The following is a 57,671-nucleotide window of genomic DNA, read 5'->3' as shown; positions in this document are numbered from 1 at the left end:
TGGGAAAATATTTCCATATAAATATATTTACATAGCATAGAAAATCGCTATGCTATAAAGGAATGTCTCGCTGGGCGGGATGGCACGGATCGGATTTAGTATCGAGAGGACCCCACAGAGGCGGTGGCGACAAGGCGGGGAAAGCGAACGGCGAACTGCAGATCGAGTGACGGACAGGCAGTCGATCTCCTTGCTTCCGGTACGTTCATCATGACCACTTGGAAAACAACCATGCTCGGCTGACGTCATGGAAGAGTCGACTTGGGTTGACACCGCAGTCGTGACGCCTTTTCCAAGTGTATGTGTTTCCTATTTCATCCTTGATGCTGTCTGACCCTGCTTTCATGCAAGGTCAGTCGATTACGTGCGCGTAAACTGGCGCGCCGCATCCATTGTACTATGGGCTATCTGCCATCATAGTGTTGCGCTTATGCTTCATCGTACATTTATGAGTGCCCCGCTGCGATACAATGAGCTTGTGTGGCTTGATTATCGCTAAGCTATAGGTACAAAAAACTTTCATAAACTATCTGTTGGGGATTCATAGATGAGTAGGCTGCTGCGGGGGTTTGCATATAAAGTTGCAAAATATTCAGTTCCTTGCGCGATCGCATTGCTGCCTGGCTCAGCGATGGCGCAATATTTTCAGATCAATCAGGGTGAATACCCGACCATGTTCACCGATCGGGACTATTCCAAGCTCGCCGATCCGGCGAACCGGAAGACCCTTTTGGACAATATTCATTACATTCCGCTCGGCATCCCCGGTACCTCCTATCTGACTCTCGGCGGCGCGATCCGTGAGCAGGGCTGGTGGTATCGAAATCTACGGCAGGGCTTTCCCACCAGCCCCCAAAATAAAAATGATACGCTTTTAAATTCCCGCATAACGGTCTCTGCCTGGTATCATGTGGACCAACATCTCTCGATGCTGGTGGAATTGGGCAGCTACTTTAGCCCCGGCCGCAACAAGCCTTATGGCGCCAATGATGTCGCGCCGGCGCGCATCCAAAATCTATTCGTCGATTATACCCAGAAAGTCGGTCCACTGGACATTGCCGCGCGCTTGGGACGCCAGGAATTCCTGTTTGGTTCCGGCCGCTTCCTGTGGAACGGCAATGCGAACAATATCACGACCGCGGTCGATGGCGCCCTCGTTCAAGCGACCTGGGACAAGGGATATCGGCTCCAGATGTTCTCGGCCCGGCCAACCGTGACAACGACCACAGCGTTCCAGGACGGTTCCTATACGCAGGAACTCAGCGGCGTGTATATTACAACACCTGTCATCGACAAGGTGCTGAATGTCGACGAATATTATTATTATTGGCGTCGCCCCAATGTGTCACTGGCCGGCCGCTCCGGCACCGAACAGGGTGATATGGTCGCCGGCCGCGTCTATGGCCGTGTGGACGATTTCCGCTATGATGTCGATTTCGGTTACAAATTCGGTCAATTTGCTCATACACGTGTCGGCGCCGTTGGTACCTTGGGGCGCGTCACTTATACCTTCTCAAAGGCGGAATGGCAGCCGATCGTCCAACTCCAGGGCGGCTATTTCAGCGGCAGCAACGGCTATAAGAGCAGCACGATCGGCACTTTCACGGCGCCGTTCCCGCGTTCAGCACAGCTGACCTATGCGAGCTTTAACGCTTATTCAAACATGATCCATGTCGCTCCCGCGCTTATCCTCAACCCCACTAAGGAATTTGCGGTTCGTTTCGGGCCTCAGTTCAACTGGCGCGCCTCCGTCAATGACTATGTCTATATTCCCGCCCAAACTCCTTTGACGGCGACCCGCAACAATAAGGCGAGCTATATCGGCACCAATATGATCGGCGGCGTCTCCTGGCTCCTGAACTCAAATACGCAGGTTTATGTCGAATATATCCATGCGTTCGCTGGCCCTGCCATTACTCTCTCCGGAGGCAAAAGTTCAGATGCCGGCGTCTTCCAGGTCGAGTTCAGTTTCTGAGAACGCTCTCGTCCCACCCTGCCCTTCCCTCTTGCAAAGGGTATAAAGGAACTATCAAGCCAAAGCGGATACCGCTTTGGCTTGATGCGAAGAACAACACTCAAGTATCCACTCTCTTTGGCATTGAAACATCGCTGTCCAATGAGAAAAGGCGGATACAGTTCTCGAGAGAGCGCATCAGGGCCTCAGTGAGTTCCTGCACTGGTCATCCGCGAAACCTGATCCTCGGCAGCCAAAGATGGGGAGCAACGGCTCTTCAGCGCATGCCGATCCCCTGAAGGGGGGAACCCTTCTCCTCTCCAATCCGTTTTTGGGCCATTCGAGGTTAGCATCGCGGGGGTTGGAGGGTCAGATGTCCCTTAAAGAGCCGCATCAGACGACCTATTGGTTCCTGCTAATGTCCATCTGTATCATGGCTGTATCCCTGGCTGGATCAATGAGTGCCCATAGCCAACCTTCTCCCATCGGCCAAGTCCAGGAACTGACAGAGGAAGCTTATCAGGTTCCTGGCACTTTGATCATTCGTGAAGGGAGATCGGCCATTCCTGGCGATCAGAATTATTTTTGGCCTGACAGCGCGGCGATCGATCCGAAACCAAGCCACCAGCGGAAACATCCATACCATAAGCATTGAGGCTAGGGAGAAGACACAGATCCGAAGTCTTGTTGGCTTGTTGGCATGAAGCTTCAAAAAGCTGCGCATAAATGGCACGACCTTGAAACTCCGTGTAAGACTTCTCCCTCAGGCTAGGCCATCATGTCGAGCGTGATCCCGATGTTCGAAGACAAAGAGCTAAGGGCCCTTTGGCGAAGGCCATGCCTTGCAGGAACTCTTGTCGTGGGGCTTCGTTTGGATCCTTCAAAAGCCAGCCACGCGTAGGTGGAGAGGAGAGATGTCTCTCAGAAAGCCATATCCAATAATTTTTTTACTCTTCATGATGTCCTCTCTTCTCGTGGCGAGCTTAATGAGCGCGCATAGCCAACCTTCTCCTATCGGGCGCGCCCAGGAAGATGCGGCGGAAGCCCGTCGTGTTCCTGGCACCTTGATCATGCATGAAGGAAGAGAGGACAGACCGGTCAATCAGAATTTTTTCCGGCCGGATAGCGCAGCGATCGGTCCAAGTCCAAGCCCCCAGAAAAAGCATCCCCGCAGATAGGGGCGCGTTGCAAATTTTGTATACGGACACGGCAAGACGTTTGAGACTGTGATTTTTACGCTCTGTTAACCAAGGGAAGTCCGAAGCAGACAGAGAGCAGGTTGTTCTGCTCGCAGACAGTCGACTGGCCGATGAAGCAAAGCCCTTGCGCAGCCACAGCATGGCCTCGAACCCTTTGATGGTTCGTCTGGCGGTGTGAAAGGATTGGAAGCAGCCGACCTTCGGCATGTTTTGTTTGACCCTAAAATGGTCGCTTTCGATGCCCTGTTGCAGGTGTTTGGTGCCCCAATGGATCGGGTTCGTGCGTAAAAGCCCTTCCTTCTCCGCCGCCTCGATGGCAGGCGGGAAGGTTTTGGTACCATCGGTGCCGATATGATCGGGGGAAAGCAGAGGCTCGTCCTTCAGCATCTTGCGGAAGAACCGCTTGGCGGCGGCCAAATCACGCTGCGCCGTCAAAAGGAAATCGACTTGGTTGCCGTGCTTGTCGATGGCCCGATAAAGATAGCGCCATTGACCTTTGATCTTCACATAAGTCTCATCGATGCGGATCGAGCCGCAATGCGGCTTGCGGAAGGATCGCAGCCGCGTCTCGATTAGCGGCGCATAGGCCAAAACCAACGATTCAAGGTGCTATGGTCGACCTCGAAGCCGCGTTCAAGGAACATGTCTTTGATGTTCCGGTAGCTCAAGGGATAGCGCAGATACCAGGACACCGCCTGGATAATCAGCCACGCCTCGAAATGCCGCCCCTTGAAATCGTCCTTGGACGAACGCTTCAGCTTCTCGACAATGGCGTTGAGGATCATGGCTGGCCTCCCAAATCGGAGGCACAAAATCCACCTATTTCCTCAACACGCCGTTAACCATAAAATTGTGCAACAGCTCCTTTTCAGGCCACCCCGAACGATGCGATGATCTCCTCGGTCCGGCCCCAGAGCCGTCGTGCGAGGCCGGCGTCCCGAGCAAATGCGGAGGATTTCGCGGCGCGACAGTCAGCGAAATAGCGGCCGGAAATACCCTCGAGCGCCGGATGTGCAGCCAGCAGGCAGGTCGTCGCCGCGCCCTGTGGCACGGTCTTGCCGAACATCATGGCGATGGAGACGGCCCAGTCGATCGGCCCTCTCATGTGGCGGTGCAGGCCTGTCGCACCGATCAGCCCGGGATGAAGCGCGTTCGCAGTGATCCCGTCATTCGCCAGACGCCGCGACAGCTCGTTGGCGAACAGGATGTTGGCCAGCTTCGCCTGCCCGTAGAAGCGAAAGCCGCCATAGCTCTTGCCGCCGTCGAGATTGTCGAAGTCTATGCCTTTTCCACGCGGCGCGAAATTATGAGAGTTGCTGGCCACCACCACGATCCGGCCGGCGGAAGAGCGCCGGATCGCGGGAAGCAGGCGCGTCACCAGCAGATGGTGCGCGACATGGTTGACCAGGAACTGCTTCTCGATGCCGTTCACCGTCTCCAGCTTCGGCAGCGCCATGATCGCGGCGTTGGTGATGATGGTGTCGAGCACGACGCCGCTCGCCAAAACCTGATCGGCGGCGCGGGCCACGCTGGCGAGATCGGTGAATTCCGCGCCGATCGCGAGGCCATCGGCCGCGCCGGCGCTCGCCAGCGCCCCGCGCGCCTTCTCTTCATTCCGAGCGACGGCGACGATGCGGGCGCTGCGCGCGGCCAGGACCCGCATTGTTTCCATCCCGATGCCCGAATTGCATCCCGTCAGCAGGATCGTGCGGCCCGACAGGTCCACGCCCTCGGTCACCTGCTCCGCAGTGCTGCGCCTGCCGAAGCCAAGGGCGTCGATGCGATCGGTCATGCGTTCCTCCTTCGTAGGCGCGACGCGCCGCCGCCCGGTCAGAGCTGCGCTTCGCCGCCATCGACGGCATAGTCGGCGCCGGTGACGAAGCTTGCCTCGCTGGACAGCAGGAAGGCGGCGACGGCGGCGGGCTCCTCCACCTTGCCCATGCGTCCGAGCGGATTACTCTGCACGGCATGCTCGATGACGATGTCCAGCATCTCCTTGGGAAAGCCGATCCTCTCGAAGAAGGGCGTTTCGATCGGGCCGGGGCTGACGCTGTTCACCCGGATGCCCTGCGGCGCCAGTCCGCGCACCAGCGATCTATTCCGCGCCCTTGGTCGCGGAATAGATCGCGCCCTGCGGAATGCCCTTGTCTTTGGCGGCCGACGCCGTGACCAGGATCGAGCCGCCCGGACGGATCAGCGGCGCCAGCGCCTGCGCGCCGAAGATCACGCCGCCCACATTGAGGTCCATCAGCGCGTGATAGAACTCGGCGGTGATCGTGCCCAGGGCCGCGCCCTTGCCGATGCCGGCGTTGAGGAATGCGCCATCGATCTCGCCGAACAGCTCCTTCGCCCTGGCGGCAAGCGCGGCGGCGGCGGCGGGGTTAGCCGCGTCATTCTCCAGTACGTGGATGGAATCGCTGCGCGCGGCCGCCAGCTTCTGCGCGTTGGTGCCGGTGACGAGCGCCTGCCCGCCCTCCACCACGATGCGCTGGGCGGTGGCAAGGCCGATGCCGCTGGAGCCGCCGGTGATGACGACCGATTTGCCGGTGAAGCGAGCCATGACGCTTTCTCCTGGAGTGAAGAGTGTGGATATACCAAATATACCGATTAGGTCATTTTAGTCTATATGGTTTTATGCTATGATCGCAGCATGGCTACCATCGCATCCGTCACTGCGTCCGGCTCCAAGGCCGATCAGATCATCGCCGCGACCCGTTCGCTGTTCGTCCGTTACGGCTATCGCCGCACGTCCGTGGACGACATTGCGCGCGAGGCGGGGGTCGCCAAGGCGACCCTCTACCTGCACTTCTCGGGGAAGGAGGAGATGTTCAGGGAGATGATCCGGCGGTTCCAGCTTTTGCAGGAGGAACGCTGCGCCGCGGCGGAGGCGATCGAGACGTCCGTCGAGAACAAGATCGTGGCCCTGATCGACGCGGTCTACGGCACGACTATCGAATGGTTCGAGAATACCGCGCATATCGAAGAACTGAAGTCGGTCGCTCTCCATGAGATCTCCGTGCCGGTCGACGAGCCGGTGCAGGCGTTCCGGCGTCGGCTGACGCGTATGATCAAGGCCGCGGAAGAACGCGGAGAGCTTCGGCTCTCCGCAGTCGGCTCGTCCGCACAGGATGTGGCGCAGGTGCTGCTGTTCGCGGCTTATGGGGCGAAACATGCGGCGCATGCGACACATGCTAGCTTCCACGCGGCGTTGCCGGGGATCGTGCGCCTGATCCTCGTCGGGATGATCCCCGCCGACATTGCCTAGCGGTGCTCCTGCAGTTTGGGGCGAACGGCAGCGGCATACCGCCTGATAAGCCAAGACGGCGTCTTTTCGCCATAAAAAGCGCATGAATCGCCGCGCTTAGCATGGCCAGATAACATCCGATAATATTCAATTATCGGATGTTATTGCCTCCCCCTCGACCCATATCCCATTGCCCTGCCGCAAATCCTCTTTCCACTATTCCAGAGCTGTCGGCCGCGCCCGCCCTGCCCGCGTCGCTCGCTGCACTCACCGAACAGGCACCCGCTAGCTAAGACGGCACGTACCGCCAATAACCTGACGCGCCTATGGCGCGGATTGGCGGCACTTTCACGGGCCTGATCGCCGCCATAGTTTTGAGGCCTTGTTCTTCTGCTCGCAGGGGACGACCTCTATTCTAACGCCTGGGCCGGCGATACGGGCGGCGCGTTCGGTGTCAAGGAACTTAATAAGCTTGGGGACATACAGTGCCCGATACCTAATCTGCCCCCGAGGAGCAATTTTTCGCACGACAGCAGCAAGCCACTCCTATAAATGTCGCCTGAGTATTTTGCTACTGATCGCATTATACTACACAGCAAGGGGCCGCAGAGCCCTGATGGCGACAGACATGCCCAAAAGAGAAACACACGGCGGGCCATGCGTCGCATTCAGTAAAGGAGGAAACGCATGAGCAGAACAGCCATGAACCAGACTTTCTCCGTGCCCGAGAAAGACCCCGATATCATGGCGTCCTGGGAACGTTTCATGAACGGGGACGTTTCGGCAACCAGCAGCCTGCGCGATCTTATCGATCAATCTTGGCGCCGCTGCCACGACGCTGACATTGACCATCGGCGAAATCAAGCACCGCCACCGGTCAAGCAGGATACCCTTCATGCTTTGCGCGATGAATGCGCCGAACTGATCGAGGCCAGCGCACCGGTCATGGCCTCGGCTCGAGACTTTCTCGGTGAAACATCGACCGTCATGGTCCTCACGAATTCCACAGGCCTGATCCTCAGCCAGGAAGGCGATGTATCCTTGCGCGGGGCCGCGGAGAATGTGCATCTTCTGCCCGGTGCGAACTGGAGCGAGTTCACATGCGGTACCAACGCAATAGGCACCGCGATTGAGATCGGCAGGCCAATCCAGATTCACTCCAACGAACATTATTGTTCTGGGATCAAGCGTTGGTCGTGCTCTGCAAGTATCATAAAAAATCCTTGCGATGGATCAACCCTCGGTGTGATCGACGTATCCGGCCTCAGCCATTCTTACAGCCGACATAGTCTCGCACTCGTCGTGGCAACGGCTGGCCGCATCGAAAGCCGTATCGCGCAGATGGAAATGGATCTTCGCTATCGCCTCCTCGAGGGCTGCATGGATCGTCTCACAGCTCATTCCACAGATGGCATAGTCGTCTTGGACCGGCATGGCCGCGCGATCAAAGCCAATACGCATGCAGCGGTTATGTTGGCTGATCTCGGCGCACCACAATCCCTGACGAGGAATAATCTGTTCTCTCTCACACTTGATTGGAGACGAGGACACGATCTCCCAGAACATTTGCCGCCGTGGATACAAAAGGAATGGTTGACGCCAATGAACGCTGGCGGCAAGCGTCTGGGAGTCATTCTGACAATTCCCAACCGTCAAGGAGCATCGGCTAAGCTCGCTCGTGCCAGCACACGCATTGCTCTTCCACCTTCCGAGCCCGAACGGACGCGTATCTTCCCAAAACTCGTTGGACAAGCACCAGCTCTGCTTCTGGCGGCCGCACGAGCGCGTCAGATCGCCAAAAGCAGTGTGCCGGTCCTTCTATTAGGCGAGACCGGGGTCGGCAAGGAAGTCTTTGCGCGCGATCTGCATGAAGCTTCAGCAGTCGGCAAAGGGCCTTTCATCGCGCTCAATTGCGGTGGCCTTTCTCGCGATCTGCTGACCAGTGAGTTGTTTGGCTATGCAGAGGGCTCCTTTACCGGGGCGCGCCGAGGCGGCATGATGGGAAAAATCGAAGCCGCAAATGGCGGCACTTTGTTTCTCGATGAGATCGGAGAATTGCCAACCGACCTTCAGCCCCTTTTTCTGCGTGTATTAGAGGAGCGGGAAATATGTCGCATCGGCGAAGTACAGCCGCGGAAGGTGAATTTCCGGCTTGTTGCCGCGACCAATCGCGACCTGCGTATGGAGACGCAAGCCAGCCGTTTCCGTATGGATCTCTATTACAGGCTTTCGGTCATCAGCATCACCATTCCCCCATTACGTGAAAGGTCTGAAGACATTCCGCTTCTCGCGGAACATTTCACGGCCTTGTTTACGAAACAATATGGCCTCCCTTCTCGCCATATTTCAGCCGATATCATGAATGCGTTGCAGCAACACGATTGGCCTGGCAATATCCGGGAGCTGCGGAATGTGATTGAAGGTATACTCTTGACATCGGCAAACGAGACTTTGACGAAAGCCGACCTGCCGCCCGAGTTTTCAGCGTTGACAAATAAGCTACCGTCAACAGGAAATTCGGACACCTCCTCATCGGCACTGACACCGATCGAGAATGCGGAGCGTGAAACCATTGTCCGAATGCTTCGCACCCATCACGGCAATATGACAGCTGTCGCCCGCGAGTTGGGAATTGCCAAAAGCACTCTTTACGTGAAGATGAAGATCTTTCAGCTTGAAAATATCGCGCATGATCTCCGCGCTTCCAGCGGTAATATAAAGCCTTACTGAGTCTGACTCAGCAAGACTTGACCGCCGTCTCTCATGGATCATGACAAGTCATGATCCATGAGATTTAGTATGTTTTTTATGTGGGGGTGGATCAAAACTTCCAAACATGCTCTAAGGCTTGCTGAGTCAATTATCCCAGCGAGCCCTCTTGTGTCATGCGACATTGCGCTGCTTGAGGCTGGCGTAGAAGGCGCTTTCGAAGTCGAGATAGGCAGAGAAGGAGACTGGATCGGCGAAGGGCAAGATCTGCGTTGCCCAGAACCCTCCAAAACCATTCTTGCGATCTATCCAGTAAAAAAGATTGGCCAGTCCCGCCCAGCCTAGCGCACCGGCTGGTCGCCCTGTTGGCGCCTCTTCATCGTTTACCATGAAGCTAAAGGACCATGATTTCGGTGCGCCTGGAAAGAACTCCGCGTCATTGGAAAGTGCAGGGATGACACCAGGAAGTGGCGATATTTTCTTATCCCCCAGATGGTTCTTTTCGGCCATCCGGACTGTCTCGGCCTTCAGTACACGCCCATGCTCACCTGCACCATCATTGAGCCACATGCGGATGAAACGCATGTAATCGCCAACCGTGCCATAGAGACCATGTCCCCCCATATGCACTTCCGGTTGCGGCGGCAGCTCGAAGTCCATCGGCGTCAACGAGCCATCGCTATTGCGCGCGTGCACGATGGCCAGCTTACTGCGCATCGCATCGGTGAGTTCAAAAGTCGAATTCTGCATCCCCAGCGGATCGAAGATACGCTCCTTGAAGACCTGCCCAAGTCGCTTCCCTGTGATGCCTTCAACGATCTGGCCACACCAATCGATATTGGTTCCATACTCCCATCTTTCGCCAGGATCGAATAGCAGCGGAGTCATAAGTGCTGCTTTCGAAGCGGTGACGACGCTCGGTTGGCCCCTTTCCCTGGCAAGACGATTATAAGTCTCATTGAAGAAATCGTAACCGAATCCACCAGTGTGCAGCATCAACATGCGTGTGGTTATCGATCGTTTGGGTGCGCGCAGTTTCGGCGCACCTGTCTCCTCAAAGCCCTCGATGACCTGAAGCTTGCCGATATCTGGGCTATAATGGCTGGCGGGCGCATCGAGGTCGAGCCTACCCTCCTCAACAAGTTGCAGCACGGCTGTAGCGGTAATCGCCTTGGTGGTGGAAAATAACGCGAAGACGCTATCTGACGTCATGCCGGCATCCCTGTCGAGACGCCGTTTACCAGCCGCACCCTCATAAATGGTATGGTGGCGATCCGTGATCATCGCCACGACACCAGCAACACTTGGCTGCGATGTGACGGCGTTATCAAGGATAACGTCGGCCGAAGTTTTCAATTCTGCAAGCATGGCCATCCTCCCTCTTTGATTGATTATGGAGCGCTCCGCGACTTTCCGCCTCGAAGCGCCTTTCTCAATGGGCCGAATACTTGCTGCCGTCAGCTCATGATGAAGCCACGATAGGCCTCCGCCGCTACCTCATCGCATTTCTGCCGATATGCCCCAACCCCGCCAATGTAAGAGAGAAGCCGACGCGGCTTTCCTTCGACATTCGAGCCCATGTACCAAGAATTCGTCTTGGTCATTAACGTCTTGTTAGCAATATCGTCATGGTGCTTTACCCATTGATCCTCGGCTTCCTTGGTTGTTTCAATGACCTTCAGATTATTATCATGTAGATATTTAATGCAATTGCTGATCCAGTCGACTTGCTGTTGCAAGCATGTCGTCATGTTGCAGAGAGCCGCGGAGGGAGCAAGAGGTGCTCCAGTCGTGAAGAGATTTGGGTATCCGTATATCTGTAGCCCCATATTCGTTCGGATGTCGCGGCTCCAATCCTCTTTCAGAGATCTTGCTCCGCGTCCACGAATATCGATGCGCGTCAGTGCACCGGAGCCTGCGTCGAAGCCCGTGGCCAGGATAATAATATCGAGTGCGTGGACAGTACCATCGGCAGTTTTGATCCCTTCCGGGGTGACGCATTCAATGGGATTGTTTTTGACGCTGACAATTTCAACATTGGGCTGCAGATAGGCTTCAAGATAATTGGTTTCCAACGGAACGCGATGCGTGCCAAAACCGTAATCGCTCGGAATCAGCAGATCACGAAGCTTTGGATCGGTGATCCGCTCCCGCATCTTTTCGCGGACGAATTCCGAGATTTCATCACAAACGCTTTGATCGTAGAACAGCTCGGAAAACGACGCTAACCATAGTTTCAACGAGCCATCATTCCAGATCGTCTCAAGGATTTCCCGGCGTTGCTCAGGCAGCAAATCCGCCCATGCGCCATTCTCGAAACTATATTCGAAGCCGCTGAATGTATGCGGTAGGGTCTTCGCCAGTTCGTGGAATCTGTCCTTGTAGGCCGCTACTTCCTCGTTGCCATATTTCGGATTCCGCATCGCAATGATATATTGCGGGGTGCGCATGAACACCTTCAGATGGCCAACTTTATCAGCGATGGTCTGGATGACCTGGATGCCGGTCGCACCATTACCGATGATCCCGACACGTTTGCCGGAGAAATCGACCGGCTCTTTAGGCCACCGCGCGGTATGAAAGAGCTGTCCTTTGAATGTATCCTGTCCGGCAAAGGTCGATGTGAGGGGCGCAGAGAGCATGCCGCAGCAAGTAATCACAAATTGCGCATCAATCGTCAAACCTGCGTCAGTTTCAAGGATCCATCGCTCTGTGCCCTCATTGAAATGGGCACTCTTGATCGTCGTGTTGAAATAGACATCCTTGCGCAGATCGCATCGGTCGGCAACGTAATTCAACCAGCGCTCGATTTCAGGCTGTGCGGGAAAGCGCTCGCTCCAACTCCAGCCCTTATAAAGGTCCTCGGAGAAGAAATACTGATAGATATAGGCTTCGGAATCGAAACGTGCCCCCGGATAGCGATTCCAATACCAGGTTCCGCCGACATTCGACGCGGTCTCGAACACTTTGACCTTCAGGCCCTGTTCGCGCAAGCGATAGAGCTGATAAAGACCTGCTACGCCGGCACCAATGACAATCGCATCAAGCGTAAGCCGTTCTGACGAGCCGTTTTCCACCTTTTCCATCGTCGCCGAATGAGTCATTTTCGCTCCCTTAATGTGTCTATGACTTTTAAGACATGTACTTCTTTGCGGTGTTCATTCTCTCAAGTTCACGAATGACCACTTTTTCGATAGCGCAGAGAACATGCCACACATTTAGGGCGCACTATAAAATCAATAATAATATGTTTTTATTTGATAATTTTAAATTTTTATAAGTTCATTACAGAAACAACCGTTCGGATTCCGGTTCATTCTACGGTTTATCCGTCCGGTCTTCGGACGCACACAAAGCGACGCCGGAAAAGCGTAAGCTTAAGCTTTATACAGGACAGATATCGTTTGCCGATTTCTATCGTTGTCATGTACAGAGGCCACACCTTCGCCCTTACGTCAGTTGAACAAAGGCGAAGAGGCCAGCGCGTTTCTATCGTCGATCTCGCGCAATGGAGCCAATGTGTTTATACAGAGCAATCAAGCAACATACAGAAGCAGCTTTCCGAATGACGAAGCCGGAGCTTGTATATCTCGCCATAAAAAAGCGCTGGCTCGAGATAGTGCCGCGAGGGTGAATGGATGGCTGTAATGGGTGAAGCTAGCCAAGGGCTCCCGTCAAGCACAACTTGACGGGAGGGCAGCAGAGGGCAATTTGCCATTCAGTTCAGTGATTGCTTCCAAGTCGGGCATGCCACGACGAATGCTCTAGCCATTCACTTCATCTGCTCAAGCAGCGAGACCCCATTTGCCATCCTCGAGCTGGATCTTACCGCTCCCGCGCAGGCGCTGAAGACTCACGGAAACCGTCTGTTTGCCGATCTCACGCTCGGCGCGGATCGCTTCTTCAATCTCCGCACGTGCCAGGGGACCTTGCGTCTCCAACAGAGAGAGAATGGCGTTGGGCGTCGAGCCTTCACGCCCTTGCAGTTTAGCTCCACGACGGCGGCCCACAGGCTGCGTCAATTTTTCCGGCCGCCGCTCCATCTGTTGCCGAGCTGAGACACGGGACTTTCTCGGGCTCGGTTGGCTTACCCCTTCACCAGAAAGTTCGGCAAGGATGCTCTCCACCTGACGCAGTTTCTCCAAGCGCTCTTCGAGGGAGGCAATTTCGGATCGGACCTGGTCGATTGAGGACACGGTCATTTTCTTCTCTTTCTCAAGTCAACGGCTCCACAAGCCATCCTGCTTCCTGTAACCAGAAAAACAGTTTATTCAATGACAATTTAACATAAATTGCGCGTTTGTTTTCAATAACTCGATGATCTTTTTCCAACATCGGCTTTGCGGAGTGCCCCGAAATAGCCACTGGGCCGCTCGGAAAATAATCCTCAGGCTTGGTCGAGAGATAAAGTCCCCGCAGCGCTGCTCCAGCAGCGAGAGAATCCATAGGCGATGAAGATGCGGCCATCGGCACCGCGCTGGCCATAGCTCTTGCCCTCGGCATTGTCCCGGAGCACAAAGATGCCGGCCTTAAACAACGCCAGGTTCGAGGCTTTCACCCGACTGAAACAGGCTCGGAAAGTCCTGCGGGAAAGGCTGAAGGCAAGGGAATGGCCGCAAGCCCTTCTCCCAACCCACGGATGCATCTGCTTGACCACCAGGCAACGAGCTTGAACTCATGCGGCAGCAGAATAGGCTTCAACCATCCTGAAAGATGGCGAGAAAACGCAACGGCTTGGCGCGAGCCTTGCGGCAAGCACACGAAACGATCAGTACGCACGGCCGTCGAGCATAGACAAGCCAGGACTGCGCAGCCCAAAGGGCCGCGCAGTTCGTAAGGGTATACAGGACATAGGTTTTAACACGTGAGAGAACCTGGCCACACAAAGTTGGCCCGAGCACAGTGACGAGTTCCTCCGGCGCGATTTCCGATTGAGCGAAGAAGAACGCACCGTTGTCATCGATGCTGACGGTGATCAGCGGCTTGGTCTACGCTTTCACAGATCAACTGACGCCAATCGCTATTCATGCGCCACGATCATGAGCACAATAAGGGGCCGCATCACGGCGACCCAGCGACGTGACGTTCATATCGCTCGTGGAGAACTTCGTCCCTCTGCTTCAGAGCATCAGACATTCAAGTTAAGTCTTATCTAATACTATTATCTTATTGAAAATACGTTATATTAATCCCTAAAAAGGGGAATCTACTTTCAGATTTGATACTGCAAGCGACGCAAATCCAATCTTGCTCATCGGCAGAGTTTACAACCGTTTCTGGAAGACCATGAATGTGTTGCATCTCTTTAAAGCTACTATAAAATACACGGCCGGGCGCCAGGCCACTTCACAAATCGCCTCTGCATTTTGGCAGATTTTGATGTCATCATTCAGAAGTGACATCGAGCATGGCACCGCATTGATCGCTGCGTGCATGGATAATGGAGTTCACTCTAAATCCGGGTGAAACTCTCGTCGCAGGATCATTTGTCATCTGTCCAGGGAACCGATGACGATAATGGGGATTGGGCACTGTGATACTTGTCATCTTCACCCTGGCCCGCCTTCGAGCCTGGGCGCTACAATTACTATGACTATACCTACGCCATTACCAATACTGGATACATCGCTGTTTTATCTACCATCGCGCATCTGAGAGAGTATCCATTATCCCCGTGGTAGGCACTATACCACAGCACTCCGCATCATTTTTGCGGTCCAAACCCGATGAATACATTGCTGATACTGAGAAAGCCCTTGATCTCACCTGGAACCTAGCGTATCAATAAGGAGATGCGACATTTAGTCGCATATACGCCCACAGTGGAATAGAGCGCATTCGACATTCATAGACGCGCTCCCTTTGGATCGTAATTATTTGTTATGTTTTAGTTTATCCCCGTGCGTCGTGGACATCAGCGCAAAGCTGATCAACAAAATCAGCTGAAATTCCGGCTCGATATCATGAAGCCGAAAATCACAAAATACGAAAACCCAAGACCCAAAAACCGCTAGCGGGCAAAGATGACGCTGCCTTCATCGCGCAGTCAGTTCACCTGAACTGACGCTGTGGGCGTGCGTCCTCAGGGAGTACACGAATGGAAACCATTGTTGCTATTACACCTTGGCATACAATCGATCCACAAATAGCCATTGCAGCCAGCAAGGCAGGCGAACTTGGTATTCTCGATCTGGGATTACAGGATGACGCCGCCGCGATCACTGCGGCACTCCATCAATTACGCAGCATGACCGGTGCAGTTGGGCGTTGGGGAGTACGGTGGGATACATTTGGGGCAGATTCTCGCGGCTTGGACCAGCTCGCGAACAACCTCCAGGGCGAGATACCAGTCCTAGTACTCGCAGGGCTTAAGACCCATGAGGTGCTGAAGCAACTCAAGGCAGCCGAGCGCTTGGCGCAACAGGTTTTCTTGGAGGTTCATGATCAGGATACGGCTCTGGCGGCGCAGGCCGCGGGCTATGCGGGCCTGATTGTAAAAGGTCATGAGGCCGGGGGCCAAGTCGGCAAATCGTCCTCTTTCATCTTGCTGCAGGAATTGCGCGGGCCAATCAAGATTCCTTACTGGATACAGGGCGGAATTAGCATGCATAGTGCCGCTGCGGCGGTTCTAGCCGGCGCCACTGGGGTGGTCCTTGCCGAACAACTTTGGCTGACGCAGGAAGGCCCCTGTTTCTCCCCCGGGCAAAGGGAGCTCTGGAGCCGGCTCGATGGCAGCGAAACGCTCACGATTGGACGCGATGCCGATCTGTTTCGTCTGTCCAATCGGCATGGGCGCGGCAAGTTGCGCGAACTCGAACTGGCTGTTGCGAAAGGCGCCGGCTGGCAGGAACTCCTGCAACGGCAGCTCTCCGATCACATCGATCCCCTCATGCCCGTCGGACAGGACATCGCTTTTGCTGGCGCCTTCGGCCAGCGCTATGTGACGGTCGGCAGTGTCATCATGGCGATGCGCAACGCCATTGATGCGTCCCTGAGCCAGGCCGGAAGCAACAATCACCTGGCACCCGATTCCCCCTTGGCCAAGCTGCATGGGACCCGCTACCCCATCGTGCAAGGGCCCATGACCCGGGTGAGTGATGTTGCCCCCTTCGCCAAGGCCGTGGCCGAAGCAGGCGGCTTGCCCTTTCTCGCCCTCGCGGTGATGCGCGGCCCCCAAGCGCGCGCGCTGCTGGTCAAGGCGAAGGAGCTGATGGGCCAGCGTTCCTGGGGCGTGGGCATATTGGGCTTCATGCCACTCGATCTGCGGCAAGAGCAGATGGAAGCTGTCCGCGAGGTCAAACCTCCCTTTGCCATTATTGCCGGCGGCAGGCCGAGCCAGGCGCGGGAATTGGAAGATCTCAACATTTCCACTTATCTGCACGTGCCTTCTCCGGGCCTCCTGAAGGAATTTCTCAAGGAAGGAGCACGGAAATTCATCTTCGAGGGAAGCGAATGTGGCGGTCACACCGGCCCGCGCACAAGTTTTACCCTGTGGGGCTCAGCGATCGACACTTTGCTCAATGCCGAGATCAAGGATCCTGAATCCGTCCAGGTCTTGTTCGCGGGCGGCATACATAATGCCATGTCGGCCGCCATGGTGTCGGTCATGGCAGCACCGCTCAGCGAGCGCAGAATGAAGATCGGCGTACTGATGGGGACAGCCTATCTGTTTACGCAGGAAGCGGTTCACGCCGGCGCCATTGTGCAGGAGTTTCAGGAGCAGGCCATCGCCTGCGAGGAAACCGCCGTCCTGCAATCGGGTGTCGGCATCTATACCCGCTGCGCCAAAACGAACTTCTGCAATGAGTTCGACGACAAAAGAAACGAGCTGCTGCTCGACACCAAATCCGACGACCAAATCCTCATGGAGCTGGAACTCCTCAACATTGGCCGTCTGCGCATCGCCTCCAAAGGAGTATCTCGCAACGCCAATTCTACGGCCAGCGACGGCACCGACCGCTATACCGGCCTTGATGTAGAGACCCAGCGCCGCGAAGGTCTGTATATGATGGGAGAAGTGGCGCGGTTGCGCAAAGCCAGAGTCAGCATGGCTGAGTTACACAATGATGTCTCCGCGGAGGCAACAGCGGTACTGGCCCAAGCCGCACTCAGACAAGCCGAACACAAACATCCGGCCATGCCCAAACCGCATGAGGACATCGCCATCGTGGGTATGGCGTCCCTGCTGCCCGGGGCGAGTGACCTGCCGAGCTACTGGCAGAATATCATGCTCGCGGTCAATGCGATCCGCGAAGTGCCGGAGTCTCGCTGGCGGGCAGACGATTTTTTCGATCCTAAACGGGGAATCAAGGACAAAGTCTATTCCAGATGGGGCGGCTTCCTCGACGATGTCGCCTTCGATCCGACCCACTACGGCATTCCGCCGGCAAGTCTGCGCTCCATCGAACCCATACAGCTTCTGGCTCTGCATATCGCGAGCAAGGCCCTGGAAGATGCCGGGTTTGATCGCCGGCCTTTCCCACGCGAACGCACCGCTACGATCTTCGCCGCCAGCGGCATGAACGATCTCGGGATGGACTATATCTTCCGGACCCTTTTGACTCATTACTTACCGAAAGTGGAAGGTGTCTCGGAGGACAACCGCAAACGCATTCTCGATTCCCTCTGTGAACACGACTTGCCCAAATGGACCGAAGATTCCTTTCCGGGCATGCTCGCCAATGTGGTCTCGGGGCGTGTGGCCAATCGCCTTGACTTGCGCGGCACCAATTTCACCGTGGACGCCGCTTGTGCCGCCTCCCTTGCCGCGCTCGATACCGGCATCCGCCAGTTGCGCAGCGGCGATGCCGATGTCGCCCTGGTCGGATCGGTCGATGGCGCCAACAATGTTCTCGGGTTCATGACCTTCGCCCAAACCCATGCGCTTTCGCCACGGGGGCGTTGCCGTCCCTTCGATGATAGCGCCGACGGGATTGCTCTTGGCGAGGGTGTCGCCGCGGTGGTGCTGAAACGCCTCACTGACGCCGAACGCGACGGTGACAAGATCTATGCTGTCATCAAGGGCATCGGCAGTTCCAGTGACGGGCACAACCGCAGCCTGACAGCTCCGCATCCTCAAGGCCAGGTCCGCGCGATCGAGCGGGCTTACGCGGATGCAGGCGTGGATCCGGCCAGCGTGACCTTGATTGAAGCGCATGGCACGGGCACCGCGCTCGGTGACAGGTCGGAGATCGAGTCGCTGAACCTCGCCTTTGGGACCGCCAGCACGCAGCATCAATATTGCGCGGTTGGATCGGTGAAATCCATGATCGGGCATACCAAGGTGACCGCTGGCCTGGCCGCCCTGATCAAAGCTAGCCTGGCGCTCAAGCATCGCGTACTGCCCCCAACCCTTGGAGTGGAACGGCCCTCATCGCGGGTCGATTTCCCCAACACACCATTCTATATCAATACTGAAGCCAGGCCGTGGCTCGGCATGCCCGAAGGGCAGCCACGCCGATGCGGCGTCAGCGCCTTCGGCTTCGGGGGCACCAATTTTCATACGGTCCTGGAGGAATATCGCGGCGAATATAGACCCTCGGACAGCCAGGACTTGAACCCGCGCGCCGCCGAGATTTTCGCCTTCGGCCGCGCCAAGCGCCCCGAGGTCGAACAAGCCGTCAGGACCTTATTGCAGGGGCTCGCCCAGCCCGAGCATCTGAACCTCGCCCAGCTCGCCTATGCGGTCCATCTCGATGAGGCCAGGGTTCGGCCGAAGAACGGTGCGCTCACATGCCAGCTCGCCATTGTAGCAAGTTCGGTCGCTGATCTCAAAACCAAGCTAGAGTTCTTCCTGCGCGAATCCAAGGACAAGACCAGCATCAAAGCGCCGCAGGGCATCTATTACCGGGAACAGGAGCACCGCGAAGACAGTGGCGCTGTCTGTATGCTGTTCTCGGGTCAGGGATCGCAACGGATCAACATGTTGCGTGACCTCGTGCTCACACGTCCTGCTAGCTATGCGCTCTTCGAGCGGGCCGACGCCTTGCTCAAAGAAGCCCTGCCACAACCTTTGTCGCGCTATATCTATCCGCTGCCCAGTTTCACCAAGGAGGAGCAGGAACAGCAGCAAAAGGCCCTGAATGATACCCATGTGGCGCAGCCGGCCCTCGGCGTAATTGATTTAACAGCCCTTGATTTCCTCACATCCTTCGGGCTGCGGCCGAATTTCGTGGCTGGTCACAGTTACGGCGAATATGTCGCGCTCTGCGCCGCAGGCGTGATCTCACGCGATGATCTGATCCGGCTCTCCGAAGTGCGCGGCCGCATCGCGGCGCAGACCTCCAAGGCGGAATCCGGGACCATGGCGGCGGTCAATGCCGATGAGGCCCGGGTCGTTGAGGCGATCAATCGCCTTGGATTGGCCGTGAGCGTGGCCAATCTCAATGCCCCCGATCAGACCATTATCGCCGGCTCTGCCGAAGCCATCGATGCGGCGGTCAAGGCCTTGATCCAGGAGTCCCTGCGGATCAAACCGATTGCGGTCACGGCGGCTTTCCATTGCGCCGCCATGGCCGAGGCGCAAGAGGCTCTCGCAGCCGAACTCGCCAAGATCACGTTCCAACGCCCTCAGATCTCACTCTTCAGCAATACCACCGGGAATCGTTATCCCGACGATCCCGGCGAGATCCAGGCCCTGCTCGCACGCCATATCGCCGAGCCTTTGCGTTTCGTGGACGAGATCCAGCATCTCTATGAAGCGGGGGCGCGGGTCTTCATCGAGGCGGGGCCGGGACTCGTGTTGAGCGGGCTCGTGGACCGCATCCTGGGTGACAGACCTCATGTCAGCCTGGGCATTGACGTGCCGGATCGGCCCGGCTGGCTGCAATTCGCCCATCTGCTCGCCCAAGTGTTCTCCCTCGGGCTGCCGATCAATCTGGAGCCCTGGTTCCAGCGGCGCGGGCTGGCGGATACGAATCTGGAACAGACACTCGCGCAAGCCCGCGCAAAGGCGCAGCCGGGCCCCATGGTCTGGCGCGTCAACGGCGGCAAGGCGGTTCCCTGGTATACACCCATCCAGGCCCCTTCCCAGGCATCCACCAAGATACCTACACCGCCCAAAACACCCAGCTTGTCGGCACCCAGCATACACAAGCCCATTAATACACAAGCAGCGCAGGATGGCGCATTGCCAAACGGGCTAGCCCGTCCCGCGATCAATCCGGCCGCTGCCGAGCGAGCGAGCGGGAGCACCGCCGCACCAGCAAGCCAAAATTCCTTTGTCGAGCGTGAGGGGAGACCCGTTGTGTCCAATTACGATCCATCATCGAGAATCGCCGCCAGCCCCCCAGCGGCCTATGCTTTAGGATCTGAATCGCGGTTTACCGAGGTCCAAGGCAGTTTAGCGCAGCTCATCGATTTGCAGCGTACACAGCAAGAGACCCTTAGGCGCTTCTTCGAGTTCCAGGAACATTGGCTCACCGGACAACGTCCGGAGATGACCGCTCCTTCGAATTCGGTGTTGGCGCTAGCCAATGTGCAACCCCTTCCTGCGCAACTTCCTCCTGTCCCAGCCAGGGCACCGGCCGCGACAATAGTCCCCCCGGCTCCCGTGCTGCCGAAATTCGCGGTCGCACCAAGTCCGCATGGAGCTAAACCCACGCAACCCGCTCCAGCCGCTTTCGCTTCCCCCACCCTGAACGCCGTGCCGGCGAGAGCTCCAGCAATGTCTGGAAACGGCAGCGCCAAGGCCAAGAACACGACCGATGCGAAAGCATTCGCGCCAACCGAACAGTTCAAGGCCGATCTTCTGCGCGCGGCATCCGAGCGCACCGGCTATTCCGAGGACATGCTGGACCTCGACGCCCATATGGAAGCTGATCTTGGCATCGATTCCATCAAACGGATCGAGATCTTCAGCAAGCTCAAGGACCAATATCCCTTCATGGAGGGACGTGCCGAGGAGACCGTGTTCGAGGAATTGTCCAGCCTCAAAACCTTGAATGCGGTGATCAACTGGTATGACGGCCTGCGTCAGACCCTGGCAAAACCGGGAGGGGGCGCGGATCCGATAAAAATCCCTCCCCTTGCAGCGTCAGTCTCCTTGCTCGAGACGGCCGCGCCACAGAATTCCGGGGTAGGAACGAACGGCTCTGCGGCGGATCATGTCATCCTGAAGGCCAAGAGCACGACCGATGCTCATGCGACCGGTGAGAAAGCATTCGCGCCAACGGAACAGTTCAAGGCCGATCTCCTGCACGCGGCGGCCGAGCGCACCGGCTATTCCGAGGACATGCTGGACCTCGACGCCCATATGGAAGCTGATCTCGGCATCGATTCCATCAAACGGATCGAGATCTTCAGCAAGCTCAAGGACCAATATCCCTTCATGGAGGGACGTGCCGAGGAGACCGTGTTCGAGGAATTGTCCAGTCTCAAAACCTTGAATGCGGTGATCGACTGGTATGACGGCCTGCATCAGAGCATGGCCATGCCGGAAGGGGCCGATTCCGTAAAAAAATCCCAGACTCCGTCGTCGGTGTCCTTGCCTGAGGCAGCGGAGTCAATCGAGATCATGGCAAGCGCTGACGAAGTGCAGCGTTATACCGTCACCCCCGTGGCGGCCCCACGGGATGGCATGGCCGAGATGAACGGCTTTCCGGCCGATCGGCTGATCCTGTTAGTCGGCGACGTGCCGATCCTGGGGACTGCGTTCCGAGATCGGCTGACAGCCAAGCACTATCACGTCCGGCAGATTGTTTCCGGCACCGACACCCATGTCCTTGATGAGGATCGCATTGAAGTCGATTTCTCTTCACTGGACGGCGTAAGCAAGCTCCGCGCGCTCATTGCTGAGAAGGGACAAAAGGTCGGCGCCCTCTTCAACCTGGCAGGTCTGGGAACAATCGCCGATGCTGCCAACGACCAGCATCTCGAATATGCCCGTCGTTTGTTCCTCCTCCTGAAAGTGCTCGAAACGGACCTCAAGGAAAGTGCTCCGATCGGCGGCGGTTGGTTGATCAATTTGACCGCTTTCGATGGGCAATTCGGCCTGCGGCAGACCCGTGCCTTTCCGGCCCTGCATGCGGGAACCTTGGGAGTGGCCAAGTCAGTGGCCCGGGAATGGCCCGGGATACGGGTGAAATGTATCGATGTGGATCCCGACATCGACCTCCATCATCTGGTCACCGAAGTGCTGCGCGAAGTCGGCAATGACGACCAGACGGTAGAGGTAGGATTCACCCCGAAGGAGCGCTGGAAGCTCGATCTCGGCAAAGGCAGCGCCACCGCCGCGGATCTCTCAACCTTGGACCTGGATTCAAACTCGGTGCTGCTCGTGACCGGGGGAGCCTATGGCATTACCGCCGATGTCACGCAGGCGCTCGCGGAGAAATTCCACCCGCGCCTCGTGCTGGTGGGACGCAGCCCGATGCCCGAGGAGGAAGCCAAGGCGACCCGCGACCTGGTTGAGCCGCAGCAATTGCAGCAATATCTGATCCACGAATTGCGCGCGCAGAACCCGAAGACCACACCAGCTGAGGTCAATCGCGCCCTCAAGCGGATGCTCCGAGACCGACAGATCCGCGCCAATCTCGCGGCGATGCGGGCAGCCGGGGCAGAGGTGGACTATCACACCTTGGACATCCGAGATGGTGAGGCCTTCGGCCGTCTCATCGACGATGTCTATGCACGCTGGGGACGTATCGACGGCGTACTCCATGGCGCCGGCGTGATCGACGACAAGTCGATCCGCGACAAATCCCCGGAATCCTTCGATATCGTGTTCACGACCAAGGTCGTTCCCGCGACGGTCCTGGCCAATAAGCTACGGCCCGAGGGCCTGAAGTTCCTGATGTTCTTCTCTTCCATCGCGGGCCGTTTCGGCAATGCCGGTCAATCCGACTATAGCGCGGCCAATGAGGTCGTGAACAAGCTCGCCGACCGGCTGAGCCATGACTGGCCCCATGTCCATACGATTGCGATCAATTGGGGGCCTTGGGATGGCGGCATGGTGAGCGATGAGCTCCGCAGACTCTATGCCACCAAGAACATCCATCCCATACCAGTAGCAGAAGGAAGGCAGCGTTGCCTTGAGGAACTCGGACGCAGCAATAGCGGCAAGCCCGAGATCGTCGTGGCTGCAAGTCTACAGCAGATCGCCCAACTAGCCTTGCGCCAATAGACCCGCAGGTCAAACGCACCCAAGGAGTAGTCTCATATGCTCAATTACCACCAGCCTGTCTTGGCCGACTTCGTTCCGGTTCAATTGGTCGAACCCACCCCTCAAGCCGTGACATTGGAAATATCGGCTTGGGGCTTCGCCAAGACCTATTGCCGGAATCAGGGCATTACCGAGAAGGAAGGTTTTGACAAGGTCCACAAGGAAATCCGAGAGAAATTCGATAATTACGCCTTGTCACCATCTGTGATCAAACGACGGCAGCTGGTGTTCTTCCCACGTATGAAGGACATTCAGTTCAGCAATGGTGAATTCAGGCTCATGGAGCCCGAGCATGAATACATGCAGCTCTTCGATAGCTATGACAATCTGAACGCCAAGGACATCAAGACCCGCCACGACAGCTACGCCAAGGTCGCCACTGATTGCTTGGAGGAAATGTATGGCGATGAATCCGAAGCCCCCGATGATTTGATCCATGTGACCTGTTCTGGCTATCTCGCACCCAGTCCCGTCGAGCGGATGGTATCCAACAAGAACTGGTTCAACACGACGGTGACGCACAGCTATCACATGGGCTGTTACGGGGCTTTCCCGGCCATCAAGATGGCGCATGGATTCCTGTCCTCCTCGCAATTCGGCGTGACACCGCCCAAGGAGCGCGTGGACATCGTCCACACCGAAGTGCTGTCGGCTCATATCGGTGTCGAGAGTCCCAAGGCTGAGAACATCGTCACCATGACGCTGTTTTCAGACGGCTTCATCAAATATTCCGTGGTCTCCGAGGAGTCCCTGCGCAAGCGCGGTCAGCACGGCTTGAAGATCCTGGCGTTCAACGAGCATGTGCTCCCCAATTCAACCAGTGACATGACCTGGGTACCAGGTTCGACGCGCTTTCACATGACGCTCTCGGTGATGGTGCCTGTGATCATCAAGCAATGGGTCCGACCTTTCGTGGAAGCCTTGCTGCAACAGGTCGGAATCGACTTCGAGCGTGAACGGCGGCACCTCGCTTTCGCCATTCATCCAGGTGGGCCAAAGATCGTTGAACATATTCAAGACGCCCTGGGTCTTGATGATGATCAGGTGGCCATCAGCAAATCCGTCTTCGCCGAGAACGGCAACATGTCCTCGGCAACGGTCCCGCACATCTTCAAGGCGATCGTGGAAGAGCCCGGGATTCCCGTAGGCACACGCATTGTTTGCCTCGGCTTCGGGCCTGGCCTGACAGCCACCGGACTGGTGCTGGAGAAGATATGAGCGTCGCGTAGGACGCAGGCATAGTCATATGGAGCTTCCTGTCACGTTTCCGAAGCAGCCGGGCGCCTGCAACTTATCTTAGTCAAATGAACAGAAGGAGTATCCGGGTGGGCCAAAGATCATCATGCATGGACAAGACGTTCTGAATCTCGACGAGGATCAAGTGGCCATCAGCAAATCCGTCGTCGCCGAGCACGACAACATACCCTCGGCGACGACCCCTTACATCTTCAAGAAAACCATGGAAGAGCCCAGAATCCCAGTGGCACACATCGCAGGCCTCGGCTTCCGGCCTGGCCTGGCCTGGCCTGGCCTGACAGTCACAGGATTGATGCTGGAGAAGATATGAGCACAGACTAGAACATAGGCATAGTTATATTAAGCCTCATGCTGCACATGGGAAGCAGATGAGTGGCGGCAACTTGTAATTATTCACAAGACACTCAAGTATAGCGACAATTTTTTGCCAAATTACTGAAATAATTATTTTAATATATTTACACATGTCGTTTTATATATTGTTTTATGCAATCATATATGCCATAGGGAGGTATAATAGCATGTCGCTTTATAACCAGCCTGTCTTGGCCGATTTCGTTCCGGTTCAATTGGTCGAACCCACCCCTCAAGCCGTGACATTGGAAATATCGGCTTGGGGTTTCGCCAAGACCTATTGCCGGAATCAGGGCATTACCGAGAAGGAAGACTTTGACAAGGTCCACAAGGAAATCCGAGAGAAATTCGATAATTATGCCTTGTCACCATCTGTGATCAAACGACGGCAGCTGGTGTTCTTCCCGCGTATGAAGGACATTCAGTTCAGCAATGGTGAATTCAGGCTCATGGAGCCCGAGCATGAATACATGAAGCTCTTTGATAATTACGAGAGCTTGAACGCCAAGGACATCAAGACCCGTCACGAGAGCTACGCTAAAATCACGGATGACTGCCTGGCGGAAATGTATGGCGATGAATCCGAGGCTCCCGATGATCTAATCCATGTGACCTGTTCTGGCTATCTCGCCCCAAGTCCCGCCGAGAAGCTGGCGGCTGACAAGAACTGGTTCAACACGACGGTGACGCACAGCTATCACATGTGCTGTCACGGGGCTTTCCCGGCCATCAAGATGGCGCATGGATTCCTGTCCTCCTCGCAATCCGGCGTGACACCACCCAAAAAGCGTGTGGACATCGTCCACACCGAAGTGCTGTCGGCTCATATCGGTGTCGAGAATCCTAAAGTAGAGAATATTATCACTTCGACGCTGTTTTCAGACGGCTTCATCAAATATTCCGTGGTCTCCGAGGAATCCCTGCGCAAGCGCGGTCAGCACGGTTTGAAGATCCTGGCGTTCAACGAGCACGTGCTCCCCAATTCAGCCAAGGACATGACCTGGATGCCCGGTTCAACACACTTTCACATGACGCTCTCGGTGATGGTGCCTGTGATCATCAAGCAATGGGTCCGACCTTTCGTGGAAGCCTTGCTGCAACAGGTCGGAATCGACTTCGAGCGTGAACGGCGGCACCTCGCTTTCGCCATTCATCCAGGTGGGCCAAAGATCGTTGAACATATTCAAGACGCCCTGGGTCTTGATGATGATCAGGTGGCCATCAGCAAATCCGTCTTCGCCGAGAACGGCAACATGTCCTCGGCAACGGTCCCGCACATCTTCAAGGCGATCGTGGAAGAGCCCGGGATTCCCGTAGGCACACGCATTGTTTGCCTCGGCTTCGGGCCTGGCCTGACAGCCAGCGGATCAGTGCTGGAGAAGATATGAGCGTTGAATGAAGAGATAATTGTTGAGTAGGGAGGTAGACATATGGGAACCCCTGTCCCGAAGCAGCCAAGTGTCGGCGACTTGCCATTGATCGGACGTGTGTTCGAGGCCCGAGCAGCGGAGGAGTTGGCCCTGGCCGTGGCCGTGCATGAGGACCTTGGAAACCCCGAGCCACCAATTCCTACCCCCTCGAGCACGGCGTCCCAGCCTGTCCACACAGCAACAATGGATGAGGCCCAGAACGAGGCCATTCTGCCTTTTCTGGGCCCGGTCTTGGCCTATGTTCCAGGGGAGACCATCACAGTCGAGCGGCACTTGACGCTGGAGGGGGATCGCTACCTCGCCGATCATGCCTTCGTCCATGCGCCAGGCGTCAAGCCAGCCTCCGCCTGCCTGCCAGTGCTGCCCATGACCATGAGCCTCGAAGTCATGGCGGAGGTCGCGGCCTGTCTCGTCCCCGGCTATGGCTTGCTGGGCTTTGAAGACGTCAAGGCCACCCGTTGGATCGAATTGGCGGATACGGATGTCCTGACGCTGCATATCACGGCGCGGGTCGATCGCCATGACGAAGATCGCGGCGCCTCCTTCATCAGGGTCGAGGTCTTTATCGAGGGGCAGACCCGGCCCGCGATCAGCGCGATGGTGCTGTTTGGCGATCACTATCTCATCGAATTATCTCCCGCTTTCACCGAACTGGCCAATCCCTATCGGCATCCTCTCACCGGTGAAGAGATCTATGGCGAGCGCCATATGTTTCATGGACCGAGCTTTCACTGCCTGTCCGGTGAGATCATCGTCGGTGATCATGGGATTATAGGTGAATTCGTCAGGCATTCCCCTGAGGACCTGTTTGGGTCAACCCGTAGCCCACAACTCCTCATCGACCCGGCTTTGCTCGATGGCATCGGCCAGATCTTAGGCGTCTGGGCCATGGAGCATGGCCGCTATGTCTTCCCCATTGGTCTTGCGAAACTCGAGATCTATTGCCCCTCCCCCCCGGTTGGGACCCGTGTTCCAGTGCGGGTGGAGATCACCCAGACAGAAGGCAAGCGGCTCCTCGCCAATGTCGAGGTCCAGGACGGCGCTGGCGCCGTGTGGATGCGCATCGTGGATTGGGGAAGCTGGAAGTTCAACTGGGAGCAATGCCTAGTGGATTTCCGCCGCTTTCCCGACCAATACCTGCTTGGCCGAGCGGCGCCTCTGCCCAACTCGGGCGACGGATCCGTATGCCTGACGGTGACCACTGCCGAGTTTCAAAATTTTGATTTCAGCATATTGGCGCGGCATTGCTTGAGCATGGAAGAAATGCCAGTCTTTAACGGTCATGCCCGTATCCCCCAACGCCAGAAACAATGGCTGCTTGGGCGCGTCGTGGCCAAGGACGCCGTGCGTCTGTGGGCCGCCGAGCAAACGCAGGCTCCCATGCTGCATCCCGCAGCCTTCACCATTGATAATGATGGACAGGGACGCCCATTCGTCAGGGCGCTCCCGGGGTGCAATACGCCGCCACTCGTGAGCATCGCTCACAGTGAGACCAGAGCAATAGCCGTGGCGCATACCGAAGCCGTAGGTGTGGATATTGAGCGTATCGCCGAACACGATGCCAGCTTCATCCAGGCCTTTACCACGGCACACGAGCGTAACTTGATTGCAAAGTTTCCACAGGTGGAACACCAGACATGGATTACACGACTCTGGTGCGCCAAGGAGGCCACCGGTAAGCTTCTGGGCACAGGGATCAATGGCTTGCCTCAAGCGTTCGAAGCAATCCAGCTGGAAAACGGCGGGCGGATTGAGATCAAGCATCAGACAAGCGCTCGCTCCTTTGAGGTGAAGACCGTGGAGGACTGTGGCTTCATCATCGCCTATGCAAGTCAGCCACATTCGAGTTTTGGTCACAAAAGCGAGTCAGCCTATACAATTTTTGGATAGGCTTTGCGTATTCATCATGGCTTATGAAATGGTTCTGTCGGTGATACATTCATTAACCGAACACGTGACCATCGCGGTAGAAAAATGATCCATCTCTATATTCCGAGCGGCATAAACGATGGAACTCCTCTATGGCACAGAACCCAACCTTTGCCTTTGTCACTATAGGAAGTGGATCGTATCTGGGTTCCACCATTCGGGACCTAACGCTCGCTCATTCCCTGTACAAACGTGGTTTCAAGGTCGTAATCTATTGGATGCTCGAGCATAATCCTGACCTTGTCATCAATGGGATCGAACAGAGGATTCTTTGTTACGGCACACGATATCAATTCAAGCAACCGTCCGAATTTTTGGACAGAATAGTTGGACCGCTTCTGTCTTTTTTCCCGAAAGGCTGGCGCACCAATATCGTCCAAAACATTCCCGGCTTTGTCGATCGTCTTCTGCAAAACCTCATGCGCTCGCTTTATACGGAGTCGGATCCTGATCCTTCGCTTGTCAAGAGATTGCTTAAATATGTGGAGTTGGACGGCGTTACGCATCTGATGATGAGTTTCGGCTCCATCAGCCCCCTGGCCCTCGAGGTTAAGAAGCTTTGCAAAGTGCCGCTCGATTATCTCGTTACGTTCCAGGGTGATGAACAATTTGCCGATTTCGCCGCAAAAGCCGGATTGCTCCAAAACTATCGGCGCCGGCTGGACGAAGCGGTCCGCAACTCGGGCTGGCCCGCAATAGCGATCAGCCGGGATTATCTTCAACGTCTTGTCACTGAGCTCGGGCTGGACCCTAATTGCTTCCGGGTCATCTATAACGGTATCGACCTCCCCAAACAGGAGCAGAGGCTTCCCTTTTCAATCCTCAAGACGGCCTTTCCGAAAGTGAGGCAAGACGATGCCCAAGACGGTGCCATTGTCACATTCATTGGACGCCAGGAAAGCGAGAAGGGAATCGACCTTTTACTTTATGCAGCAAAACTTTTGGCAGTACGCGGCGTTCACCTGCAGCTCGTCATTTGCGGCTCCACTGCAAAAGGGCGTTCGTATCAGAAGGTCATCAACGATCTCACGAGTCATTTGAAGCTCGTCATCAACCATAGTGGTGCTGTTTCGTTCGAGGTGCGTGACGCTCTCTACGCGCATAGTCGCTGTATCGTCTACCCTTCCGTTGATCGGGAGGCGTTCGGGCTGGTTGTCGCCGAGGCCATGAGCCAAGGGACGCCTGTGCTGGTCCCAGACATTGGCGGGGTGACGGAAGTCATCCAGCATGGAAACATTGCCGGTGGCTTGACATTCAAGACCTGGGACAGCGCCGATCTGGCACGGCAGCTCGAGCGCCTGCTGAAGGATGATGATCTCCATGCGGAACTTGCCGCGAACACCAGGGCGCTGGCGGCACGGTTCAGCGCCGAGCACATGGCAAACAATATATTGGAACACCTAAATCTATCACTCAATCGACGCTTCGGTGAAGAATACGGATCAACAAGCCGTGTTAGAGCTTCATAAGAAGAGAAAATTGATGATGCGACAACAAACGATGCTCGATATCTTGCGATTTCGCCTTTGCGGCATAACCATTTGTGTATCTATGCCTAGACTTGCGAGTGCGGGCACCATGCCGGATACATGGGCATATGACCAGACCGCGGCAACATCGGAACGAATTTTTGGAAGCGATATCGATGGATTGCCTCTTCAACTGCGGCTGAAGTTCCCAAAGCGGATCTCTGGCAACAGGACAGCGAACTTTGCGGAGTCCCGCTAATGTCTTCAGCAGATAGTGTCGGCCTACTCACCAAGAGTTTCCAGCGCCCCCAGGCAGTCCCGCGTGGGCATTCAAGCCTGACGCTTCTCATCGCGTGGCGCAACCTCGTTCATGACCGGGTCCGTTTCGCCGTAACGCTCGTCGGTATTGCTTTCTCGACGGTTTTGATGGGCATTCAGCTCGGCATGTTGCTGAATTTCATGCATACGACCTCGACGATCGTCGATCAGGCCGGCGCGGATCTCTGGGTCGCGGTGCAAGGAGTGCGCAGCGTCGATCTCGCGACCCCGATCGAAGAGCGGCGACGATTCCAATCGCTCGCTGTCGATGGGATCGCCAAGGCCGAGCCGATGTTGCTGCATTTCGGCTCTTGGAAACGATCCAACGGCGTTCGCGAATTGGTCCTCGTCATTGGCGTGGAACCAAATGCCGAAATGGGATTGCTGCCGTCAATGACGCCTGGTCAGAATGTCCATGATGCCCTGTCGACCCCCGATGGAGTGATCATCGATCGCCTTTATGCGCAGAAACTCGGCGTCACATCCATTGGTCAAATCGTCGAAATCAACAATCACCGCGCCCGCGTCGCTGGCTTTACCGAAGGCATCCGGACCTTTACCCAGGCACCTTATGTCTTCACATCGCTGCGCAATGCGAGGCTGCTGTCGGATCTTGGCGACAAAGACATAACCTATGTATTGATCAAGCTTCTGGAAGGACAGGCACCCGAACCCGTCATCCGGGCACTTTCCACACGCATGCCGGATGTCGACGTGCTGCCAACGGACGAGTTCTCGCACAGGAGCCGGAGTTATTGGTTATTCACGACGGGTGCTGGTATCACACTTATCAGTTCATCCTTGCTGGCGCTCCTGGTGGGTGTCGTTATCGTTGCACAGACGCTCTATGCGAGCACTCTGGACCGGCTGCCAGAATATGCCGTTGTCCGGGCCATGGGCGGCCCACGATCCTATTTGTATAAAATCGTGATCAAGCAAGCCGTCATTGGCGGGGTTCTGGGGGGGCTGACCGGCATTAGCGTTGTCCTGCTGCTCGCCTATCTCTCTCGCAACAGCAGCTCCCCTCCGCAAGTGCCTTTATGGCTCGCCTCGGGGATCGGGGTTATCACCATCTTGATGTGCATCAGCGCATCATTGGTATCCCTGAACAAGGTCACAGCCATAGACCCCGTGAAGGTGTTTCGATGAAACAGCCGGTCGTCATTGCCTCCAACATCACGCATACATTCGGCTCCAGCACCACACGTTTCACGGTGCTGCGAGAGATCGATCTCAAGATTTATACCAACGAGGTGTTAATGCTCGTGGGTCCATCCGGCAGTGGCAAGACCACGCTGCTCAATATCCTCGGCTGCCTTCTCAAGCCGACCGCAGGGATCATCGATCTGCGTGGGAAAACGACACAATCGCTCAACGAGGAGCAACTTGCCTCGCTGCGGTTGCAACATTTCGGCTTTGTTTTTCAAGCTTATAATTTGTTTCCCGTGCTCACGGCCACGGAAAACGTCATGGTCACGCTCGATCTCCTGGGGGTGAAGAGACGCGCCGCCCAGGAACGCGCGCATGAGCTTCTGAAACTCGTGGGCCTCGGACACCGTCTTGATAGCTATCCCGCGCAGCTCAGCAGCGGCCAGAAACAGCGCGTCGCAATCGCCCGCGCCCTTGCCAGCGATCCGCCCATCCTCATGGCCGATGAGCCGACCGCTGCCCTCGATGCCGAGACAGGCCTCAAGGCCATGGAACTCTTCTGTATGCTGGCTCATCACCAGCATCGCGCCGTTGTCATCGTGACACATGATCCCCGAATTTTTCCTTTCGCAGATCGCGTCGTGCATCTCGAGGACGGTCGCATTGTCGAGCGTTCAAGTATTCTTCCAGATTCTCAAAGTCTTACAATGGGACATTCGTCATGAAAACCTCTTGGCTCGCCATGGTGCTCCTGACCTCGCTTGGCTTGGTAGCCATAGTATGGCCCGCGCAAGCGCCAACCTTTGCGCAGACGCAACCCTCGATCAGTCCGGTGTCCCGACAGCATTTGGCCGCGGCTCCCGGGCTGGTCGAGCCTGTCAGCGAGGAGCGTGAAATCGGATCTCAGGTGATTGGCATCATCCACGAGGTCCGTGTCGAAGAAAACGACGAAGTGCATGAAGGACAAATCATCGCGGTGATCGAGAATGACGAGCAGGTTGCAAGGTTGTCCTCAGCGCGGGCGGAGTTGGCCTTAAGGCAGGCAGAACTCGAACGGAGCATCAATGGCGCCCGTTCCGAGGAACGAAAGGAGGCACGCGCGGCTCTGAAGGAAGCCGAAGCCAATCTCCAACTCGCCCGCGTCGAATATCAGCGCCGCGTCCCCCTTGCAAAGACGGGCGCCTCGACAATGGCGGCTCTCGACGTGGCGACGGCGAATCTCGATACGACTGCGGCGCGGCGCGAAGTCATGGCTGAAAGGCTGGCCCTCCTCGAGGCAGGCACACGGCCGGAAGATATTGCGGCGGCACGCGCCCAGGTCCGCCTCGCCGAGGCCAATGTAGCCTTGGCGGACGCACTCCTCGACAAGACTCTCATCCGCTCCCCGATCGCCGGGATCGTTCTGCGCCGCGTTCGCATCGCTGGTGAAGCTGTCACGAACCAGCCACCGACACCCATCGCACTCATCGGCAATCTGCATGGCCTGCGCGTTCGCGCGGAAGTTGATGAGACCGATGTCAGCCAGGCCACGGTCGGCCAGCGCGTCGAGATCACGGCCGATGCATTCCCGGATCAGAAATTCGGCGGCACAGTCTATCGCGTCTCGACACGCATGGGCGCCAAACAAGTGATGACAGGTCGCCCTGCTGATCGGGTCGACACCAAGGTGTTGCAAGTATTGATCGATCTCGATCCTGGCGTCAGGCTCCCGATCGGTCTGCGGGTAGACGCCTATTTCTTGAGTGGCCCCAGCTTCGCCGAGATGAGACCAAGTCAATGACATAGAAGTCAATGCCACGTGAGTGAGAGGGAAGTGAAAGGGGCACCACCCCGGTCTATGTCAGCACTTCACTCCTCCGCGCATTAGACTCAGTGAAACGGAACTTCCTATCCGATTAGGATAATCGGCGATGTCGTAGCCAGACTTCATCGCCGCCAGGACCTCTTTTGATTTCGAGACAATAGCGTGAGCTATACATGATATAAAAATACAAGAGGGGAATGCGTATGTTCAGTAAGATCCTCATTGCCAATCGCGGCGAAATTGCTCTGCGTGTTCTACGAGCTGCGCAGGAGCTCGGGATTTCCACGGTTGCCGTTCATTCGACCGCCGATGCCGAAGCTATGCATGTCAAGCTTGCGCATGAATCGGTCTGTCTCGGTCCGCCCCCCGCTCGAGAATCCTATTTGAACATTCCAGCCATTATCGCGGCTTGCCAGATCACGGGCGCCGAAGCCGTCCATCCTGGCTATGGGTTCTTGTCCGAAAATGCGCATTTCGCCGAAATCCTCGCCGCGCATAATATCGCCTTCATCGGTCCAAAGCCCGAACATATCCGCATCATGGGCGATAAGATCGAAGCCAAACGCACCGCGATCAGTCTCGGCATTCCCTGCGTTCCGGGCTCGTCTGGCGCGCTCAATCATGCCGAAGAGGCCTTGGACATCGCAGAGGGCATTGGCTTTCCTGTCTTGATCAAGGCCGCCTCGGGAGGCGGTGGACGCGGCATGAAAGTAGCCCATAGCCGGGATGAATTTGCCAGCGCGGTCGCGACCGCCTCCAGCGAGGCAAAGGCTGCCTTCGGTGATGGCTCGGTCTATCTCGAAAAATATCTCGAAAACCCTCGCCATATCGAAATCCAGGTTCTTGGCGATGGGCGCGGCAATGCGGTCCATCTTGGCGAGCGCGATTGTTCCCTGCAAAGGCGTCACCAAAAAGTCTGGGAAGAGAGCCCTTCCCCCGTGCTCGATGAAACGCAACGCGAGGAAATCTGCGAAATCTGCGCCGTAGCAATGCGTAAACTCGGCTATTTAGGCGTCGGCACGATCGAATTTCTTTACAAGGATGGCAAGTTCTACTTCATTGAGATGAATACACGCATTCAGGTCGAGCATCCAGTGACAGAGATGATCACGGGCTTTGATCTCGTCAACGAACAGATCAAGATCGCAGCGGGCCAGCCCTTATCCATTATCCAGGATCAGGTGGTCGTTCGCGGTCACGCCATAGAATGCCGGATCAATGCCGAAGATCCCACCACATTCACACCCTCACCCGGCAGGATCGGCCAATATCATACGCCTGGTGGCATCGGCATTCGCATCGATAGTGCCGCCTATGCAGGATATAAGATTCCACCAACCTATGACTCCCTTATCGGTAAGCTCATCGTTCATGGTCCCAACCGCAAGGAAGCCTTGATGCGGCTGCGCCGCGCCCTCGACGAATTCATCGTTGACGGGATCAAGACAACGATTCCCTTGTTTCAGAGGCTGGTCAATAATGCCGACATCCAGAACGGCCAATATAGCATCCACTGGCTGGAAGCATTTCTCGCAGCGGTGGCTGAAGACGTCGTCTTGACCGTTGAGACAAATATGAACGAAGCCGAGGAAGCAGACGAGCCCGATGAGCTAGACGCCCCCGATGGCATCAAAGTGCGTCAGAGTAGAAGTGTTGAAGACCCATGGACAGGTAATCCTCCCTGTGCCATTGCAAGATCCACAGGTGAGCCGCAGCTTCCATCACCAAACGAGTTAGCCTACCAGGGACATAAGCGTCCATCTGTGCTTCGAGCCCCTTGATGACGCATGTGTCGTGGCATGAACGCCATATTCAACGCCCAAAGTCTTTTGCCAGCATTGGCTTTACGGAGTGTCCAGAAGGAGCCTTCCAGGAAGAGTTCGCCTTTTTCGGCTTTCTTCACCATTCCCTTGAAATAGCCAGCTGGGTCGCTCGTAAAATAATCCTCCAGCTAGGTCGAAACGAGCGGCCAGCGCCAGGCCAACCGCCTCGCAGGGCTTCGTCACATTAATCAGGCTTGGCATATTGCCTGAAGCAGGGCAGGATAACGCGATGAAAGCTGCTCCTGATCCGCATGACCGTCTTCGTTCCCGGCTGAGATCAACAGCCATGCCTTCAGCCTGAAGCTTCCGTGACGTGGATGCGTATCAGATAACTTAAGTTGACAATTCCTATCGTAAGCTATGGCAAAGACCACTCGACTCAATCTCAAATCACGCGCCGAATTCGCGGTCTTGTCGCTGCATGAGAAAAACGAGTATATTCAAGGCATAGCGCAGCATGTCGCCCATGTACGCGGCGATCCCTATAAGCCGCTTGACAAGGATGCACTAAGCCGTATTCGCCGCTATTACAGCCGCCGCAGCTTGGCCGATCTTCGGCTCGAGCAATTACCGGATGATGATCTGAAATCATCTCTGGCGCGACTGGCTGAAGCGATACGCTCTGATGAAGTGGCCCGGGTCATATCCCATGAAGTTCCGACCGAACCAAAACCGATCGTCCGTGCGCCGCCATTAGACGATTCACAGCTTTCATTTTTCGTTCCCAGCATCCATGACGCACCAATCAAGGATGATTTCAATCTTATGGATATAGCACCATTCGCCTTGTCCAAGACGACAGGGGAAGGGATTATCCGCTACGAGCTGAAAGACTCGATCATCACCGTCGAAGGCGGCGCGGTCGTCGGTCTAGCCACGGCCTATGATTACGATATCGTCATCAATATGATCTCGCACCTGGCGGACGCCACACGCCAGTATCGGATCGACGAAGCGAAAGGACTGCGGCCTTCATTGCCGCCACGAGTTTACCGGCCTGCCGCCTCGGAGATCCTTAAATTCTGCCGTCGAGAATTGGGCGGAAAGCAATATGAGGACCTTGAGCGCGCTTTAGACCGTCTGCAAGCAACCCGTATTAAAATCACCAACCTCTCGACGAAGGACACAGGGCGGTCGAAGCGCCGTGAAACAGAATCCTTCCCGCTGATCGGACGCTATAAAGTCGTGAGCCGGACGAGTCATGACAGGATCGATCAGGTCGAAATCGACATCCCGAACTGGGTTTATGAAGGGGTGGTGAAGCCTGATGGAAAGCCATCGATCCTGACCCTCAATCCTGATTATTTCCTCATCACACGTCCCATTGCGAAATTTCTCTACCGTCTGGCCCGCAAAGCGGCAGGCCAGACCGAAGCCCACTACGGATTAACCGAATTGCACAAACGCAGCGGATCAAAGCTGCCTCGCCATAAATTCAGGCAGGCAATCCGTGAGATCGTCGAAGCTGCTGTCCCACTGCCAGATTATGACCTCAGCCTAATCGATGGAGAAACTGAACCCGTCCTTCGCATGGTCAATAGAGCATATGACAAAAATTCCGTACAACGATCCTTCCCGGATTGCCAAAACCAGCCCCTGCCAAAATAACCGTACTTTGGTCCTATCTCCTTTGTCAAAAACGATTCGCTAAGGCAATGTTTAAACAGACCCAGAATTGACAAAACCCGTATTTCGATCCGCCGGCTTTTGTCAAAAACCGAGCCTGTGGATAAGACAAAATCAGCCGTACAACGACACCACTCGTGCCGTACATCAATCTGTCAGTACCGTATTTCAATCTGTCAGAAACGTATTTTAGTCCTAAAAACAGGGAAAACCCATTATTTTATAGGGCTTTATGAAACTAAAACTTTAGTTTTAAAACTATAAAAACAAATTTGAAAACGCTGGCGCTCATTTTTTAAAATTTTTTAAAAAGAAAGGAATGAGTAATCCGTATTTCACTCCATTTAATCATTAGCCTAAAAGCAATTTCAAAATAAGATGAGCCATTGAAGCTCCTATCGTTCCAAAAACTGTTTAAACAGACTTGGAATGAGCATGCTAAACCCCAGCTACCCTCGAAGAATATAGTCGAGTGTGTTGTCTCACTACAGGCTACAAGTTTCTCACTGCAAAACAAATAGATAGCCCGGGATCGCCATGCTCAGCGTGTAAGATAAGGGCCAAGGAATAGATCACCGAGCGCCTTGCGCCTGTGCAAGGTCAGCCAGCGCCGGCGGCGATGCTCCCTTCGATCATAAAGGAGATGGCAGCGCTGGCAGAGTGCCTTCAGATTGCCCGTGCTATTATTGCTCGGATCATGATCTAGATGGGCTGTTGCCAGAACGACCTTCGTGCTTCTTATCGTGGCAAAAATATCCTGTGAGCGGGGCAGATGCCTCAACCTCCTGCCCCGGCTATCACGCCAGAGCGTGCTTTCTGCATCCCACCAGCGGCCATCATCAAGACACCAGACCAATCGGCCATGTGGACGGCCGCATTGCTCACATCGTCCTCCAGCCCGTTTGAACCGGATCACAATCGACAATTGCGGCCAGTCGATTGGATAAAACCACCTGTCCTGTGCACGGATCGGCATCAAATGAGCTCCCATGCAGGCAAGAAAAGGCCACGACACCAAATGATCAATGCCGTCAGTAGCGGTTTCACGCTTTGTCCAGCGAAAGAAAAACAGAGGAAATCACAATGCATGCGCTGATCATGACGCATACAGGAATCTCCTGCAAGCATGCCGGCTGATTTTTGATCAGGCCAGCTTTGGATCCAATGCTTTAGTCGCCATCAGGATCACTGACAGGAAGCGCTAATCTCTCGGCAAGCAGAAGGACTTCACTGTCAGGGATCGAGGTTGCAAATCGAAAGACCCATTGCCCGCCATTCCGCGTGAGTGTTCCAATTCGCCGCCCTTGGTGGACGATAGACCGCCGCTCCGGGACAGGGGATCGAGAGCCCTCGCGGCCACCGCCCCTGCTATCGGCCGCCTGAAGCAGAACGTCGATCTGGGCTGCGGGGTCGCTCTCGGTTTCAGCCCGGCTGACGGTTTGTTGATAAGTATCAAGGGCGCCAAGAATACGTTGAAGGGCTGTTGAATCGCTTTCAATCGCCTCCATAACGCGGCGCGCGGGAAGGACGGCAAGCCGCCGTGGCTCTTGCAATCGTTCGAGAATCTCACCTGGAAACCGAGCCAGCCTGAGATAGAGACTGAAAGTTGAGGGATCGACACCAAACTGAGCCGCAATATTTTTTGCTGGTATTTGGAGCCGCTCTCGCACCTCCGCAAACCAGCGCGCCCGTTCGAGAGCCGAAATATCCGCGCGTCTCTCATTTTCTGAAAATTGGACGCCAAGCATGGATTGGTCGTTGAGATCCCTTACGCGCGCGAGTACAGAGCGCTTAAGAAGGCGGCATGCCTCCAGACGGCGCCGGCCCGCTGCAATTTCAAATGTCCCCTCCAATGAACGCCGCACAGTGATGGCATCGTTCTGTCCATTGGCTTCGATATCAGCGAGTAGTTCCTCGAATTCCGGTCCTTGACAGCCGCCGCGCAGCCGGTCTTTTGGAAGGCGGTCGACGATAGTGTCTACATCAAGAAAGCGGAATTCCTCCGCTGTATCACCAACACGCTCACTCAAGGCTTTAACGCGCTGGAGTTCAGCGACGAGTCCCGCATTTGCCGTACTTGTCTCAGCGAGTTCCGTTTCAAGGCGGCCGACACGCTCACGAAGAGCCTCCCCTACAGCACCCAGGGCCGTCACGGGTTTATGAACACCCGCCCCGTCCAATCGGCTCTGCTTGTTATCAAGGGGACTTGGTGTTGATTCCACCGTGCGCTCTTTAACGGCCTGAGCCAAGCTACTGAAACGGGATTTAGCGCTGTTCATGCCCGCGCCTCCATATCATCGAACCACTCACCAGGTATTCTTCCCCAACTCTGAAGGATCTCACGCTCAATCGCATGATTGACCGCATTCACACTCGCCATGACCCGGTTATAGGCCGCTCGATCCGTACTCGGCTCATATTCGTAGAGTGTTTCCTTACCGAACCCCGCCGTCCCCATGATTTTGGAATGGAGAAATTCATTCTCCAGGACAACATCTCCGAAACGCTCGCGGATGAGGCCGACCAAGGCTTCCTGGCTGCGGTCAGTTGGATCATAGGCCGTCACCATAACCTTGGTGAACTTGACCTTGAGGCCGTTGCCGAACGCTTCCTTGAAATCAGCGATATAATTAGCGAGGTGGGAGAAAAACTCCCCCGTCGATGCAAGATCGGTCATGGTTGCGCGTGTCGGCACGACAAGGCCTGTGGCGGCGTGCAGCGCAATCGTCATCAACATATTGACGTCAGGCCGCGTATCCACGACCGCAATATCATAATTATCGCCGACAGCCGCCAGAAAGCTTGCCAATTCATCGAAATAGAAAACGTCTTCGACATTGCCATTCGCTGCTCTCCTCGACAGCGACTCCTCGGCTTGGGAGAGAACTGCACCTGCCGGGACCAGATCAATGGATGGCCAATAAGTGGCTTGGCAAAGCGATGAAGCCTGGATTTCCTGCCCGGTCTCTCGAGCCGTCGTCCAAGCCGTGAAACTATTTTCAAACCCGACTTCGGTGGAAGGATCGATGCCGAACTGGGCCGTGGCGCTACCCTGACTATCGAGATCGATGAGCAGGACGCGATAACCCTCTCGAGCCATATATTGGGCGAAATGGACACTGCTCGTGGTTTTTGCTGATCCCCCCTTGAAATTGGAGAAAACAGCGGTCGCCAGTCCCTCTCCGCGCTCTGGTTGACGTCTCGGGAAAAACCGCAGGTCGCCGGATGAATCGTGAAGGGATTTTCGCAACTGGAGAATATCGCTGAAGGTAAGGCGATTGCGTGCCCCACCAAGCTGATCGGAGGTTGATTTCATATAAGCCGTTATCTCTCGCGGCTTTACTCTCAAAAGGGTTGCCACTTCCTGGGGCGAAAATGTTCTCAGACGCTTCCGCTTCTCTGGCTCATTCTCGATTTCAATTGCAACGCGTTGCGCTGAACGCAAAACATCCGCGATGCGGCGATAGGTATCCACAGGATCCATCTCGGCCATTCTCATTCCTCGTCGGACTTCCTTGAGAGCATGATGCGTTCAAACCAAATCGCTTCGCGACCAACCTTTAATCAGGTTCACTTTTGGCTCATTGCTACTCGAAAATATTATCCAAGCATACGCCGATGCGCAGGGCATTCGAGGCGAACCATAAACCTGGATGCATCCAACTTAGATGGTTAAAATGAATAAACGGTAAAAGTTGGATGCATCCAACTTTTGCCGTGCGCCTTGAAGAAGCGCTAGCTGGCCTTCGCGCAATGAGTGCGCTGGCCAGCAAGTGTTAAAGTCGTCTTGGTGATCTGGCAGAGGGGCTTCCTGCAAGAGTACTCCCTCTTGGCTCTGCCAAGCGTCTTCTTCACAAGATCATAGCCCTCGCTTTTGTGAACTTGCGTTCTCCGAGAAGTCATGGTTCGCCACTTGTGCCTACACGCACAAACCGGGTGATGTTCATTGGCGTGCCATCTCCCATAAGTTCGATGTGGAGAGGGGGTGCTTGATCTTCGTGAGAGAGGTGGGCTCGACCTCTGTGAGAATCCCGATGATCAATTTGCGGTAGGCGCCAACCGTCTCGCAAAAGCACAGGTCGCTGCGAATACGCTTGGAATAGACGATCTCGTCGCGGCGGCCCACAACCTCCATTATGTTCGTGGGCAGGGCCCTTTGTTCGGCGAACAGGTCGACGATGAAGACGCGCTTGCTGTATCGCAGAGCAGGACAGACGCTCCTTACTACTCGGCGTGCTGTTTGAAAAAGTCGGAGACAGTCTGCGATTCCAAGTGCGAGAGCACTCTCTTATCGATTTCGATGATCGTGACGCTGAGATCCAGAGAGATGAGTGGCATGGAGATCTCCATGCCAAGGAAGCTGGGCGTCGGACTGCATCGCACTCAGCCTTGCGTTGCAAGTCGTGAATGTCCTCGAGATCAGCCCCCGGAAGGGCGAGCAGCTTTAGACCGGCATTCGTTGCGATCAGGAGCCGTTCGTACCGGATTTCCTCGCCTCCCTCTGTTCTCACTAACTGCTGCTCGGGAAGAGCCGTAACGACTGGAGTATTGAGTGACAGTTCGATCGCGTGGTCCTGATAGAAGGCCTCTGGATGAACGTAAAGGTCCCCTGCATTTGCCGGTTCCGAGTAAGAATTGCTTGGAAAGCGATGCCCTGTGAAAGGGGAAGGAGTTCTTTAGCCGACAAAATCAGATCGAGCCGTCAGCGCTCTCGAACAGCAAGGGGCGGAGGCCATCACGCTGGCGAGCCCTTTGCCGATAAGCAAGAAATCGACACCTCGTTGCGCCTCAGAGAATCCTTTTCGCAAGCAGAGATGAAGTGATTGGCATCCACAGAGGCTGTGTCCAAACGCTATTTTTTGAGTTGTGTTACAAAGTTTGGCCGCAAGTTGCGTGATAACCCTACGAAGATTTGGACGAAATAGATATCTGGAACAGATCGGCAAAGAGGCGGTTTGCGCTTGGAGGCGCGCATTCGGCTTCTACGAGGGCTACTCACAGCTATGCTTCCCTAGCGAACACTATTCGTAATTCCAGCTGAAGGTGAAAGGACCGGCATGTTCCTCAGTGGGATGTGACAATTCCATTAAATAGCTACTAAGTGGCTACCTGAGGCTTTTTGGCTTTATTATGATTGTCATCAATGATTTGCACTGAAATACTATATATTTTACTTGTCTAAATTGGCCTGCCAGACTCTTTGGAACAACTTATAAATAAGCGCTTGAATGCTGATTTAGTTTGTATATGGTGCGTTTTACCATAATAGTATTTCTAGCGGATCGTGACAGGCAATGAAAATAGCGATTTATGGACTTGGTTATGTAGGGCTCACGGCGGCGGGATGCCTCACCAAGGAAGGGCACTGGGTCCTTGGCGTCGACGTGAGTGAAGACAAAATCCGCCAGATCGCCGAAGGCACATCGCCCATAAAGGAACCCGGTCTCGCGGAGCTATTGCAGCAAGCTGTCACAAATAATCTCATCAAGTGCACCAGCAATCCTGGTAATCTCATCAATGAATGCGACATGGCGATCGTCTGCGTGGGCACGCCCAGCGGGCCCGACGGCGCTCATAATATGAGCTATATCGCGGAAGTCTCGCGCCAGATCGCCCACGCCGTCGATCCAGACCGGAAAGACCCTCTCACCGTCGTCTTCAGAAGCACTATTCGCCCCGGAACGATCGAAGAGCTCATTCTGCCAATCTTCAGGTCTGTGCTCGACTCCAAGATCAATGCCGTCGAGCTCGTCTATAATCCTGAATTCTTGCGTGAAGCTGTCGCCATCAACGACTTCTTCAATCCGCCCAAAATCGTTATTGGCACATTTGACGGCAAGCCATGCGCCAATATGGACAAGATGAACCAGAACCTCAAAGCTCCGGTCTTCTATACGCGTTACCGCGAAGCGGAATTTACGAAATTCGTTGATAATACGTTCCACGCCGTCAAGGTTTCCTTTGCTAATGAGATCGGGCGTGTCTGTCTCCAGCTCGGCATTAGCGCGCAGAAAGTGCATGAAATATTCGTCTCGGATACGAAACTGAATATTTCACCCTATTATCTGCGGCCCGGTGGCCCCTTCGGCGGATCATGCTTGCCGAAGGACGTGCGCGCGCTTCAATATATTTCCAGTGATGCGGGAGCGCATACGCATCTTATTGACTCGCTTTTACGTTCGAATGAGGCTCACAAACATTATCTCTTCGAGTATTGTTTGAAAGGTGTCCCCAAGGATGCGCATATCCTGATGCTGGGCCTGGCGTTCAAATACGATAGCGATGATCTAAGAGAGAGCCCGAAAGTCGATCTCGCTCGGAAGATCCTGGTGAGTGGCTATAGACTGTCGATCTATGATCCTGCTCTCAAGCCGCGTGATCTCATCGGGCAAAATCTCGGCTATGTTTATTCTCAGCTTCCCAATCTCGAGAAGCTGCTCGTCTCGCAGTCGCAGATCGAACAAGACCGTTTCGCGGTTGTGATCGACACTAATGGCAGCGCCAAGACGTTGAAGCTCACCTATGACAAATTTATCGATATCAACGCTTTGGCGTAGATTGAGCCTTTTGGCGTGAAGAGAAAAGCGTCAATTCGATAAGCAAATAGCATCCGCCCCAAAGTGATATCCACTTTTGGGGCGGATGCGTTTCAAAGAGTGAAAACCTCATCCGTGTCGTTTCGGCTGAGTGGCTTCAAGCGTGGAGATGACCCGATCCAATGCTGAAGCGTCTAGGCCAATGTCCATGGCCGCATCTGTCTTGGCGATCATCAGAGCTGCGACGCGTTTATCGGAGGTCGGACCATCGGGATGCAGAACGACTTCCTGGGCGGGCTCGGGACAACGAGGTCCGGTCGGGAAATATTTAATGGTGTGTCCAATCGCCAGCGTTCCCTTAAGAGCCCGAAGAATAACGCGTTCCCCGGTTTCCTCACAGCCGAACACGATCCGTTTTGAATCTTTCTCCTGAATGTGCCAGATGGTGGGTACGAGAAAGGTGGAGACGGCTTCGAGGTCACCACGCCCCGTCCACAGATCGACGCTTGTCAGGATGCTGTCAGGCCAGAGGCCAAGCCACCGCGAGACACGTCCGCCAAAAGGATCAAACCCGTTCTGCCAGCCCGCGGCCATGACAGGTGCCCCGATCTTTGGAAGCGACGCTTCGGTGAAGAATTCGGCGCGTCCGCGTCGGCTCACGCGAAATGGGCCGATAAACTCGATCGGCTCGAGGCCCAAGAAGGTTGGACCATTATGCGATGCAGCCGACCGGCATCGATCTCGTTCTGGACTCGCCTTGTAGGAGGCAACTCCCGGGTCGACGAACAGACGCTTGTCGCCCAAGGAGAGCTCGAAGGATAGAAAATCGGCATGGGCATGGCCAGGATTATCATCCGGACCACAGGGGCCGGCATCGAAGATCGCTACGAGATCTCCACCTCTTAGCCGCGCATAGCCGGCATCGGGAAGAGCCACGACGCCTTCGCTCCAAACGCGCGGCCAGGCCCCGAGTGCTGCGGGTGTGGGACCATCCCCGACCGCAGCATCATTAAACACCGCAATACCACCATCGGGATGTGTCAAAATGGCCAGTGCCTCGCGCATGCGCGAGGCGATGTCACGCATGCGCGGCGCGAAGGCCTCGGGCAGGATATTGCCGGCAAGGAGCACGTCGACGTGACCGAGCACATGCGCCTGATAAGTGGGACTGCGCTCCAACTGCATTCCGTCGGCGCTGATTTGAGCGTCGATGACATCCAGGAATTCTGCGATCAGACGTTCGAACCGCTGATCCGTGCCGAAGGCATAGGCGATGAGGCATTGGGCAAAAACCTCACTGGCGAGATGATTATAGCCGAGATCATCCTCACGCAGGTAGGCGATGAGTTGCTCGAGAAGCGCAATGTGCTCGATGAGAGAAGTGACGGCCATATGAGAGGCCAGGGATGGATCGCGCTCCAGCAACAAGGACAAGGCCGCCAGGAGATTGATGGCGCGTCGAGCAACGGTCAATGAATGCCATGGGATGGGAAGGAAAGTGCCGGCGATCGGGGCTGCTTTGACCAGGCGGGCGACATAGCGATCGATCTGTTCGAGATCGGTGCGCGGATCACCCTTCACCAAGGTCGCTTGCTCGACGAAGCTCATAAAGAAACTGCGATTGACGTCGCTGGCCGGAATGCCGCCCTTTTTTGTCCAGGCGACATCATCAATGTCGTCGATGCGAACGCGATCGCCTGACGCAATGAAGATGAGCGTATCGGTATCAGCTTCGTAAAGGAAGGAACTGGCCGTGAGCTCGGCGATCTTCCGTGCCGCCTTCGTGAAGGCGGGCGTCGTGAGAAGCGTGATGATTTGGGTGCGCTGCGCTGCAGAAAGGGCTGGAGCGGAGGCCACTTTGGGCGATTTCAACAAGCGTCGCCAACGCATTTCCCGACGGCCGCGCAATAAAATCCTGCGCAAGGGAACATAGTGGAGAGCCACGAGAGTACGGCGCAACTTGAGAAGTTTGCTCTTCACCATACCGAACCTGTTCGTTGATTAAGGATCAACCCGAGGCACGTGGGAACGGCATCGGGCACGAGGCAGCCTCGAGGACATGACATGCCGGAGGGAGCCCAAAATCTCCTAGTGGTCCGACCCGGACATTGACATCCGCAAATGTCAGGATCAGTCGGTCCCCGAGGTTTTTCCGCTAGAATTCGAATAGTCGATTTTCATGGCCATTCGAACAGCCTCGAATGTTCGTGTTTTCCGGTAAAGAGCAAACGTTCGAGGACAAGAACTGGAGGAGTCTATCGGTCCTGGGATCGGACCGCAGAAGATAGAAAGGCATCATGGCAGGGCGTGCCGCAAGGAAATCTGGCACTGAATTATAAACTTTTTTAAACACACCTCGCATCGGAACGAAGGTCGTAAACAGCTTCTGACAAGAGCTCAGGACAGCTCGACAGCAAAATATTCAAGCCTCCTATTGCCTCTCCGTTGGCTTCGGCTTGAACGCTGAGCAGCATTGATTTTGCTTAAAAAAAGTCTGCCAATCCCGGCTTTGGCCGGGCAGGGCTGCTCAGCGAAAGAGTCAAAACTCCACGATCATCGCAAGCTATTCAAGGGCCTTCAGCTGCTGCTGGCCTCTATCGCAATATCCTCACGTTGGCGTTCGACTGGCCGTTTAGCCGCCAGAATGCGTTTAAACTTGAGTGCGGGACGCTCGACAAATGTCCAGGATACGGCCGAGAAAGCAATCGTAAAGACGATCGTGAGGGTGAGAAGCAGGATAATCGTGCCGTTGTTTTGCGGAACGCCGAATTTGACGACGAGCAAAAGCGCCATCAATTGCCCAATGGGCAGACCATACAGATAGAGTCCGTAGGAATAATCGGAATTCCGGATCAGCCTATCGAACCACCTTGTATCGATCATGCCGACATAGATCGCGCAATAACCAAGCAGCCAGGCGGAAATGGTGTCAAAGCCCCCGATGATCATCAGACTGAAATAGCCGAGGACACAGGCCAGGAACAGATAGAAATTGAGGATGATCTTGTGTGAAAAGAGATAGAAGACGACGCCGACGAAGAACATATAGACGACGAACCAGACGCTGAAGCGTGAGACCAATGGCGCGCGCGTGGGGAGATCGAGAAAGCCAGTTAGCTCGTTTGCGAATATGCCCAGCGTGAGGACGACGATGATCAGACCGAACAGCCGCTTCTTGTTTTGAATGCCGAACATCATCACGACGGCCATGATCAGATAACAATAAAATTCAGGGGCGAGTGTCCACAGATTGCCGTTGATGATGCGCGGCATGGGATTATTCTCGAAGACGCCCGGCAGGGTATAATGCGCTATTCCGAGTATGTTCAGGAAATAGACTCTGAACTGAGGGTCAGAGAAATAATCGGACAGCGGAACTGTGGTCGTCAGAGGGCCGAGGAGCAAGGCGCAGAGCGTCACTTCGGAAACCAGCGCGGGGAAAATCCTGAGGCCGCGAAAGGCGAGGAATGTGCGAATACTGCCCGTGCGGATGGCACTTCCCGATACGAGGAAGCCGCTGACCGCGAAAAAGGCGCCGACCAAAGCGAACCCAAGCGGCCGGAAGGCGGCGGAGGAAAAAAGGGTTGCGATAAAATCGGAAAAGCTGCTGACGCCAGGGGCCGTCTGTCCGACAAACTGGTTGGCATGTTTGACGCCCATAACGAGTCCGCGTGTGTGGACTGCGATAATGAGAAAGGCCAGCGCATGCCTCAGAAGCAGAAAGCCAGGATAAAACCCATCGTAATATCGGCGATTGTCTTCAATGGTCGCGAGGGAAAAACTGTTTCCACTATTCAGCTTCATTTGATCTCTCCGGGGAGACTATAGAATGGAGCGGTAAAGGTTTCAAGCAATGCAACCAGAGCTGTCACCAGATGGTAGTGATGGTGGAGAGATGGAGCCGTGTATCATGATGGCCGGATGGTGGCCAGAGCTCTTTTGTTTCGATAAGGAAATATACGACGCATTGCAGGATAATGTGAACCAACCTTGCCAGACGGGGTGGGTTTTGCGATGTCTTGATGGAAATTCTACGACAAAGAGCACCAGATCCTTGCGGAAATCTCCCTTTCCATGATCAAGGCGTCTTGGCGCCATAAAACGATCATCTGGGGCTGCGATAAATAAGTCTCTCAGGGCAAGACGCTTTCAATTTATCCCTTACATGGCCAGACGGGGGCAATCTTGACAAGCTGAGCGGTAACTTTCAATATCTTAGTAAAGATAGGTTTTCCTTGCGCCAGGTAAAAATACCCAGCCTGAATGAGGTTTATTAAATGAATAATTCTTGGGGTTCGATCTTAATCAAGCATGATGTATAGCCATAGACAATTTCAGGCAGTGGCTAAAATAAGGCATGGATCCCAACACAATGTTGAAATCTGTTGAGACATACCGTCTGCGGGAACAAACCGATATATCCGGGGAATCCGCTCGGGAAAATTGGAATTTCGCGCATATCAAGGCCATTATAGAACGCCAATGGAAATGGATCTGCGGTTGGGTCGTCGCGGGGCTTGTCGTTGCCGCTCTCTATCAGCTCGTGGCACCACCCATCTATACGGCGACCACGGACATTCTCACGGATGCCCCGCGTGTCTCAGCGGTATCCGATGCTTATGATGTGACGCGTTCAGCGTCCGGCGCCGATACGGGCTATACGGACAGTCAGGTTCAAATCCTCAAATCTGAACGCGTGGTCTTGGCCGTCATCGATGCGCTCAATCTCGAGAAAGAGCCGTCATTCCTCCCCACATGGATTCCCGTTATTACCCCGGTCGTGGGCTTTGTGAAATCCACCGCGCGGGGGATCGGACATTTATTCGGCATGAAATCAGATCCAAAAGATGCCGAATATGAATTGAGACGCCAAATCGTTCAGACTCTTATCAATAATGTATCCGTACAAAGGCTGGGCAGGACCTTCGTCATTGAAGTCAAGTTCACTTGGCGGGACCCGGTGCTTGCCGCGAAAATAGCGAATACATTCGCCGAACAATATCTCAAGGATCAGCTGAAGGCCAAATATGCCGCGGCGGAAACGGCCGGAACCTGGCTGCAAGCCCATATCGCGGAGCTGAGAGTGAAGGCGAATGCGGCCGATCTCGAAGTCCAGAAGTTCCGCGCGGACCATAATCTGCAAACCATCAACGGGATGCTGGTCAACGAGGATCAGCTTTCGAAGGCGAGTGCCCAGCTTGCCGATGCCCGTCAGAAGGTGGCCGACGCCGAGTCCAAGAAAACCAGAATTGATGCCATTCTCGCCTCCGGTGACGTCAGATCAGCCGTGACGGAGTCGCTTTCCAGCAAAGTCATCGACGCTTTGCGGTTGAAGCTCGCAGATGCTTCGCAAAGAGAGCAATATATTTCACAGAAATGGGGCGCGAACCATGCCTCCGCGCAAAATGCGCGCGCGGAGATCAAAAACTATGAAGCTCTTCTGTTCGAGGAACTGCGCCATATCGGTGAAACCTACAAGAGCGATTATGAGATCGCGAAGGACCATCTCGACGCGATCAACAAGAACGTCAACGAATTGATGCTTCAGGCTTCGGCAAATAACGAGGTCATGGTGCACTTGCGTGAGCTGACGAGCGAGGCCGATACTCTTAAAGAATTGTATCGTGTCAATCTGGAACGCTATCAGCAAACAATGCAGCAGGAATCCTTCCCGGGCAGCACGGCGCGCATCATCGGAGACGCGGCCAAGCCGATCGCCGTGGCGAGGAGTCCGTTTCTCGTCCTGGGACTCGGTCTGATCGGCGGGCTTTTTCTCGGTTGTGGAACGGCCTTGGCACGGGATGCCCTCGATCGGAGATTCTGGACCGAAGCGCAGGTTACATCCGAACTCGGTCTCGATGTGCTGGGTGTATTGCCCATCTTGCCAGCTGAGAAAGTTGCCGCGCCGGCCCAACCTGGAAGAGCGGGCGAACTCGGCGCATTGCCTACGCGGATGAAATTTACCCTCGATCAATCCTTCTCGATGGCTTCCGAGACGATGCGAGCGGTTAAAGTTGCAGTCGATATTTCCTTGACTGGCAAGCGCCCCAAAATCATTGGCGTCATATCCTCGGTCTCTGGCGAGGGTAAGACCATCGTCTCCAAAAACCTCGCGACGCTGATTGCCAGTCATGGCATCAAAACCATCTTGATCGATGGCGACCTGCATCGTTCCCGGCTGACTCTAGCCTTGAGTCCGACCGCTCAAGTCGGTTTAACGCAACTTTTGCGAGGCGTGTCGTCGTTGAAAGAGGTCATGCTTGTCGAGAACGATTCCGGTCTTGTTTTCCTCCCCGGTCCGGCGGGACAGCAGTTGGCGCATCCGAGCCACTTGCTCGCATCGGAAGCCATGGGCACCGTCCTGGAATATCTCGGAAGAGAGGGGTACGAATATATCATCGTCGACTTGCCGCCTCTGGACCCTGTCGTTGACGTCCGCGCGGCTGCGGAAATGTTCGACGCCTTCGTGATGGTTGTAGAATGGGGAAAAACGACGAAAGTGCAGGCCAAGGCCGCATTGACGAAGAATTATACCGTCATGCGGAAATGCATTGGCGTCGTGCTCAATAAAGTCGACCTCAAAATGATGAGGTCTTTCAGTGGCATGCAATATACGGAAAGTTATTACGGTGGCGATCTGGAAGAGGAAAGTGCTTCCAGAAGGCGTAGAGGTTCGATCTACCCAGGCGGGTTGCGCAGGTGGGTTCGATAGAAGGATCTGACAGGGGCAGAAGTAACAGACCTGAAAGTTGATCGCGCTCTCGGGATTAATCTAATGCCTAATGCCCCTTCAAAAATCTGGAGCATCAGACATCACCTTGAGTGTCTGATGCTCCAGTCCCAAATCAGCTCCGTTACCAAGTCTCATTGCCCGTGAGACGTGACGGTAGGGGAACAGGAAATTCAAACCAAAAGTGGGGCAGCTTTTGGTTTGAATTTATGTGTTTCCAAAGATCTATAATCATCGCTTCTGATCTCGATTGATAGAACGATCAGGGCTTTTTAGCAGTTGTCAGAATGTTCTTCGCCCGAAGGAATTTAAAGAAGAACATTCTGGAACGCGAAGGCGCGATCCGCGCCCCTTGGTATAAGACCATCAGTTGTAGAGAATGGCTGATGGGACACAATTCGCATGTTTGCTTGTGCTGAAAAAAGCAAACATGCGAGATTTCCCAAAGTGATCGCCTCCACCTCCATCCGCATTACGGATCCACCGCGCGAAGGCGTGGTTGGATAAAAAGACGTTTCGTCGACCGACCAATCGGCACCTCGATGAACAGATAGGCAAGATAGCCGATGCCAGTGGCCGCCGCCGTGGCGCCAAGCATGAAAGTTATGTTTCCTAACAGGCTCATGGGCTGCAGGCCGAGACGAACGGCAACGACACGGCAAAGGGTCAGTATGAAAGGATGGCAGAGATAGATCGTATAGGACGCATCGCCGATACGGGTCAGGATCACATGGCCAAAGCCGTCGTCATGATCGGGAAGCATCAGGGCGCAAGCCACGATCACGAGGGCAGGGAGACCAAAGAAGATGCTGCGCACGGCATGCGTGTTCTCCGCAACATCATCCGACAGGATCATGAAGAAGACGGCTCCGGCACAGGCCGCGAGAATGAGGGACACAGGGAGCTTGGGCAGCCCTCGCAGATAGGCGATCGCGAGAAGCATTCCGAAAACAAATTCGAGCATGATGTCGCGCGTATAGAATCGTGTGACAGGGCCGGGATCCGGCAGAAGAAAGCCAAGGAAGACAAGGGAAATGATGATCCCGACGGAGGTCGTCACCTTCGATTGCGGCCGCAGCAAGCCGATGGCGAAGATCAGATAAAAAAACATCTCATAATTCAGTGTCCAACCGACGCGCAGTAGTGGGGACACTGAATCGTCCAATGCCGGATTGGGATGCGCGACGAAGAAAAGGGAAAGAATGAGATGGGGGAGATTGAAGCTCGTGCCGCGAAAGACCGCAGGGGCCGCAATCGCGAGTGCCGCCGTCGCCAAAGTGTAGAACCAATAATTTGGGACGATGCGGCTGGCGCGGTTCAAAAGGAATTGGCTGCTGGTTTGTGGACGCGTTGAGGTCACATAGACCATAATAAAGCCACTGATGACGAAAAATACATCAACACCAGCCTGGGCAGCGTCGATACGAGGTATTGATCCGACCTCAGGAAACTGGTTTGCGGCATGAGCAAGAGCGACGCTGGCGGCTGCGAAGCCGCGCAGAATTTGTATATTGGTCAATGTGCGGCGTCTGGCAACGGTCATTCACAATTTCCCCGAGGCATCAAGAAGCAAGGCCTATTTAGCATATTTTAATTTCAGGAGAACAATTTACGTGGCTTCATAGATTGAAGACCTTCTCCCCGATTATCTCGCCAAAAGATTGTCAAAGAACCTTTGGGCGTGATGTATTGGATCGTCGCGTTGTCCATAACACACAATCTCTCCATGCCTTCACGTAACTTTGAACTTGATCTGGCACGAAAACAGCTTTAGGTCATCAATGAGTTCTCGATCCGCACGGCGCGCAAAAATTCGAGACTATTCCGGTCATGATTGTCCGCATCATGCATTAGCTTGTTAAAGTGACGCATTTTCTTTACCTGACGTTCGTACATAGGCGCCAAGGGCTCCATCGACGCTCTTTTGACGCCGAAGCAAGATCGCCTGCCGGACCCATTGATCGGAGTGATGCCAAGACGATAGAGCATCAATTCAAAGGTGGTGACTCTTTTGAATTAATTGACACGTTCCAACAATCCAGACCATCGTTCTTGAGGCCGAATTAACGAGCGATGTTTTAGTAAAAATTCGAATGCGTTCCGACGGTCCCAGCCATGAACGTCGTCGGTATGGTCGCTCTTGGCATCGATGGCACTATGGCCGCTGGCTGTGGAAGACTTGTCTCTATAACAGGATGTGAGGAACGGAATGCATGCCAGCCATGCGGGGAAACCATCATGGCAATGTAGTAAGAGGTTATGCTGGTAATATCTGCGAGGCCACTATATAGATATGCAGGCATATAGTGGATCTCGCGTGAGAAGCGTGATATTTCAGGCCGAATAACGAGAGCCACTTCCAGTTGACGATGGGGTGGTGGGGGCGGCCTTAACTGATAGACGTCTTACTTCCCAGTAACCTAATGCAGCCAGGGAGAGAGTTAAGGTGTCGAGCCACGACATTTTATTTCCGACTGAACCCGATGTAGAGCCTGCTGAACGCAAGTTGAGGATCTGCATCATTTATGGCCGCACTCCCTTGCCAATGCGGCGCGCAGACCAGTTAACCGTCGCCCATCTCATCGCTTTCCTGCATGCGCGCGGCCATGCAGTCAGCCTCTTTTATCTCGATACCGGTGGCCAGGCCACCGAAGCAGATCGTGAGTGGCTCAGACAGCATACGGAATTGTGCCAGGCCTATAAGTTCGGCAGATGGTCGGTTCTTCGCGGTTTGACGCGTGTCCTGACTGAGCGTGTCCCCGTGCAGGTCGGGTTGTTTTCGCATCCTCAGCAGATCCGCGAGGTTCGTGAACACATCAATAACAACGAATATGACATCGTTTATACATATTACTTCCGCAGCGCGGAAGTGACGAAGGGACTGGGTTTTCCCGCGGGAACGCCAAAATATCAGAGGGCCGGCCGGCCGGCCAGTTTTCTTGCCCTACAATTGTCGCAGACCCTGAATACAAAGCGCATTGCAAAGCAGGCGCCGAATATTCCGCTAAAGCTCTTCTATGAATTCGAGAGCCGGCTCGTCGAGCGCTATGAATCGCACGTTTGGAGGCATTTCACGAAATCGGTCCTCATCGGCAAAAGTGACGTTGAGGAAATCAGGACTGCGTGCCGCAAGAACAAACAACCAGAGATCGACAATTTCGTCTTTGGCGCGCATGGCACGGATGTGACCAGGTTTACGCCGCGAAAAGACATTCAGGTGAAACCTGATCATCTGGTCTTCTCTGGTGTGATGCGTACTCCGACCAATGTTCAGGCTGTCCAATGGTTCGCCAAAAATGCATGGCCCGCCGTGCTTCAGGAACGACCGAACGCGACTTGGGCGATTGTCGGCCGGGAACCCAGTGCTGAGGTGCGTGAGCTGGGCAAATTGCCTGGTGTCACAGTGACTGGCACTGTGCCCGATCCCGCCCTTTTGATCTCCGAAGCCGCTGTCTGCATTAACCCGATGCAGGCGGGAGGTGGTATGCAAAACAAGCTCATCGAGTTCATGGCGAGCGGCAAGGCGATCGTCGCGACCTCCGTGGCGAATGAAGGTGTCTCAGCACCGCCTGGGACATTGCTCATCGCCGATTCACCGACGGATTTCGCCAATGCGGTCATCCGGCTTCTGTCCGATCGTGTCTTAGCGGAAAAACTCGGCCACGCCGCGCGTGAATGCATTCTTAACGATTGGACATGGAAAGCGCATTTCCTGAAATTGGAAAACGCGTTTTACGAAAGCATCGATAATTGAGAGCGAGAGCATCAGACTTCGGAACTCCTGTCTGATGCTCTAGATTCCTGAAAACAACTCAAATATACCCAAAAATGACATTCATTTTTGGTTTGATGTTCGGGCCTCTACGGACAGCCTGGCGATATCTGGTTGTGTGACGACGAAAGAAGATACCGTGCGCTATCTGTATCCCATTATATTCAGATATGCTTCCCTGGTTCTGCAATTCGTGGTCATGGTTTTTATCACACGCAGACTGTCTCAGGGCGATGCTGGCATTTATTTGCAACTTTTCGGCATCATCAACGCGACCTATGTCTTTGTCGGCTTTGGTATTCCCGATGGAATTGTGAAATCGGTCGCGCATGCCGACGCCCTCGACCGTCGACATGAGATCCGGCCATTGGTTCGACGCGCCGCGCTTGCCACGGGGAGCACTTCCCTGGTCATGCTCATTCTCGGCGTGACGGCTGCAGAGCTCTTCAACGGGGGCTATGGCGAAGACCGTAGCCTGATCATCCTCGCGGCTATTTGGTGGCTCTGCTACGGCGCGACATTCTTTGCCGCTCAAGTGCTCGTCGCCCTCGGCGAAAGCGGCAAGGGAGCATTTTTCTTCTATCCCGCGATGAACATCGCCTTGTTCGGGACCTCCGTGCCTTATCTTGCGCTTGCGACGACGCCTGATATCCAGGCCACACTTGTCGCGACGATCATCGGGGGCCTTTTATGCAGCGTGGCGGCCCTCGCGACCGCAGGCTTCTATTATTCTACCTTTCCTTCCTCCTCCGAGCCTGTATCGCTGCGACCCGCGATGCGGCTCGGATTTTCGATTGGCCTTTCGCGCGTCCTTCAAAGCTCGATCCACTGGATTCCAGTCTGGGGCATCGGCGCCTTTCATGGTGCCGCCGCCGCTGCCACTCTGGGCACCGCCTCACGGCTCAATGTCGCCATTGCCGCTGTCATGGCGGCTATTCGTTTCACTATTCGTCCGGTCATCGTGCGTCATGCTGCCCGTAACGATTGGCAGGAGATCGCCATCGAGAGTTCCAAAGTCGCGACGCTTGCCACCCTCGTTAGTTTCGTGGCGCTCGCCGGCACGCTTCTGCTCGGGCCATTTGCCATCGGCCTGATCTTTGGCGAGAGCTATCGTGCCTCGGCCCTCCTTCTTGCCATTCTGCTTTTCGGCACATTAGGGGAGTGTGTCGGGGGCCCGGTCGATGAGATCCTCAAAATGACCAGCCGGGCCAATATTGTGCTCGCCATCTTGATTTGCGCGACGATGAGCGAGGCTCTATTGGTTTGGATATTCGGCGGTTTCGATGTCATCGTCACGGCCGTAATCCAGGCTGGCACCTTCGTCGGCATGTATGGATTCATGCTTTGGTTCGTCTGGCGCAAACATGGCGTCTGGGTCGGAGCAAACTTCACCCCTGCCTATATACAGACTCTTTTTCCCCGCCGGGGCGCTGTGAAGGGAGCGGAGGATATCTTGTCATGAAGAGCATTGGTATCTTTCAACATTGGGGCCTCGGCGATCTTTTGATGACGGTGCCCGTTTTGTCAGAGCTGCGGCGGCTTCACCCCGCCGCCCAGATCGTGCTGATCGTGCGCGGCAAGGCGCAGGCCGCCTTGCTGGCCAAATCGCCCCTTATCGACAAGATCCTCGAAGTACCGCCCAATAGCGAGAAACTGGACTTGCTGCGGTTCTTTTGGTCCTTGCGGCAATATCATTTCGAGGCGGTCTATATCGGCACGCGGATCACGCCACTGGTTCCCCTTTTGCTGCGCCTCGTGACTGGGGTTTCGACGATCATCGGTGACGGGAACCGCCTCGGCTGGCTCTACACACATCGCAACACTATCGATCCGGCTGTCCATCGCGTCGACCGGATGCTCCAAACTCTATCGCTCTGGACAGGACATAAGGTCGAAGAGCCGGATTTTCCCTTACCCATCGCCGAAGAACCGCGGCGATTGGCCATGGCGACCTTGGAGGCTCAGGGCCTGACCAATGCCCGCTTCTTCACGATCCATCCTGGCAGCAGCCGTGGACCAGGCATTGAGAAGCGCGTCCCGGTGCGGCTTGTCAAAGACGTCATTGCGGGCCTGCGCAAATACGATCCAGACTTGCGCTTCGTGATCCTTTTCGGCCCGGACGATCAGGATCTGATCCCCTCTTTCACGCCGCCAGAACCGGGGATCAGCCTGATCTCGGGCGCTAGTCTCGATGAAACCAAGTTTGTCCTGTCCCGGTCCTGGGGCTTTCTCGGCAGCGATTCCGCGCTCGGCCACATTGCGGCATCCGCCTATAACGTGCCGACCATTACTCCAATCGGCCCGACCAATCCGTTGGAAACGCATCCCTATAATGCACTTTCGCGCATCGTGCAGAGCCGCGAGGAATTTGATTGTCGGCCTTGCTGGTTCACCCCCCTGCAAGGCAATTGTCCCCATGCCGCCCGTTGCATGACCACCATCACCGTCGATCAGATTCTGGATGTCGTCGCCACTTGGCCGAAGCATCGGATATCTGCAAAATCAGCAATGGTTCCAGAGCCGGGCGTCCATGCAGCGGAGTAACGATCGCCAAAGCGGTTCTGCGGTGAATTTGGCTCGTTTCGAAGGAGATGACCGACCATCGATTATTTGCTGATCGATGGTCGCAAGTCTTTTGCTTTTCGATTATTGAAGCCCCAAATTCTTCCAAAAAGGGCGTCTTTTTTGGTCTAATGCTCTAGCGATTGGTTTTGCTAGGATGTCGCGCAGATGCCAATTTACGCACAACATCTATCAGAACGGGTGGCGTGAAATATTTGAGCGTATTCTTCAATTTTTCCTGTTTCTGCACCAATGAGACAGTTTTGCCGAACTGGGTCGGGTGATAGGCTTCCCCGGCCTTGGCAGTGCCTACGTTGCTGTAGAAATAGGTGGCCGCTGACCTCCGGTGGCGCCCGTCCGGAGCGTTCACAGGCGTTGGATGGCCATGAAGGCTCTTGGAGGATTGTAAGAACACGACCGACCGGCCAAATTCCGGAATGACGCGGACAGATGGCTCATCCTTGTCCATATCCCAAAGCTCGAGCTCGCCGCCATATTCGGGACGCCAATTCTTATTGAGATAGGTAATGAAGACAAGACGGTTGTCGAGCCGTGTCACGCGATGTTGGTTGAAGTCGATATGGGCTGCGAATTTGCCACCAGTCGGAATATCATGGAGCCCCCCACTATAGAGCGCAGGGTCCGTAATAAGACCTTCAATTCCTGTTACATTTTCCATAAATTCGACAAAACGGCCAGAATAGACCGTATCGAAATAAAGTTGGCTGGCATTGCCGAACCGTGTGTTCGGCGCGGATCCGCGCTTGAACTCATTGACATTGTCGTGGCGACGCCAATCGTTCCAGTTGAGGCGCTCGAAATCGACGAGCATCAGTTCGAGCAGGCGCGGGTTGATGAGGCCGTCGAGGACGAGATATGGAAAGGGCTTCGCCGCGAGGAACGCTTTGTTGAGGTTTTTCACGGTCTGCGGGGTGAAAATGGCAGAATTGACGATCTCGTCGAGGCCAATAGAGACCCCGTCGATCACGACGTGATCGCCTATGGATCCGTTATCTGCGGTGGAGGGAGAGAAGCTCGGCAGAACAAGCATAGTATCTTCAAGCATAGATAACCATCTCCCGATACTATACAAATTATAACATGTAAACTCATAATATAAACTAATTATATTAAGCCATTTACAGCGATAATATACTATTTATTGAACACAAACCTGCGGGCATCATTATAAATTGATGCCTTAATGAACGCCAAGAATTTTTACCTAAATCTTGCGGACTTCAATTGACACTATATAATTTTTTATTCACGATATTAAAACTATGGCAGAAATGCAATCCATGCCATTATCAATTTATTGAAAAATAAATGATATAGAAACTGAGATCATAGAATCTCCATGAAAATGCCATAATTCAATTGAGCATCTAGCCGCTAGCGATGGATGCAAGCGCTCTAGTGCTGTGTTACAGGAAACGAACTTCTTGAGGTAAATCAATCCGCTGGGCTCCTACGGAGCAGTAAGCACTATATAGCGCAAACCTTGACAAGGGCCCCATTCTAAGGGACCTCCGGAAATTCCAGCGACAATTTGTCTCATGCGATCGCTTGGACGTTTCTGTTGGAACCTCTCGGTGCCAGTTTTCCGAGGGGCGATCAATTAAATCATCTTGCCTGACGAGAC

33 protein-coding genes and 3 pseudogenes are annotated in these 57,671 nt (G+C 54.9%); 20 read left to right on the top strand and 16 right to left on the bottom strand.

The window, feature by feature from the left end; genetic code table 11:
• The first annotated feature begins 631 nt into the window (after positions 1–631).
• Positions 632–1,975, top strand: a complete 1,344-nt coding sequence (locus BIND_RS19835; protein ID WP_041779144.1) for an alginate export family protein — start codon at positions 632–634, stop codon at positions 1,973–1,975.
• Positions 1,976–2,327: 352 nt separating this feature from the next.
• A complete protein-coding gene (locus BIND_RS19830) occupies positions 2,328–2,609 on the top strand; it encodes a hypothetical protein (protein ID WP_012382825.1) in 282 nt (93 codons plus the stop codon).
• A gap of 578 nt (positions 2,610–3,187) precedes the next feature.
• On the opposite strand, the pseudogene BIND_RS19825 reads toward BIND_RS19830, so the two are convergent.
• From BIND_RS19825 to BIND_RS22230, 4 genes and pseudogenes are all read right to left on the bottom strand, one after another.
• Positions 3,188–3,938: pseudogene (locus tag BIND_RS19825) on the bottom strand (IS6 family transposase).
• Between the two features lie 83 nt (positions 3,939–4,021).
• On the bottom strand, positions 4,022–4,945 hold the full coding sequence (locus tag BIND_RS19820) for an SDR family oxidoreductase (protein WP_012382824.1): 924 nt from the start codon (positions 4,943–4,945) through the stop codon (positions 4,022–4,024).
• Between the two features lie 38 nt (positions 4,946–4,983).
• The gene (locus BIND_RS22235; RefSeq protein ID WP_050764260.1) at positions 4,984–5,241 is read right to left on the bottom strand and encodes an SDR family oxidoreductase; all 258 of its coding nucleotides are present in this window, start codon (positions 5,239–5,241) and stop codon (positions 4,984–4,986) included.
• Between the two features lie 7 nt (positions 5,242–5,248).
• Entirely contained in the window at positions 5,249–5,713 is a 465-nt protein-coding gene (locus BIND_RS22230) for an SDR family NAD(P)-dependent oxidoreductase (protein ID WP_050764259.1), read from the bottom strand.
• Between the two features lie 90 nt (positions 5,714–5,803).
• Between BIND_RS22230 and BIND_RS19810 the strand changes: the two genes are divergently transcribed.
• Positions 5,804–6,418 carry a TetR/AcrR family transcriptional regulator gene (locus BIND_RS19810; RefSeq protein WP_041779143.1) on the top strand — a complete coding sequence of 205 codons (615 nt, stop codon included), beginning with the start codon at positions 5,804–5,806 and terminating at the stop codon, positions 6,416–6,418.
• A gap of 666 nt (positions 6,419–7,084) precedes the next feature.
• Entirely contained in the window at positions 7,085–9,127 is a 2,043-nt protein-coding gene (locus tag BIND_RS19805) for a sigma-54-dependent Fis family transcriptional regulator (RefSeq protein WP_012382822.1), read from the top strand.
• A gap of 153 nt (positions 9,128–9,280) precedes the next feature.
• Here BIND_RS19805 and acmB read toward each other — a convergent pair whose 3' ends face one another.
• The 5 genes from acmB to BIND_RS22415 form a co-directional block, all read right to left on the bottom strand.
• A complete protein-coding gene (gene acmB / locus BIND_RS19800) occupies positions 9,281–10,474 on the bottom strand; it encodes a methyl acetate hydrolase AcmB (RefSeq protein ID WP_012382821.1) in 1,194 nt (397 codons plus the stop codon).
• 89 nt (positions 10,475–10,563) lie between these two features.
• The gene (locus tag BIND_RS19795) at positions 10,564–12,210 is read right to left on the bottom strand and encodes a flavin-containing monooxygenase (protein ID WP_012382820.1); all 1,647 of its coding nucleotides are present in this window, start codon (positions 12,208–12,210) and stop codon (positions 10,564–10,566) included.
• Positions 12,211–12,891: 681 nt separating this feature from the next.
• Positions 12,892–13,308 carry a hypothetical protein gene (locus BIND_RS19790; protein WP_012382819.1) on the bottom strand — a complete coding sequence of 139 codons (417 nt, stop codon included), beginning with the start codon at positions 13,306–13,308 and terminating at the stop codon, positions 12,892–12,894.
• A 13-nt stretch (positions 13,309–13,321) separates the two neighbouring features.
• Complete coding sequence (locus BIND_RS22120; RefSeq protein ID WP_012382818.1) at positions 13,322–13,591, bottom strand: hypothetical protein; 270 nt, start codon at positions 13,589–13,591, stop codon at positions 13,322–13,324.
• Positions 13,494–13,751: a helix-turn-helix domain-containing protein gene (locus BIND_RS22415; RefSeq protein WP_148210840.1), complete on the bottom strand. Its 258-nt coding sequence runs from the start codon at positions 13,749–13,751 to the stop codon at positions 13,494–13,496. Before BIND_RS22415 ends, BIND_RS22120 begins: the two co-directional genes overlap by 98 nt.
• A 1,452-nt stretch (positions 13,752–15,203) precedes the next feature.
• Between BIND_RS22415 and BIND_RS19780 the strand changes: the two genes are divergently transcribed.
• From BIND_RS19780 to BIND_RS19725, 11 genes and pseudogenes are all read left to right on the top strand, one after another.
• Complete coding sequence (locus tag BIND_RS19780; protein ID WP_012382816.1) at positions 15,204–23,228, top strand: type I polyketide synthase; 8,025 nt, start codon at positions 15,204–15,206, stop codon at positions 23,226–23,228.
• A gap of 36 nt (positions 23,229–23,264) precedes the next feature.
• Entirely contained in the window at positions 23,265–24,485 is a 1,221-nt protein-coding gene (locus tag BIND_RS19775; protein ID WP_012382815.1) for a 3-oxoacyl-[acyl-carrier-protein] synthase III C-terminal domain-containing protein, read from the top strand.
• 112 nt (positions 24,486–24,597) lie between these two features.
• Positions 24,598–24,834 (top strand): annotated as a pseudogene (locus BIND_RS19770) (type III polyketide synthase); the annotation flags it as partial.
• 211 nt (positions 24,835–25,045) lie between these two features.
• Positions 25,046–26,266, top strand: a complete 1,221-nt coding sequence (locus tag BIND_RS19765) for a 3-oxoacyl-[acyl-carrier-protein] synthase III C-terminal domain-containing protein (RefSeq protein WP_012382814.1) — start codon at positions 25,046–25,048, stop codon at positions 26,264–26,266.
• Between the two features lie 42 nt (positions 26,267–26,308).
• On the top strand, positions 26,309–28,198 hold the full coding sequence (locus tag BIND_RS19760) for a 4'-phosphopantetheinyl transferase superfamily protein (RefSeq protein ID WP_012382813.1): 1,890 nt from the start codon (positions 26,309–26,311) through the stop codon (positions 28,196–28,198).
• A gap of 131 nt (positions 28,199–28,329) precedes the next feature.
• Entirely contained in the window at positions 28,330–29,706 is a 1,377-nt protein-coding gene (locus tag BIND_RS19755) for a glycosyltransferase (protein ID WP_012382812.1), read from the top strand.
• A gap of 258 nt (positions 29,707–29,964) precedes the next feature.
• On the top strand, positions 29,965–31,173 hold the full coding sequence (locus BIND_RS19745) for an ABC transporter permease (RefSeq protein ID WP_012382811.1): 1,209 nt from the start codon (positions 29,965–29,967) through the stop codon (positions 31,171–31,173).
• Positions 31,170–31,898 (top strand): ABC transporter ATP-binding protein, encoded by a 729-nt coding sequence (locus BIND_RS19740; protein ID WP_012382810.1) that lies wholly within the window; start codon positions 31,170–31,172, stop codon positions 31,896–31,898. Before BIND_RS19745 ends, BIND_RS19740 begins: the two co-directional genes overlap by 4 nt.
• Positions 31,895–32,953, top strand: a complete 1,059-nt coding sequence (locus BIND_RS19735; protein ID WP_012382809.1) for an HlyD family secretion protein — start codon at positions 31,895–31,897, stop codon at positions 32,951–32,953. Before BIND_RS19740 ends, BIND_RS19735 begins: the two co-directional genes overlap by 4 nt.
• A gap of 227 nt (positions 32,954–33,180) precedes the next feature.
• A pseudogene (gene accC, locus BIND_RS19730) lies at positions 33,181–34,512 on the top strand (acetyl-CoA carboxylase biotin carboxylase subunit); the annotation flags it as partial.
• 648 nt (positions 34,513–35,160) lie between these two features.
• On the top strand, positions 35,161–36,408 hold the full coding sequence (locus BIND_RS19725; protein WP_012382807.1) for a replication initiator protein A: 1,248 nt from the start codon (positions 35,161–35,163) through the stop codon (positions 36,406–36,408).
• A gap of 559 nt (positions 36,409–36,967) precedes the next feature.
• Here BIND_RS19725 and BIND_RS22410 read toward each other — a convergent pair.
• The 3 genes from BIND_RS22410 to BIND_RS19710 form a co-directional block, all read right to left on the bottom strand.
• Entirely contained in the window at positions 36,968–37,402 is a 435-nt protein-coding gene (locus tag BIND_RS22410; protein ID WP_012382806.1) for a hypothetical protein, read from the bottom strand.
• A gap of 193 nt (positions 37,403–37,595) precedes the next feature.
• Positions 37,596–38,705: a ParB/RepB/Spo0J family partition protein gene (locus BIND_RS19715; protein ID WP_012382805.1), complete on the bottom strand. Its 1,110-nt coding sequence runs from the start codon at positions 38,703–38,705 to the stop codon at positions 37,596–37,598.
• Positions 38,702–39,742, bottom strand: a complete 1,041-nt coding sequence (locus BIND_RS19710) for an AAA family ATPase (protein WP_244396054.1) — start codon at positions 39,740–39,742, stop codon at positions 38,702–38,704. Before BIND_RS19710 ends, BIND_RS19715 begins: the two co-directional genes overlap by 4 nt.
• Before the next feature lie 1,978 nt (positions 39,743–41,720).
• On the opposite strand from BIND_RS19710, the gene BIND_RS19700 reads away from it, so the two are divergent.
• A complete protein-coding gene (locus tag BIND_RS19700; protein ID WP_012382803.1) occupies positions 41,721–42,983 on the top strand; it encodes a nucleotide sugar dehydrogenase in 1,263 nt (420 codons plus the stop codon).
• Between the two features lie 108 nt (positions 42,984–43,091).
• On the opposite strand, the gene BIND_RS20370 is transcribed toward BIND_RS19700, so the two are convergent.
• Positions 43,092–44,945, bottom strand: a complete 1,854-nt coding sequence (locus BIND_RS20370; protein WP_012382802.1) for a heparinase II/III family protein — start codon at positions 44,943–44,945, stop codon at positions 43,092–43,094.
• A gap of 594 nt (positions 44,946–45,539) precedes the next feature.
• Positions 45,540–46,766, bottom strand: coding sequence for an acyltransferase family protein (locus tag BIND_RS19690; protein ID WP_012382801.1), 1,227 nt, complete (start codon positions 46,764–46,766; stop codon positions 45,540–45,542).
• A gap of 568 nt (positions 46,767–47,334) precedes the next feature.
• Between BIND_RS19690 and BIND_RS19685 the strand changes: the two genes are divergently transcribed.
• Positions 47,335–49,674 carry a polysaccharide biosynthesis tyrosine autokinase gene (locus tag BIND_RS19685; protein ID WP_012382800.1) on the top strand — a complete coding sequence of 780 codons (2,340 nt, stop codon included), beginning with the start codon at positions 47,335–47,337 and terminating at the stop codon, positions 49,672–49,674.
• 490 nt (positions 49,675–50,164) lie between these two features.
• On the opposite strand, the gene BIND_RS19680 is transcribed toward BIND_RS19685, so the two are convergent.
• Positions 50,165–51,235 carry an acyltransferase family protein gene (locus BIND_RS19680; protein ID WP_012382799.1) on the bottom strand — a complete coding sequence of 357 codons (1,071 nt, stop codon included), beginning with the start codon at positions 51,233–51,235 and terminating at the stop codon, positions 50,165–50,167.
• Between the two features lie 903 nt (positions 51,236–52,138).
• Here BIND_RS19680 and BIND_RS19675 point away from each other — a divergent pair.
• The 3 genes from BIND_RS19675 to BIND_RS19665 all read left to right on the top strand — a co-directional run bounded on the left by BIND_RS19675 (position 52,139) and on the right by BIND_RS19665 (position 56,008).
• Positions 52,139–53,446, top strand: coding sequence for a glycosyltransferase (locus BIND_RS19675; RefSeq protein WP_012382797.1), 1,308 nt, complete (start codon positions 52,139–52,141; stop codon positions 53,444–53,446).
• Between the two features lie 136 nt (positions 53,447–53,582).
• Positions 53,583–54,926, top strand: a complete 1,344-nt coding sequence (locus BIND_RS19670) for a lipopolysaccharide biosynthesis protein (RefSeq protein ID WP_041779137.1) — start codon at positions 53,583–53,585, stop codon at positions 54,924–54,926.
• Positions 54,923–56,008 carry a glycosyltransferase family 9 protein gene (locus BIND_RS19665; RefSeq protein WP_012382795.1) on the top strand — a complete coding sequence of 362 codons (1,086 nt, stop codon included), beginning with the start codon at positions 54,923–54,925 and terminating at the stop codon, positions 56,006–56,008. The genes BIND_RS19670 and BIND_RS19665 overlap by 4 nt, the downstream gene beginning before the upstream one ends.
• Before the next feature lie 154 nt (positions 56,009–56,162).
• Here the strand turns inward: BIND_RS19665 and BIND_RS19660 are convergent, their stop codons facing one another.
• On the bottom strand, positions 56,163–57,092 hold the full coding sequence (locus tag BIND_RS19660; RefSeq protein WP_012382794.1) for a 2OG-Fe(II) oxygenase: 930 nt from the start codon (positions 57,090–57,092) through the stop codon (positions 56,163–56,165).
• Between the last annotated feature and the right edge of the window lie 579 nt (positions 57,093–57,671).

This window comes from Beijerinckia indica subsp. indica ATCC 9039 (assembly GCF_000019845.1).
GTDB lineage: Bacteria > Pseudomonadota > Alphaproteobacteria > Rhizobiales > Beijerinckiaceae > Beijerinckia > Beijerinckia indica.
The sequence above is the reverse complement of the archived record's forward strand: the minus strand, read 5'-3'. Positions and strand labels throughout refer to the sequence as shown.

Bases quoted from the DNA above. Each gene is read 5' to 3' on its own strand.
- BIND_RS19835 (WP_041779144.1), top strand. From the start codon at position 632: ATGGCGCAATATTTTCAGATCAATCAGGGTGAATACCCGACCATGTTC.
- BIND_RS19830 (WP_012382825.1), top strand. From the start codon at position 2,328: ATGTCCCTTAAAGAGCCGCATCAGACGACCTATTGGTTCCTGCTAATG.
- BIND_RS19820 (WP_012382824.1), bottom strand. From the start codon at position 4,945: ATGACCGATCGCATCGACGCCCTTGGCTTCGGCAGGCGCAGCACTGCG.
- BIND_RS22230 (WP_050764259.1), bottom strand. From the start codon at position 5,713: ATGGCTCGCTTCACCGGCAAATCGGTCGTCATCACCGGCGGCTCCAGC.
- BIND_RS19810 (WP_041779143.1), top strand. From the start codon at position 5,804: ATGGCTACCATCGCATCCGTCACTGCGTCCGGCTCCAAGGCCGATCAG.
- BIND_RS19805 (WP_012382822.1), top strand. From the start codon at position 7,085: ATGAGCAGAACAGCCATGAACCAGACTTTCTCCGTGCCCGAGAAAGAC.
- acmB (WP_012382821.1), bottom strand. From the start codon at position 10,474: ATGCTTGCAGAATTGAAAACTTCGGCCGACGTTATCCTTGATAACGCC.
- BIND_RS19795 (WP_012382820.1), bottom strand. From the start codon at position 12,210: ATGACTCATTCGGCGACGATGGAAAAGGTGGAAAACGGCTCGTCAGAA.
- BIND_RS19790 (WP_012382819.1), bottom strand. From the start codon at position 13,308: ATGACCGTGTCCTCAATCGACCAGGTCCGATCCGAAATTGCCTCCCTC.
- BIND_RS22120 (WP_012382818.1), bottom strand. From the start codon at position 13,591: ATGGCCAGCGCGGTGCCGATGGCCGCATCTTCATCGCCTATGGATTCT.
- BIND_RS22415 (WP_148210840.1), bottom strand. From the start codon at position 13,751: ATGCATCCGTGGGTTGGGAGAAGGGCTTGCGGCCATTCCCTTGCCTTC.
- BIND_RS19780 (WP_012382816.1), top strand. From the start codon at position 15,204: ATGGAAACCATTGTTGCTATTACACCTTGGCATACAATCGATCCACAA.
- BIND_RS19775 (WP_012382815.1), top strand. From the start codon at position 23,265: ATGCTCAATTACCACCAGCCTGTCTTGGCCGACTTCGTTCCGGTTCAA.
- BIND_RS19765 (WP_012382814.1), top strand. From the start codon at position 25,046: ATGTCGCTTTATAACCAGCCTGTCTTGGCCGATTTCGTTCCGGTTCAA.
- BIND_RS19760 (WP_012382813.1), top strand. From the start codon at position 26,309: ATGGGAACCCCTGTCCCGAAGCAGCCAAGTGTCGGCGACTTGCCATTG.
- BIND_RS19755 (WP_012382812.1), top strand. From the start codon at position 28,330: ATGGCACAGAACCCAACCTTTGCCTTTGTCACTATAGGAAGTGGATCG.
- BIND_RS19745 (WP_012382811.1), top strand. From the start codon at position 29,965: ATGTCTTCAGCAGATAGTGTCGGCCTACTCACCAAGAGTTTCCAGCGC.
- BIND_RS19740 (WP_012382810.1), top strand. From the start codon at position 31,170: ATGAAACAGCCGGTCGTCATTGCCTCCAACATCACGCATACATTCGGC.
- BIND_RS19735 (WP_012382809.1), top strand. From the start codon at position 31,895: ATGAAAACCTCTTGGCTCGCCATGGTGCTCCTGACCTCGCTTGGCTTG.
- BIND_RS19725 (WP_012382807.1), top strand. From the start codon at position 35,161: ATGGCAAAGACCACTCGACTCAATCTCAAATCACGCGCCGAATTCGCG.
- BIND_RS22410 (WP_012382806.1), bottom strand. From the start codon at position 37,402: ATGCCGATCCGTGCACAGGACAGGTGGTTTTATCCAATCGACTGGCCG.
- BIND_RS19715 (WP_012382805.1), bottom strand. From the start codon at position 38,705: ATGAACAGCGCTAAATCCCGTTTCAGTAGCTTGGCTCAGGCCGTTAAA.
- BIND_RS19710 (WP_244396054.1), bottom strand. From the start codon at position 39,742: ATGAAATCAACCTCCGATCAGCTTGGTGGGGCACGCAATCGCCTTACC.
- BIND_RS19700 (WP_012382803.1), top strand. From the start codon at position 41,721: ATGAAAATAGCGATTTATGGACTTGGTTATGTAGGGCTCACGGCGGCG.
- BIND_RS20370 (WP_012382802.1), bottom strand. From the start codon at position 44,945: ATGGTGAAGAGCAAACTTCTCAAGTTGCGCCGTACTCTCGTGGCTCTC.
- BIND_RS19690 (WP_012382801.1), bottom strand. From the start codon at position 46,766: ATGAAGCTGAATAGTGGAAACAGTTTTTCCCTCGCGACCATTGAAGAC.
- BIND_RS19685 (WP_012382800.1), top strand. From the start codon at position 47,335: ATGTTGAAATCTGTTGAGACATACCGTCTGCGGGAACAAACCGATATA.
- BIND_RS19680 (WP_012382799.1), bottom strand. From the start codon at position 51,235: ATGACCGTTGCCAGACGCCGCACATTGACCAATATACAAATTCTGCGC.
- BIND_RS19665 (WP_012382795.1), top strand. From the start codon at position 54,923: ATGAAGAGCATTGGTATCTTTCAACATTGGGGCCTCGGCGATCTTTTG.
- BIND_RS19660 (WP_012382794.1), bottom strand. From the start codon at position 57,092: ATGCTTGAAGATACTATGCTTGTTCTGCCGAGCTTCTCTCCCTCCACC.